This window comes from uncultured Nostoc sp., from assembly GCF_964245445.1.
GTDB lineage: Bacteria > Cyanobacteriota > Cyanobacteriia > Cyanobacteriales > Nostocaceae > Nostoc.
On sequence record NZ_CAXTNE010000003.1, the window covers coordinates 1 to 57,671 of the forward strand.

At 41.8% G+C, this 57,671-nt stretch carries 42 protein-coding genes and 4 pseudogenes (1 of these 46 running past the window's edge); 26 read left to right on the forward strand and 20 right to left on the reverse strand.

Annotated features, from left to right (window positions below; all coding sequences use genetic code 11):
• The 4 genes and pseudogenes from ACFE90_RS00825 to rpmB all read left to right on the forward strand — a co-directional run.
• A pseudogene (locus ACFE90_RS00825) lies at positions 1 to 818 on the forward strand (hypothetical protein); the annotation flags it as partial.
• 366 nt (positions 819 to 1,184) lie between these two features.
• Entirely contained in the window at positions 1,185 to 4,715 is a 3,531-nt protein-coding gene (metH, locus tag ACFE90_RS00830; RefSeq protein WP_375496863.1) for a methionine synthase, read from the forward strand.
• A gap of 240 nt (positions 4,716 to 4,955) precedes the next feature.
• Positions 4,956 to 6,941 (forward strand): molecular chaperone HtpG, encoded by a 1,986-nt coding sequence (gene htpG / locus ACFE90_RS00835; RefSeq protein ID WP_375496865.1) that lies wholly within the window; start codon positions 4,956 to 4,958, stop codon positions 6,939 to 6,941.
• Positions 6,942 to 7,078: 137 nt separating this feature from the next.
• The gene (rpmB, locus tag ACFE90_RS00840) at positions 7,079 to 7,315 is read left to right on the forward strand and encodes a 50S ribosomal protein L28 (RefSeq protein WP_109011633.1); all 237 of its coding nucleotides are present in this window, start codon (positions 7,079 to 7,081) and stop codon (positions 7,313 to 7,315) included.
• 184 nt (positions 7,316 to 7,499) lie between these two features.
• Here rpmB and ACFE90_RS00845 read toward each other — a convergent pair.
• The 3 genes and pseudogenes from ACFE90_RS00845 to ACFE90_RS00855 form a co-directional block, all read right to left on the reverse strand.
• A pseudogene (locus ACFE90_RS00845) lies at positions 7,500 to 8,141 on the reverse strand (Uma2 family endonuclease).
• A gap of 364 nt (positions 8,142 to 8,505) precedes the next feature.
• Positions 8,506 to 10,065: a M16 family metallopeptidase gene (locus ACFE90_RS00850; RefSeq protein WP_375496867.1), complete on the reverse strand. Its 1,560-nt coding sequence runs from the start codon at positions 10,063 to 10,065 to the stop codon at positions 8,506 to 8,508.
• Between the two features lie 58 nt (positions 10,066 to 10,123).
• The gene (locus tag ACFE90_RS00855; protein WP_375496869.1) at positions 10,124 to 11,827 is read right to left on the reverse strand and encodes a M16 family metallopeptidase; all 1,704 of its coding nucleotides are present in this window, start codon (positions 11,825 to 11,827) and stop codon (positions 10,124 to 10,126) included.
• 149 nt (positions 11,828 to 11,976) lie between these two features.
• Here ACFE90_RS00855 and ACFE90_RS00860 point away from each other — a divergent pair, with 149 nt between their 5' ends.
• Positions 11,977 to 12,591, forward strand: coding sequence for a TetR/AcrR family transcriptional regulator (locus ACFE90_RS00860; RefSeq protein WP_375496871.1), 615 nt, complete (start codon positions 11,977 to 11,979; stop codon positions 12,589 to 12,591).
• Positions 12,592 to 12,687: 96 nt separating this feature from the next.
• Here ACFE90_RS00860 and ACFE90_RS00865 read toward each other — a convergent pair whose 3' ends face one another.
• Entirely contained in the window at positions 12,688 to 13,134 is a 447-nt protein-coding gene (locus tag ACFE90_RS00865; protein ID WP_375496873.1) for a DUF4332 domain-containing protein, read from the reverse strand.
• 135 nt (positions 13,135 to 13,269) lie between these two features.
• Between ACFE90_RS00865 and ACFE90_RS00870 the strand changes: the two genes are divergently transcribed.
• Positions 13,270 to 13,428, forward strand: a complete 159-nt coding sequence (locus ACFE90_RS00870; RefSeq protein ID WP_375496875.1) for a DUF29 family protein — start codon at positions 13,270 to 13,272, stop codon at positions 13,426 to 13,428.
• Between the two features lie 11 nt (positions 13,429 to 13,439).
• On the opposite strand, the gene ACFE90_RS00875 is transcribed toward ACFE90_RS00870, so the two are convergent.
• Positions 13,440 to 14,723 (reverse strand): ankyrin repeat domain-containing protein, encoded by a 1,284-nt coding sequence (locus ACFE90_RS00875; protein ID WP_375496877.1) that lies wholly within the window; start codon positions 14,721 to 14,723, stop codon positions 13,440 to 13,442.
• Positions 14,724 to 14,990: 267 nt separating this feature from the next.
• On the opposite strand from ACFE90_RS00875, the gene ACFE90_RS00880 reads away from it, so the two are divergent.
• Positions 14,991 to 15,461, forward strand: coding sequence for a DUF4079 domain-containing protein (locus ACFE90_RS00880; RefSeq protein ID WP_375496879.1), 471 nt, complete (start codon positions 14,991 to 14,993; stop codon positions 15,459 to 15,461).
• Positions 15,462 to 15,519: 58 nt separating this feature from the next.
• On the opposite strand, the gene ACFE90_RS00885 is transcribed toward ACFE90_RS00880, so the two are convergent.
• Positions 15,520 to 16,194 (reverse strand): DUF1997 domain-containing protein, encoded by a 675-nt coding sequence (locus ACFE90_RS00885; protein ID WP_375496881.1) that lies wholly within the window; start codon positions 16,192 to 16,194, stop codon positions 15,520 to 15,522.
• A 178-nt stretch (positions 16,195 to 16,372) separates the two neighbouring features.
• Here ACFE90_RS00885 and ACFE90_RS00890 point away from each other — a divergent pair, with 178 nt between their 5' ends.
• Together ACFE90_RS00890 and ACFE90_RS00895 are read left to right on the forward strand one after the other, a co-directional pair.
• Entirely contained in the window at positions 16,373 to 17,032 is a 660-nt protein-coding gene (locus ACFE90_RS00890; RefSeq protein ID WP_375496883.1) for an NAD(P)H-binding protein, read from the forward strand.
• Positions 17,033 to 17,279: 247 nt separating this feature from the next.
• Complete coding sequence (locus ACFE90_RS00895; RefSeq protein WP_375496885.1) at positions 17,280 to 17,942, forward strand: glycoside hydrolase; 663 nt, start codon at positions 17,280 to 17,282, stop codon at positions 17,940 to 17,942.
• A gap of 2 nt (positions 17,943 to 17,944) precedes the next feature.
• Here the strand turns inward: ACFE90_RS00895 and menH are convergent, their stop codons facing one another.
• The 5 genes from menH to metG all read right to left on the reverse strand — a co-directional run bounded on the left by menH (position 17,945) and on the right by metG (position 23,650).
• On the reverse strand, positions 17,945 to 18,772 hold the full coding sequence (menH, locus tag ACFE90_RS00900) for a 2-succinyl-6-hydroxy-2,4-cyclohexadiene-1-carboxylate synthase (protein WP_375496887.1): 828 nt from the start codon (positions 18,770 to 18,772) through the stop codon (positions 17,945 to 17,947).
• Between the two features lie 694 nt (positions 18,773 to 19,466).
• Complete coding sequence (locus tag ACFE90_RS00905) at positions 19,467 to 19,868, reverse strand: metal-sensing transcriptional repressor (RefSeq protein WP_375496889.1); 402 nt, start codon at positions 19,866 to 19,868, stop codon at positions 19,467 to 19,469.
• Between the two features lie 170 nt (positions 19,869 to 20,038).
• Positions 20,039 to 21,250, reverse strand: coding sequence for an LPS export ABC transporter periplasmic protein LptC (gene lptC, locus ACFE90_RS00910; RefSeq protein WP_375496891.1), 1,212 nt, complete (start codon positions 21,248 to 21,250; stop codon positions 20,039 to 20,041).
• Positions 21,250 to 21,879 (reverse strand): NYN domain-containing protein, encoded by a 630-nt coding sequence (locus ACFE90_RS00915; protein WP_109011619.1) that lies wholly within the window; start codon positions 21,877 to 21,879, stop codon positions 21,250 to 21,252. Before ACFE90_RS00915 ends, lptC begins: the two co-directional genes overlap by 1 nt.
• Positions 21,880 to 22,045: 166 nt before the next feature.
• Positions 22,046 to 23,650, reverse strand: coding sequence for a methionine--tRNA ligase (metG, locus tag ACFE90_RS00920; RefSeq protein WP_375496893.1), 1,605 nt, complete (start codon positions 23,648 to 23,650; stop codon positions 22,046 to 22,048).
• Positions 23,651 to 24,018: 368 nt separating this feature from the next.
• On the opposite strand from metG, the gene ACFE90_RS00925 reads away from it, so the two are divergent.
• From ACFE90_RS00925 to ACFE90_RS00950, 6 genes are all read left to right on the forward strand, one after another.
• Entirely contained in the window at positions 24,019 to 24,744 is a 726-nt protein-coding gene (locus ACFE90_RS00925; RefSeq protein WP_375496895.1) for a lysophospholipid acyltransferase family protein, read from the forward strand.
• A gap of 179 nt (positions 24,745 to 24,923) precedes the next feature.
• Positions 24,924 to 25,751, forward strand: coding sequence for an alpha/beta fold hydrolase (locus ACFE90_RS00930; protein WP_375496897.1), 828 nt, complete (start codon positions 24,924 to 24,926; stop codon positions 25,749 to 25,751).
• Positions 25,752 to 25,854: 103 nt separating this feature from the next.
• Positions 25,855 to 26,052 (forward strand): hypothetical protein, encoded by a 198-nt coding sequence (locus tag ACFE90_RS00935; protein ID WP_375496899.1) that lies wholly within the window; start codon positions 25,855 to 25,857, stop codon positions 26,050 to 26,052.
• Entirely contained in the window at positions 26,039 to 26,164 is a 126-nt protein-coding gene (locus tag ACFE90_RS00940; protein WP_375496901.1) for a hypothetical protein, read from the forward strand. The genes ACFE90_RS00935 and ACFE90_RS00940 overlap by 14 nt, the downstream gene beginning before the upstream one ends.
• A gap of 12 nt (positions 26,165 to 26,176) precedes the next feature.
• Entirely contained in the window at positions 26,177 to 26,407 is a 231-nt protein-coding gene (locus tag ACFE90_RS00945) for a type II toxin-antitoxin system PemK/MazF family toxin (protein ID WP_375496903.1), read from the forward strand.
• A 103-nt stretch (positions 26,408 to 26,510) separates the two neighbouring features.
• Positions 26,511 to 27,677 (forward strand): EcsC family protein, encoded by a 1,167-nt coding sequence (locus ACFE90_RS00950; protein ID WP_375496905.1) that lies wholly within the window; start codon positions 26,511 to 26,513, stop codon positions 27,675 to 27,677.
• A gap of 184 nt (positions 27,678 to 27,861) precedes the next feature.
• Here ACFE90_RS00950 and ACFE90_RS00955 read toward each other — a convergent pair whose 3' ends face one another.
• Positions 27,862 to 28,077: a hypothetical protein gene (locus tag ACFE90_RS00955; protein ID WP_375496907.1), complete on the reverse strand. Its 216-nt coding sequence runs from the start codon at positions 28,075 to 28,077 to the stop codon at positions 27,862 to 27,864.
• 5 nt (positions 28,078 to 28,082) lie between these two features.
• Positions 28,083 to 28,326 (reverse strand): annotated as a pseudogene (locus ACFE90_RS00960) (type II toxin-antitoxin system RelE/ParE family toxin).
• Between the two features lie 300 nt (positions 28,327 to 28,626).
• Here ACFE90_RS00960 and ACFE90_RS00965 point away from each other — a divergent pair.
• The 4 genes from ACFE90_RS00965 to fabD all read left to right on the forward strand — a co-directional run bounded on the left by ACFE90_RS00965 (position 28,627) and on the right by fabD (position 33,637).
• Entirely contained in the window at positions 28,627 to 30,108 is a 1,482-nt protein-coding gene (locus tag ACFE90_RS00965) for a leucyl aminopeptidase (protein WP_375496909.1), read from the forward strand.
• Positions 30,109 to 30,344: 236 nt separating this feature from the next.
• Complete coding sequence (gene plsX, locus ACFE90_RS00970; protein ID WP_375496911.1) at positions 30,345 to 31,367, forward strand: phosphate acyltransferase PlsX; 1,023 nt, start codon at positions 30,345 to 30,347, stop codon at positions 31,365 to 31,367.
• Between the two features lie 231 nt (positions 31,368 to 31,598).
• On the forward strand, positions 31,599 to 32,591 hold the full coding sequence (locus tag ACFE90_RS00975; protein WP_375496913.1) for a beta-ketoacyl-ACP synthase III: 993 nt from the start codon (positions 31,599 to 31,601) through the stop codon (positions 32,589 to 32,591).
• Positions 32,592 to 32,755: 164 nt separating this feature from the next.
• On the forward strand, positions 32,756 to 33,637 hold the full coding sequence (fabD, locus tag ACFE90_RS00980; RefSeq protein ID WP_375496915.1) for an ACP S-malonyltransferase: 882 nt from the start codon (positions 32,756 to 32,758) through the stop codon (positions 33,635 to 33,637).
• 5 nt (positions 33,638 to 33,642) lie between these two features.
• Here the strand turns inward: fabD and ACFE90_RS00985 are convergent, their stop codons facing one another.
• Together ACFE90_RS00985 and ACFE90_RS00990 are read right to left on the reverse strand one after the other, a co-directional pair.
• Entirely contained in the window at positions 33,643 to 39,093 is a 5,451-nt protein-coding gene (locus ACFE90_RS00985; RefSeq protein WP_375496917.1) for an AAA family ATPase, read from the reverse strand.
• Positions 39,094 to 39,168: 75 nt separating this feature from the next.
• Complete coding sequence (locus tag ACFE90_RS00990) at positions 39,169 to 44,616, reverse strand: AAA family ATPase (RefSeq protein ID WP_375496919.1); 5,448 nt, start codon at positions 44,614 to 44,616, stop codon at positions 39,169 to 39,171.
• 308 nt (positions 44,617 to 44,924) lie between these two features.
• On the opposite strand from ACFE90_RS00990, the gene ACFE90_RS00995 reads away from it, so the two are divergent.
• The 4 genes from ACFE90_RS00995 (at position 44,925) to ACFE90_RS01010 (ending at position 49,782) form a co-directional block, all read left to right on the forward strand.
• Positions 44,925 to 45,563 carry a lysophospholipid acyltransferase family protein gene (locus tag ACFE90_RS00995; protein ID WP_375496921.1) on the forward strand — a complete coding sequence of 213 codons (639 nt, stop codon included), beginning with the start codon at positions 44,925 to 44,927 and terminating at the stop codon, positions 45,561 to 45,563.
• Positions 45,564 to 45,718: 155 nt separating this feature from the next.
• Entirely contained in the window at positions 45,719 to 46,756 is a 1,038-nt protein-coding gene (locus ACFE90_RS01000; protein ID WP_375496923.1) for an AI-2E family transporter, read from the forward strand.
• Positions 46,757 to 46,854: 98 nt separating this feature from the next.
• Complete coding sequence (locus ACFE90_RS01005; protein ID WP_375496925.1) at positions 46,855 to 47,151, forward strand: DUF2288 domain-containing protein; 297 nt, start codon at positions 46,855 to 46,857, stop codon at positions 47,149 to 47,151.
• Positions 47,152 to 47,355: 204 nt separating this feature from the next.
• Positions 47,356 to 49,782, forward strand: coding sequence for an endonuclease MutS2 (locus tag ACFE90_RS01010; RefSeq protein ID WP_375496927.1), 2,427 nt, complete (start codon positions 47,356 to 47,358; stop codon positions 49,780 to 49,782).
• 499 nt (positions 49,783 to 50,281) lie between these two features.
• Here the strand turns inward: ACFE90_RS01010 and ACFE90_RS01015 are convergent, their stop codons facing one another.
• Complete coding sequence (locus ACFE90_RS01015) at positions 50,282 to 51,214, reverse strand: molybdate ABC transporter substrate-binding protein (RefSeq protein WP_375496929.1); 933 nt, start codon at positions 51,212 to 51,214, stop codon at positions 50,282 to 50,284.
• Positions 51,215 to 51,946: 732 nt separating this feature from the next.
• Between ACFE90_RS01015 and ACFE90_RS01020 the strand changes: the two genes are divergently transcribed.
• From ACFE90_RS01020 to ACFE90_RS01030, 3 genes and pseudogenes are all read left to right on the forward strand, one after another.
• Positions 51,947 to 52,552 carry a DUF3038 domain-containing protein gene (locus ACFE90_RS01020; protein WP_012406938.1) on the forward strand — a complete coding sequence of 202 codons (606 nt, stop codon included), beginning with the start codon at positions 51,947 to 51,949 and terminating at the stop codon, positions 52,550 to 52,552.
• A gap of 250 nt (positions 52,553 to 52,802) precedes the next feature.
• On the forward strand, positions 52,803 to 54,455 hold the full coding sequence (locus tag ACFE90_RS01025) for a DUF4335 domain-containing protein (protein ID WP_375496931.1): 1,653 nt from the start codon (positions 52,803 to 52,805) through the stop codon (positions 54,453 to 54,455).
• Positions 54,456 to 55,173: 718 nt separating this feature from the next.
• A pseudogene (locus tag ACFE90_RS01030) lies at positions 55,174 to 55,458 on the forward strand (YiaA/YiaB family inner membrane protein).
• 171 nt (positions 55,459 to 55,629) lie between these two features.
• On the opposite strand, the gene ACFE90_RS01035 reads toward ACFE90_RS01030, so the two are convergent.
• The 4 genes from ACFE90_RS01035 to ACFE90_RS01050 form a co-directional block, all read right to left on the reverse strand.
• Complete coding sequence (locus ACFE90_RS01035) at positions 55,630 to 56,097, reverse strand: ferredoxin (protein WP_375496933.1); 468 nt, start codon at positions 56,095 to 56,097, stop codon at positions 55,630 to 55,632.
• The gene (locus ACFE90_RS01040) at positions 56,097 to 56,483 is read right to left on the reverse strand and encodes a DUF1257 domain-containing protein (RefSeq protein ID WP_375496935.1); all 387 of its coding nucleotides are present in this window, start codon (positions 56,481 to 56,483) and stop codon (positions 56,097 to 56,099) included. The genes ACFE90_RS01035 and ACFE90_RS01040 overlap by 1 nt, the downstream gene beginning before the upstream one ends.
• A gap of 39 nt (positions 56,484 to 56,522) precedes the next feature.
• Positions 56,523 to 56,732 (reverse strand): DUF2997 domain-containing protein, encoded by a 210-nt coding sequence (locus tag ACFE90_RS01045; protein ID WP_012406943.1) that lies wholly within the window; start codon positions 56,730 to 56,732, stop codon positions 56,523 to 56,525.
• Positions 56,733 to 57,579: 847 nt separating this feature from the next.
• On the reverse strand, positions 57,580 to 57,671 hold the final stretch of the coding sequence (locus ACFE90_RS01050) for a viroplasmin family protein (protein ID WP_375496937.1). It continues 550 nt past the right edge of the window; the window shows 92 of its 642 coding nt (coding positions 551–642); the start codon falls outside the window, past its right edge; its stop codon occupies positions 57,580 to 57,582.

The window sequence follows — 57,671 nt, forward strand, 5'->3', positions numbered from 1 at the left end:
GTGGCAACGGCGGTACGGGGATTGGCATCAGCAACACTGGCAGTCTGAATGCCGGGGACGGAAATGACACTATCACCGGTAACGGTACTGGCGGCAACGACATTAGTATTTATTATGGCGGCGATGGCGGTACTGGAACTGGCATCGCTAACAGTGGCAGTCTGAATGCCGGGGACGGAAATAACACGATCGCTGGCACAGGTATTGGCGGCAACGGCGGTAACGGTGACTACTATATCGGCAATAGTGGTACTGGTATTGGCATCCAGAACATTAAAAATACCACCATCATTACAGGGTGTGGCAACGACACGATTACAGGTTATGGGAATAGCTCAGGAAAAAACGCCACCGCTTATGGCATCTTTAATGATGGAGTCATTAATACTGGTAATGGTCGTGACATTCTTACTGGTCAGGCGACAGTAACAATTGGTGATACTGCCTATGGCATTTATGGACAGGGAACCATCAAGACTGGCAATGGCAATGATGACATTATTGCCACCAGTACCATAGATACAGTTCAACAGAAAGTCACTATCGGTGGTGGGAACAACATTGATCTAGGGAATGGGAATGACTACTTTAAAGGTTTTGGTGTTGCAACTGTTGATGGCGGGTGCGGCTGGGATACCCTTGACCTCAGTACCTTCAATCGTTCTGAACTCACCATTTCAGGTGTGATTTCAGGCAATGCCCTTAATCCTGCTAACATTACCTTCAATAACAATGGAAATCTCAGTCTCATGTCCACGGCTGGGTTTGAGAATTTTATTTTTGCAGATGGCTCTTTCTCCTACAGCGCTTTGACCTAAAACTAAAATTATTTCCATCTCAGCAACTTTCAGCTTTTTTAGACTGGGATGAAAGTTGCTTTGACGCACTCTAACGCTCTTTCATCACTTTAATGGATGAAAGAAAAATCAAAGCCAAAAAAGAATTAGAACTTTATACTTGAAATTATCAGGGATTTCCAAGAAATAAATTACCAACCATAGAAACGCAGAGAACACAGACAGAGGAAAAATAGAGAGGATTTTTGGTCAGTTTTGGGATATTTTTTTTTGGAAGTTGCTAATTATGTTATCGCTTGATTAAAAACTGCCAAAAATATCACAATTTGGGAAAATAATAAAGTAAGTCGAATATTGTACGACTGACCCAAATTCTTCTAGGAAAATATGACTTATCCTTTCCTTGAACGCCTGCGTAGTCCAGATAGCCCAGTCCTCGTCTTCGACGGGGCGATGGGAACCAACTTACAAACCCAAAACCTGACTGCTGAAGACTTCGGCGGCCCACAGTATGAAGGTTGTAACGAATACTTAGTCCACACGAAACCCGAAGCAGTCGCTAAGGTTCACCGTGACTTTCTCGCTGCTGGTGCTGATGTGATTGAAACAGATACCTTTGGCAGTACGTCCCTGGTGCTGGCAGAATATGACTTGGCAGACCAAGCCTACTACCTCAGCAAGACAGCCGCAGAATTAGCCAAGCGTGTGGCGGCGGAATTTTCCACGCCAGAAAAACCCCGGTTTGTGGCAGGTTCCATCGGTCCGACAACTAAACTCCCTACCTTGGGACATATTGACTTTGACACCATGAAAGCGACTTTTGCTGAACAAGCAGAAGCGCTATGGGATGGTGGTGTCGATTTATTTCTGGTGGAAACTTGCCAAGATGTGCTGCAAATTAAAGCGGCGCTGAATGGAATTGAAGAAGTGTTTGCCAAAAAAGGCGATCGCCGTCCGTTGATGGTGTCTGTGACAATGGAAAGCATGGGCACAATGTTGGTTGGTTCAGAAATCAGCGCTGTGTTGACAATTCTAGAACCTTACCCAATAGATATTCTTGGTCTAAACTGCGCCACAGGCCCAGACTTGATGAAACCACATATCAAGTATTTGGCAGAACATTCACCTTTCATCGTTTCCTGTATTCCCAACGCGGGTTTACCTGAGAACGTTGGTGGTCAAGCGCACTACCGCCTGACACCGTTGGAATTACGGATGTCGCTGATGCACTTTGTTGAAGATTTGGGTGTCCAAGTGATTGGGGGTTGCTGTGGGACGCGTCCAGAACACATTCAACAATTGGCAGAAGTTGCTAAAGGTCTGAAGCCAAAAGTTAGACATCCTAGCTTAGAACCAGCAGCAGCATCAATTTACACCACTCAGTCATACGACCAAGATAATTCCTTCCTGATTGTTGGCGAACGTCTTAACGCCAGTGGTTCCAAGAAGTGCCGCGATTTGCTAAACGCCGAAGATTGGGATGGACTGGTTTCAATGGCAAGGGCGCAAGTAAAAGAAGGCGCACACATCCTCGATGTCAACGTCGATTATGTGGGACGCGACGGCGTGCGGGATATGCACGAATTAGTTTCGCGCATTGTTAATAACGTGACATTGCCTTTAATGCTTGACTCCACCGAATGGGAAAAGATGGAGGCGGGTTTAAAGGTTGCCGGTGGTAAGTGTTTGCTGAACTCCACCAACTACGAAGATGGGGAACCGCGCTTTTTGAAAGTGCTGGAGTTAGCGAAAAAATACGGTGCTGGTGTAGTCATTGGTACTATCGATGAAGATGGGATGGCGCGGACAGCAGATAAAAAGTTTGCGATCGCACAGCGTGCCTACCGTCAAGCTGTAGAATATGGCATACCACCCACAGAAATATTCTTTGATACCCTGGCGTTACCCATTTCCACCGGGATTGAAGAAGACCGAGAAAACGGTAAAGCCACCATTGAATCTATCCGGCGGATTCGTCAAGAATTGCCTGGATGCCATGTAATTTTGGGTGTTTCCAATATTTCTTTTGGTTTGAATCCAGCCTCGCGGATGGTGCTGAACTCGGTGTTTTTGCACGAGGCGACGACGGCGGGAATGGATGCAGCCATTGTCAGCGCTAACAAAATTTTACCGCTATCGAAGATTGAGGCACGTCATCAAGAAATCTGTCGCCAGTTGATTTATGATGAGCGGAAGTTTGAGGGTAATGCTTGCGTTTACGATCCCTTGGGAGAGCTTACCACAGCGTTTGCCGGGGTGACAACTAAGCGCGATCGCTCCTTAGATGAAAGTCTCCCCATCCCAGAACGTCTAAAACGCCACATCATCGACGGCGAACGCATTGGCTTAGAAGAACATCTTAAAAAAGCCTTAGAAGAACATCCCCCCTTAGAAATTATCAACACCTTCTTGCTAGATGGCATGAAAGTTGTCGGGGAATTATTCGGTTCTGGACAAATGCAGCTACCCTTCGTCTTGCAATCTGCGGAAACCATGAAAGCGGCTGTTGCGTTTCTAGAACCGTTCATGGAAAAATCAGAATCAGGTAATAATGCCAAAGGAACCTTTATCATTGCCACAGTCAAAGGCGATGTCCACGACATTGGTAAAAACTTGGTGGATATCATCTTGTCCAACAATGGCTACAAGGTGATTAACCTGGGAATTAAGCAGCCGGTAGAAAACATCATCAACGCTTACGAACAGAACAAAGCTGATTGTATTGCCATGAGTGGTTTGCTGGTAAAATCCACCGCCTTCATGAAAGAGAACTTGGAGGTATTCAATGAAAAGGGAATTAGTGTCCCTGTGATTTTAGGTGGTGCGGCGCTGACTCCCAAATTTGTGCATGAAGATTGCCAAAAAACCTATAAAGGTAAAGTTGTGTATGGCAAAGATGCCTTTTCTGACTTGCACTTCATGGATAAATTAATGCCAGCAAAGGCTACTGGTAACTGGGAAGATTTGCAGGGATTTTTGAACGAAGTCGAAACTGCTGAAGTTTCGACAAATGGTCAAAAAGAACTAAAAGCTACAACTGATGATGAAACAACATCTGCTGAACCAAAAGAAGTAGATACGAGACGTTCTGATGCTGTAGCTATAGATATTGAACGTCCCACGCCGCCTTTCTGGGGAACGCAATTATTGCAGCCTAGTGATATTCCCATTGAGGAAATATTCTGGTACTTAGATTTACAAGCTTTAGTTGCTGGACAATGGCAATTCCGCAAACCAAAGGAACAATCTAAGGAAGAATATCAGGCTTTCTTGGCTGAGAAAGTATACCCAATTTTAGAAACTTGGAAACAGCGAATTATTGAAGAAAATCTGTTGCATCCCCAAGTGATTTACGGGTATTTCCCTTGTCAAGCCGAGGGAAATTCTCTACATATATATGATTCAAAGAACCAATTACAAGAGGTTGCAACTTTTGAATTCCCCAGACAGAAGTCTTTAAGGCGGCTGTGCATAGCAGATTTCTTTGCACCGAAGGAGTCAGGAATTATTGATGTATTCCCCATGCAAGCGGTGACTGTAGGGGAAATTGCCACAGAGTTTGCCCAAAAGCTGTTTGCAGCTAATCAATACACCGATTATCTGTATTTCCACGGCATGGCAGTGCAGGTGGCAGAGGCTGTGGCTGAATGGACACACGCCAGAATTCGCCGGGAGTTAGGTTTTGCTGCTGAGGAACCCGACAATATTCGGGATATATTAGCACAACGCTATCGTGGCTCACGGTATAGTTTTGGGTATCCGGCTTGTCCAAATATTCAAGACCAATACAAGCAACTGGAGTTATTGCAGACTGACAGGATTAACTTGTATATGGATGAAAGTGAACAACTTTATCCAGAACAGTCTACCACTGCGATTATTGCTTACCACCCATTAGCAAAATACTTTAGCGCGTAGAATCTTACCCATTGAACCCTCATCTCACTTCTGGCGAGGGTTCAAGGGGTAGGGAAATCCGAATAAGAAAATGGGGGCAAACAACGCTAAAAAAACGTGCGATCGCCTAAGCTATGCTTTTAAAATCCTAATTGGTATCATGCGCTTCTGTGTTCTCCGGGTTTATCCTGGAAAACAGAAGGTGAGGCTGTATTAACCACTATCATCATTTCAGATACTAACATCGAAGAATTACCAATTATGCTAGAACAAGGCACTATCAGTATTCATACTGAGAATATTTTCCCGATCATTAAGAAATCGCTTTACTCAGATCACCAAATCTTCTTGCGGGAACTCGTATCCAACGCTGTAGACGCTATCCAAAAGCTGAAAATGGTATCCCGCGCCGGAGACTACGCTGGAGATATCGGCGAACCAGAAATTGAAATTGCCATTGACAAAGATAAGAAAACTCTCTCCATCTCCGATAACGGTATCGGGATGACCGCAGATGAAGTTAAGAAATATATCAATCAGGTTGCCTTCTCTAGTGCTGAAGAATTTATTCATAAATATGAAGGCAAATCAGATCAACCGATAATTGGCCACTTCGGTCTTGGTTTTTACTCTTCCTTCATGGTGGCGCAAAAGGTAGAGATTGATACACTGTCATACCAAGAAGGAGCGCAGGCGGTTCACTGGACTTGCGATGGTTCCCCAGCTTTCACCCTAGAAGAATCGCCCCGGACAACTCGCGGCACTACTATTACTCTTAGCCTGCAAGGAGAAGAAGAGGAATTTTTAGAGGATGCACGAATTAAGAATCTTGTAAAGACCTACTGTGACTTCTTGCCAGTACCGATAAAACTGGAAGGCGAAGTATTAAATAAGCAAAAAGCACCGTGGCGAGAGTCTCCAAGTAACCTAAGTCAAGAAGATTATTTAGAGTTTTACCGCTACTTGTATCCTTTTCAGGAAGAACCTCTGTTGTGGGTACATTTAAATACAGACTATCCCTTTATTATCAACGGGATTCTGTATTTTCCCAAAATGAGGCCGGATGTAGATGTTACGAAAGGGCAAATCAAGCTATTTTGCAACCAAGTTTTTGTTAGCGACAACTGCGAGGAAATTATCCCGCAATTTCTGACTCCAATGCGGGGTGTGATTGATAGTACCGATATTCCTCTGAACGTATCGCGTAGTGCTTTGCAAGGCGATCGCACCGTGCGGAGAATCGGTGATTATATTGCCAAAAAAGTAGGCGATCGCCTCAAAGAACTTTTCCGCGACAACCGCGAACAATACATTAGCGCTTGGAAGGATCTTGGTACTTTTGTAAAATTCGGCGTTCTCAACGATGAGAAATTCAAAAAACAAATCGAAGATATCATCGTCTTCCGTACCACCGCCAAGCTGACAGAAAAAGTTGCTGCTGAAACTCCAGTCGTTGAAGTACAGTCTTCAGAAGGGGATGCTTGGCAAGATGTCACTCCTTCACCCAGTTCTGACTCAACACCCAGCGCTCCTTACACCACACTCAAAGAGTATCTAGAACGCAACAAAGAACGTAACGAAAACCGGGTTTTCTACAGCACGGATGAAGCAACTCAAGCTACCTATATAGAACTGCACAACAATCAAGGTTTGGAAGTCCTGTTTATGGACTCCTTCATCGACACCCACTTTATCAACTTCCTAGAGCGGGAATATCAGGATGTCAAATTTACACGGGTGGATTCTGACTTAGATAATACTCTGCTGGAACAAGACAAAGCTACGGAAATTGTTGATCCCAAGACAAACAAAACTCGGAGTGAGACGATCAAAGAGTTATTTGAGAAATCTCTCAACAAACCCAAACTCAATATCCGCACCGAAGCTTTAAAATCAGACGATCCTCATGGTACACCACCTGCGATCGTGCTTCTACCAGAGATTCTCCGCCGTATGCGGGAAATGAACGCCATGATGCAGCAGCAGTCAGCAGAGTTTCCCGAAGATCACGTTTTGCTGGTGAATACTGCTCATCCGTTGATTCAAAATCTGGCAAATCTTAACCAAGGTAGTATTATTCAAGGAGACGGTCAATCGCCTACAGATCAGTTAGTGAACTTGATTTGCCAACACGTTTACGATTTAGCGCTGATGTCTCAGAAAGGATTTGACGCTGACGGAATGAAATCTTTCGTAGAGCGATCAAATGAGGTACTCACCAAGCTGACGGAACAAGCTAGTAAGTAAGAATAGTTAGGAGTTAGGAGTTAGGAGTTATTTCTCACCCCTGCTCCCTCATCTCCCCACTCTCTACTCCCCACTTCTGTTGCCTAAGACCTAAAATGGAAAGGCTGTATTAAAATAACAATCTGGAGATACTTGCTATGTCGCGTCGCTGTGAACTAACTGGTAAGAAGGCAAATAACGCCTTTGCTGTTTCCCACTCCCACCGCCGTACTAAACGCCTTCAGCACGCTAATCTGCAAAGCAAGCGTGTTTGGTGGGAAGCTGGAAATCGTTGGGTGAAGTTAAAGCTGTCTACCAAAGCAATCAAAACCCTACAAATTAATGGGTTAGAAGCAATGGCAAAAGAAGCTGGCATTAACCTAAATCATTACTAATTGACACTCCCACGGCTTGAAGCCGTGGGATTCTTGGTTCACCGAGCCGACTTGTCTTAACGTTACCAGATCAAAATATAGAGGTCGAAGTTAGGCAGATATCTACCTAAAATTAATTACAAATTACGTTAGCGTAGCGGTAGCGACGTAGGAGCGTCATTACAAATTATTTATTCATTCATTGCTATTGTATCTGCTTTTTTACCCAAAGACGAAAAGCCTTGAGCGTTGCATTTCTGCCTGCTGTTGTACTTTGGTCAAGATATTTGGGAATCGTTTCAATTAATGGGAATACAGGAAAATTTAGGCTTTGCTGAGACTCTACATAATGGCCATCTTGCAGAACATTAATTTGGAGCTTTCCTTTATCAAAACGCCAAAGCTCAGGTATTTTTAAAGCTTCATAAATATTAGGATGAGTGCGAGAAGTAATATCAATTTATAGAGCTAAATCTGGAGGGAGGTCTATTGTTAAATCTAGTCGCTTTTTGCCACGAATCTTGGATTCATTTTTTATATAGAAACACTGGTCAGGTTCTATACCTTGAGCCATTACTTGATTTTTGAAAGTGGTAGAACCAAGGCTGATAAACTCAGTATTTAGCTCTTCCAAAAGGGCTTTTACTAAATCACCAATAATTTCTTTGTCATATTCATGTTCTGGCAGTGGTGCCATAATCTCCAGTATTCCCCTGTCATAAGCAATTCGTGCAGCACGGTGTTCACCTAAATCCTCTAGAATTGCTTCCAATTCCTGCCAGGTTACATCTCGCAGTAACACCCTTTGTCCTGGTGGAACATGGATGCGCTTTAATTCCAACAACATCATTTCCACTCCCAGTAGCTCAAACCTAAATTTAGCTTACTTCAGTTAACTAATGCGCTGCGACAATTTTTTGCTGCTTCATCACTAAATTGTCGGATGCTTGGACACGCAGCAGTTTGTCGTCGGATCTCGCCTGCTTAAAAACTCTTTATTAAAGTGTATGGGGCGATCGCTCCTAGAAAAGTGTAATTTAAAAAAAAACCTCTGGAAACTCCAGAGGCTTTGGTTCCTGATTTAGTTTCTATTGCTTACTACAATTTGTCCTTAGTCATTTCCCGATAATGAAGGAAATTATCACAAGTACTCATAACATCACGGTGATTATTAGGAAATCTAGAGGAGGATACCTTGTTAATAGCGCAAATTAATTCTTCACCTGTGGCTGCGAACCAGGAATCGTTACATCTATTGGTGTCACCTTTGCTGCTAGCTGCGTTAATGGCGGTTGAATAGCGGTTTGATTCCCCACCACTAGAGTCACTATCTTTTCTGGCTTAAGGTATTCTCGTGCGACTCGTTGCACATCAGCAGATGTGGTAGCGGCGACGGCTTTTTGATAGCGAAAAAGAAAATCAGCAGGATAGCCGTAATATTCGTATCGTATCAACCGTGATAAGGTTTGGCTGGGGTCTTGAAAGTTAAATACAAAGGAGTTGAGTGTAGACTCTTTGGCAAAAGCTAGTTCTTTTGCTGTAACTCTTTGAGTTTGGATGCGCTTGATTTCATCTTGTAAGGCTTTGACAAACTGGACGGTAGCATCCGATCGCGTTTGTCCACCAGCAATAAACATGCCAGGATAGTCGAAACGGGGACTCCACTCGCCATAAACAGAGTAAGCTAAACCTTGACGCGATCGCACTTCATTAAATAAGCGTCCACCAAATCCATTTAACACTCCATTCAATACATCGAGTGCCGGATAATCAGGATTGTCAAACCGTCCACCTAAATGGCCGATAAGCACACTACTTTGTGTTAATTGTGGCTGATTGACAAAAAAGACTCCACCTGTATTAGCTGGCGAAACGTTTGGTAATTTGGGTTTAGCAATACCTGGGTTGCGGTTCCAGTCGCCAAAATTAGCTTGAATGAGCGATCGCATTTTTTTGGAATCAAAATCCCCCACAATCCCCAGAATCATATTATTGGGATGGAAATATTGCTGATAAAACTTGAGCAAATCCTCACGCTCAACCTGATCCACCGTTGCATACTCTATGGTGCGAGAGTATGGACTATCTTTTCCATAGATCAATTTCTTAAATTCTCGACTAGCAATACTATCTGGATTGTCATTGCGACGGGCAATGCCACCCTTAGCTTGTGTCTTAGCCAAGTCTAGCTTTTCTTGAGCAAATACTGGCGATCGCAGCACCTCGGTAAACAGCCCAAACACCGTTTCTAAATCTTCACTCAAAGCGTCAAAGCTAGCACTACCAGAAGCTTCACCAATACTAGCTTCCACAGATGCCGCCCGTTGTTCCAATATCTCGTTGAGTTCATCAGGCGAATGCTTCTTAGTTCCTCCAGTTCGCATCACCGCACCTGTAAAACCAGCTAAACCAACTTTTTGTTGTGGTTCAAAGCGATTTCCTGTCCGCACAAACGCCGTCCCATTCACTAACGGCAATTCGTGATCCTCCATCAAATAGACAACCAAGCCGTTTTGGAGAACAAACCTCTCATACTTGGGTAACTTAATCTCAGGTAGCGGTGGCAACTGCAATTCAGTATAATGCTTTGCCTCAGCCGTCGCCGCCAGAGAAAAATTACAAGTTAGAAGTAAACACGCAAAAACACCAACCAAAGCATAAATAAGCCCCTTCCCATTTTGAATTTTGAATTTTGTTAGCGCAGCGTTAGCGAGTCCGCGAGCGTCATTTTGAATTTTGAATTTTTTACCCTTCACCTTGTACCTCTGCATATCTCTCTTCCTTTGCGCCCTTTGCGCCCTTTGCGGTAGCCGCTTTGCGTCTACGTTTTCATCCTTCTTTCGACAACAGCTTCCCAACCGTGCGGTTTTTTGGCGTAAACGTCTCCTTTGCTACCCGCACAATATCAGCCGTTGTTACTGCCGAAATATCATCCAACTGCTTAAATAAATTCCGCCAAGAGCCAGTTTTCACCTCATATTCCAACAATTGTTGAGCCATCCCCATATTTGAATCGAGGGTACGTAACAAACCCGCCCGTGCTTGGGTTTTCACCCGTTCCAAATCAACCGTCGCTACAGGCTCAGTTTTTAATTTGTCGATTTCTTGGCGCAAAGCCACCGCCAACTCATCAACCGTATGACCAGGAGCCGTGAGAGCATAGAATAACATCATGTTTGAGTATTTATCCCCAGGAAATCCGCTAAAACCTTGGGCATTGAGCGCCAAACGTTGCTTTTCTACCAAAGACTTATACAACCGCGACGTGCGTCCATCACTTAATAAACTGCCAATGATTTCATAGACTGCATTATCTGGATGGGTAATTGCCGGACGATGATAACCTTCTAAATACCAGGGTTGAGAAGGTAGCTGTAAAGTAACTTCCCGTGTTTGTTGTTGTGACGGTTCCACCGGGATTTCTTCAACAGCTTTGGTTTTTGCTTGATAGCGGCCAAAATAAGTTTGCGCCAGTTTTTTTACCTCAGCCGGGTTAATATCTCCGACAATGGCAATAGTTAAATTACTTGGTACATAGTGAGTATCAAAAAACTTTTGGACATCTTCTGGTGTTAAATTGCGGATATCTTCGTCATAACCAATCACCGGACGTCTGTAAGGATGAACTTTATAAGCAGTATCAATAAATTTCTCTAACATCAGTCCAATGGGTGAATTTTCCACCCGCATCCGTCGCTCCTCTAAAATTACATCTTTTTCTTTATAAAACTCACGACGAATTACAGGATCGAGAAATCGTTCCGACTCCAGCGACATCCAAAGTTCCAGCTTATTGGCAGGAAAGCTGTAGAAATAACGGGTAGCTTCAGTTGAAGTATTGGCATTTAAACCTACACCTCCCGCTTGTTCGACAATTTGCCCCAATTCGTTTTGCTTGACAAGTTTCCCTGCTTGCGCTTCTACTTGCTTAAACTTAGCTTCTAACCGAGCAACCTCATCTTTTTTGCCATCGGCTTTCGCTGTTTTAATTTGAGCATCCAATCGTTCTAAGGTTTCTAATAGAGGTTTTTCTGCCTTGTAGTCTTCTGTACCAATGCGCGTTGTGCCTTTAAACGCCAAATGTTCTAAAAAGTGAGCTACACCAGTTTTGCCATCTGACTCATCCACTCCACCGACATTCGCATAAGTAATAAAAGAAACTACAGGTGCTTGATGTCGTTCCAAGACAATGAATTTTAGACCATTGTCGAGGCGAAACTCCGTTAACTCCTTGATAACTCGATTCAGATAAGGTTGGATCGAACTTTCAACTGTTGGAGTTTGAGTTTTTGTAGGTTGCAGCACTCTTTGGGGAGGGGGTGCGGTTTGAGTTTGAGCTAAAGCAATTTCTGGCAGCAATCCCCACCAGAAAACGATCAAAGCCAACAAAGCGACAAACAACCGCCGCAATATGACAAATACCTTATCTGACCAATCTAAAATCGTTCGATTGAGCGACTTGTGCCGAGCGGAGCCGAGGTAAGTCGAAGTCTCCAATCTAAAATTTAAAATTGACCGACTGATCTGGTTCATAAGCAAAAATTAAGATAAAGTTACACTACCCAAAAAACTAGGTATTCAGCAAAAAGACGTTAATCTTGTATTAAGTTTATTAGGCTTTTTTACTTGACGTTAGACAATAATGCTACAAATCGTGTTCCGCAAATTTCACCATAACTGTTATGCGAGTTTTTAATTCTTCCCCACCCTCAGAGGCTCAAACGCGCACCCGGATTTTGCAGGCAGCACAACGGTTGTTCGCCGCTCAGGGATTTGACGGCACTACCACCCGTGATTTAGCACAGGCGGCAGGTGTAGCTGAAGGGACTCTATTTCGTCATTTTGCCAATAAAAAGGCAATTTTGGTGGAAGTAGCGACGAGTGGATGGGTGGAGATTCTTACAGATTTGCTGACAGAATTAAGTGAAATGGGCAGCTATAAAGCCGTAGCTCAGGTGATGCGTCGCCGAATGTGGAATTTCCAAAAAAATGCCGATTTAATGCGCGTTTGTTTTATGGAGGTGCAGTTTCACCCCGATTTACGCGATCGCATTCAATTAGAAGTCATTACCAAAATGTCCGATGTGGGCGAAGCATTTTTTCAAACAGCGATGGATAAAGGCATTTATCGCCAAATGGACGCCAAGCTGGTAGCCAAAGTTTTTTTAGGAATGTTTGCGATCGCAGGTTTTTCCAACAACACCCTTATGGAACCTGATGCCTCCCCTCAACAAATGCAGGAAATGGCAGAAGGACTTGCTGATATCTTCCTTAATGGTGTTTTATCCAAAGATTAAGGAATTGGGAATTGGAAATTGGACATTGGGCATTGCTTATTTCCCCTCTGCTTCCCCTGCTCCTCCTGCCTCCTCTGCTCCCTCATCCCTCACTCCCTATTCCCCATTCCCCACTATTTTCGCTTGTTGACTCCACTGTTGTACTAATTCAATCGCTGGACATAAATCTCGTCGCTGCATTGTTGTTACCTGCAAGCGCATAATTTGTTGGTGCAATCTGTGAGTGGGAGTTTGAGCTAACTGTGCAACTGAAGCAATACCTGCATGGAGCAATAAACCACAATATTGTATGCCTACACTGGGAATACGTGCTAAGTCAGCTAAAGCCATCCATTTATTTACATACTGAAGATGAATCTGTAGTTTATTTGCTAATGCTAGTCTTTTCTCTAGAGTTTTCCCTTGTTTGATTAGCGCTACTGTGCTAGGAATTCCACAATTGTGCAGTTGAGATTGTTCCTCGTGGCTTAGTCCAGGTAATTGCTCAATTGGCCAGTCACGAGATTGGATACGACTTTGATTATTTGTATTTTTAGCAGACATTCTTGAAATTAAAATATAGGCTTATTTAGATATTGTGACAGGAACAAGACGCGATCGCCTCGCATAGCCTCTGACGTTAAAATGGGCGTAAAATCTTTTCAATTTTGCTCGTCTACGGTGAATTGCAGGAAGTTTATGACCCCGATTCCGAAAAGCACAGCCCAGTTATATGAAACAGATTTTGTCGCATGGACAGAAAAAACTGTGCAACTCATTCGTGCTGGACAATTTGAAAAAAATGCTCAGTCAGAAGAATTATTATCGTCTGGCAAATCAAGAAACAAAAGATTTTAGATGGCTATTAGCTATTCTTGCGCCCCAGCTTTTTGCAGGCTCCGCACCACATTTTTATAACCATTAAATTCTGCAATCATTAAAGCAGTATAACCACCTCGGTTTTTCAAATTCACATCAGCCCCAGCTTGGAGTAACAACTGCACGATTTCGCCGTCACCTACTGAGGCAGCCCACATCAACGCTGTTGCTTTCGCTGAGTCTTGAAAATTCACATCTGCCCCATTTGCCAGCAACAAGTGTATTATCTCCGTGTGCTTGCGTTCGGTTGCCTTGATCAAAGCAGTTTTGCCATCATCGCTCGCAGTGTTGGCATCAGCACGATACTCTAGCAGCACTTTCACTGTTTCGATGTTTCTCTGTGATGCAGCCAGCGTCAAAGGTACTTCACCAAGGTTTTTCTCAGTAATATCTGCCCCGGAATGCAACAATGCTTCTACTATATGGCTGTGTCCCTGCAACGCTGCTACAAGCAGTGGCGTATCACCCAGGTGGTTCCTAATTTGGACATCTGCACCCCTGTTAAGCAACACTTGCACGACATCAATGTAGCCTTCCACAACGGCAAGGTGTAGGGCAGTTTCACCATCTTGGTCTTGAAGATTAATTTCAGCACCTCGATTTAGTAAAGCTGCTGCGATCGCACTATGTCCAGCAGCAGCTGCTGCCGATAGGGCAGTTCCACCATCGGCGTTTTTCACGTTCACATCAGCCCCGGCTGTTAGCAGTGCTTCCACAACCTCCAGATGTCCCAAATCTGCCGCTAATGTTAAGAGTGTCTCACCTTCCTCATCTCGGATATTGACATCGACACCAGTTTGGAGAATTGCTTGTAAAACTTCTATTTGTCCCTGCTTAATGGCGAGTTTCAAGGCAGTATCATCATCTTTATCTACGATATTCACCTTTGCACCAGCAGCCAATAAAACTCGCACTACATCGACATGACCTTTAACTACAGCTGCCATTAAAGCTGTGCTGCCATCTTCATTAATGGCATTAACATCAGCACCTTTAGATAGTAAAAGCTGCAAAATGTCAAGCTGTTTGGCACTAGCCGCCAACATCAAAACTGTCAAACCATAGAGTTTTCTGGGCAAGTTGATATTTGCCCCAGCATCTAATAGCGATCGCACAATTTCGGTATAGCCTAAATTGGCAGCAAACATTAACGCCGTCGTGCCTTGGCGATCGCACGCGTCCACCCTCGCACCAGCAGCCAGTAGGGCACTCAGATGCTTAATATCCCCGTTTTTAGCTGCTTGTAGCAGCAAAGTATCGTTGTTTTCAGTCATGGATGAGATCCCACACAGGGGGTTTTGTTCGTCTACCCTCAAAATTTAGTCTGAGATTGTTTATCCACTTTGGCAAGAGGTTTATGCAATTCAAAATTCACTCATTCTAAATTCAAATTCAATAAAAGCAGTCTTGGCAAACATTCTGGCTATTGGGTTGATGAAAATTCTTCTCTTTGTTAGTTTCTTTTAGTTTGTGCAACTTTAAGCACAGAAAATAGAATTATGCTAATTTTTATGAAGATTTTATAATTGGGCGAGAACACGATGAGTCTGGAACTTTCTGCGTCGGTGAAATATTGGCTAAATTTCTTTCATCCGGTGCTCATGTGGGCGCTATTAGTACTTTCAATTTATGCTGCCTACTTAGGGCTGCAAGTACAGCGTACCAGAAATGCTCAGGGGGAAGAAAAGAAAGAACTGATTAAAGGTAAATATAATGTCAGACACTACCAAATCGGGTCTATACTCCTAGCTTTGATGGTGGTAGGTGCAATTGGAGGGATGGGTGTCACTTACATCAATAATGGCAAGTTATTTGTCGCGCCTCACCTGCTTGCAGGACTGGGTATGACGGGTCTAATTGCATTTTCTGCTGCTTTGTCGCCTTATATGCAAAAAGGGGCAAATTGGGCGCGAGCAACTCACATTCTGGTGAATTTTACCCTTTTGGGACTTTTTGCTTGGCAGGCTGTCACCGGAGTGCAAATTGTCCAAAGAATTCTCACTAAAGCATAGTTAAGTAGTCCTTTGTCATTTGTCAAAAATTAATGACAAATGACAAATAATTGTTGACTCACCGCTTTTGCTTGGAATTAGCAGGAAAAGGTATTTCTAGATATTTATGAAAATCTTCTTGAACTTTGCGAGTTAAGCGGCGAGAGACTTGGCGGACAATTTGGTTAAGTAAGCGATCGCCTGTAGATTGAATTATAGACTTGGGTAATCGCTGAATAAACCTGGGAAAGTGCAAATCAACTATTAAATCCAATTCCCATTCAACTCTGGTAATCTCACCAATGCTAGTGGAAGTATCGTTTTCTATTAACTGTAGAGATGCCCGATAGTCTACGTCATAACCAGGCGGTTGGTAGTCAGGGATAGGGATTGTACGGATGCGGTAAATACCCTCGTCTGGAGGCAACAATTCCAAACCAATTTTAGGTTCTACATCATAACCAAAAGCACCAAAACGACCAATTACTAGAGCGTAGCCATTTTCCCCAAGTAATTGCACCTTCATGGGTTCAGCGCAACGCGAAAACCATGAGGCGTGATTATTAAGATACTCAGCAACCTTCTCTGCTGAGGCAGGCATTTCCATAAAATCTTGATAACGGCCGTAAAATTTCGTGACCGTCGCTACATTTGCTTCTATTAATGTGTCTTCGGCTGCTTCTTGGCTGGAGGCTACAGGTAAAACTGCTTCTGTTATTTCCCAGGATTTATATTCGCCGTTTGTTGAAAGCATAAATGGATTAATGTATATTTTAGCGTTCGTCTATATTAATAATTCCCCACGTTCCTAGGTCATTTCACACTAATATCCCATTTTTACCGAAACCTCATTAATCTACCATCAAGTCCATAGAATTACTAAAATAAAGAACTGAACAAGCACACAATAGTTTCCCAGGATAGCATTTCTCATGAAAGCATTTGTAGCAGGGGCAACGGGTGAAACAGGTCGCCGGATTGTGCAAGAGTTGATAGCGCGGAATATTCCCGTCCGGGCTTTAGTGCGGGATATAGAGAAAGCTAGGGGTATTCTCTCTCCTGAAGCCGAATTAGTGGTAGGCGACGTATTACAACCAGAAAATTTAACTGCTGTGTTGGGAGATAGCACAGTTCTGTTGGTTGCTACTGGTGCAAAACCTAGCTTTGACCCCACTGGCCCCTATAAAGTAGATTTTGAAGGGACTAAAAATTTAGTAGAAGCTGCTAAAGCAAAGGGAATTGAGCATTTTGTCTTAGTTTCTTCTTTGTGTACTTCGCAGTTATTCCATCCACTGAACTTGTTTTGGCTGATTTTAGTGTGGAAAAAGCAAGCTGAAGAGTATATCCAGAAAAGTGGTCTTACCTATACGATTGTGCGACCTGGTGGATTGAAGAATGAAGATAACTCCGATGCGATCGTGATGCAGAGTGCTGATACACTGTTTGACGGTAGTATACCCAGGCAAAAAGTCGCCCAAGTTGCTGTTGAGGCGCTGTTTGAAGCAGATGCACGCAATAAAATTGTCGAGATTGTTGCCAAACCGGAAGCTACTTCTAAAACTTTTGGGGAATTATTTGCTAACGTCGCGTAATCAACCAGTGGGGAGTTAGGAGTTAAAACTCTTATAGCGTGTCTTGCTTGGATACAACACGCGTGGGCACAGCATTGCTGTGCCCTTATGAACAGTCAGCCTCTATTGGAGTGAACTTTACTAAAATGAGCGCGTCAATCAATTTTGTGAGTAAAGAGAACAAATTTGAAGGAGTCCAACTCTGAAAGGCTTTGAATTCAAAGGTGTTGAAAAACTTATTGGGCCAATAGCCGCGCTTCTCGGCTTTGTGTATTTGTTGCAATGGTATATTGGAGACTTGCGATCGCCTTCTGATCCCATCTTTGCAGTTCAACAGCCGCCTTTGGTCATGAAAAAGGGCGACCCCTATATCCGCGCTTTAATGCGAACCATCTCGGCGAGTGAAGCAAGTGGTAATCGTCCTTATTCGCTGTTGTATGGTGGACAGCAAATCAACGATCTTAGCCGACATCCTGAGATATGCGTCACAATTGTCACAGGCCCCAACACAGGTAATTGTTCCACTGCTGCTGGCAGATATCAAATTATTAACATTACTTGGTATCGTTTAGCCCCCCGTTATCATCCAAAACCGATGCAGATGATGTTTTGGACTGCTTATAGTTTTGAAGCAGAATATCAAGATATAGTAGTTTATCGTTGGTTAAATGATTCTAAAGTTTGGGGAACTGATCTTTCTCAACTGTTGCGTCAAGGAAAGTTAAATGATGTTTTGCGGCGGCTCTCTCCCACCTGGACAAGTTTAGGATATGGTATAGAAACTAATTCTGTTAGTAGTTCTTTGCCTAAACTTTATCAGAAAATGTTGCAAGAAGAATTGACCGCAGCTAATCAACCAACAGCCCCGAATTTAACACCATCGCCAACTCCTTCTAGCAAGGCAGTGAATAAGTTACCGAGGAAGCAGTGAGGTTATCCTAATTTTGAACTTGCTGCATATAAAAAATCTTTGATATTTTCTACGAAAGCTAAGGTATTTTCAAAGTGAATATTATGTCCAGCATTATTAATTATTTTTAGTTGAGTAAATTCACCTAGTTGAGCCATTTTCGTATTAATAGATATAAATTTTTTATCATATTCACCCACTAATAAGAGCAGGGGAATTTTATTCTCTTGTAGCTTTTCCCACAAAGAAGGTTGGCATCCAGTTCCCATGAAGCGCAATGATTTATCTAATTCGTATGGATTATTCTGTAACCGACTTTCTATCATGCGTTCATATTCTGGATGATTTTTTATATAACCAAAAATTGGTTGATTGTACCAATTTGAAAGAAAAGCAGCAAAATCAGTTTGAATAATACTTCTGCTTAATTTTCTAGCTATTTGAGCATCACGTCTAACTCGTTCTAATCGTTCTGCTTCTGTTACTAAACCTGGGGTAGCTGATTCTAATACAACTTTAATAAAACGTTCTGGAAAATGTAGAGTTAGATAGAAAGCCAACCTTCCACCCATTGAATAACCAATTAAGTAGCATTTATCTATTTTTAATTCATCTAATAAATTGATTATTGCTTGAGCAGTGGGTTGTATTGTATAGTATTCATCACTTCCTAAAACTTGGGTTTTACCATGTCCGGGTAAATCAAGGCTGAGATAAGAAAAGTCTTCAGTTAGTATTTTTATAGCTTCATCGAATTCATTAATGTTTCCCATAAAGCCATGTAATAAAAGAATTATAGGTTTGTTTATATTAATATTTAAATAATAGTTAAATTTATATTTTAAAGTCATTGTTAAAGGAGATATATAAAGGCTAAGTTAATATGATTTTTTATTACCATTAAAGCAAAGCAGAAGATTTACAGATATTCATAAGATAAAAAAACTAATTAGTTTCAGAGGTTTTAGCATCGTTGACATAATAAGGAATAATTGCATCATTTTTAGGAAAACTATTATAAATAAAGTAGATAAGAAAGGGAATAGATATAGCTATCATAAAAACTCGTTGACTTAATAATGGTTGTATTGAAACTTGATATTTTTTATCGAAACAAATGCACTTTTTTCGATTTTTGATGTAATTAAATAGTATATAATATTTAATATCGTCACAATAGTATAGTATTATATAAAAAGTAAAATAGTAAATAAACTATTTAAATATTCCTTAAATAATCCCAGGCTAATCAATGGAACAAATTTTAAAGCAAGCCCTAGCAAAATTTGATTGAGAGCTTTTTCTTTATTCTTATTTTCCATACATTATGCTCAAACAATAACTACGCGTAGCTTGCCGCCGTAGGCATTGCATTTTCCATCCTTGGCAAGATAGGTAATGCCAAAACGTCCCTTTCTAATACACGTAAGACACTTGTGTTAATTTTGGCATAAATAACCCTTTGCCTGAGTCAATACACCAAATCTTGCATCTTTACAAAATGCTTTGTTGTGCTAGTTAATTTTTTATTTATTTTTTTAATTCTTAGGGTAAAAATCGATCTAAAGCAGCTTTTAACTGTTTAATTTCAACGTCAATATTACCCTCTTGTGCAGCTCTAGCAATACACTCAGTTAAATGTTCATCCAAAACAATTCGCGCTACCTTATCTAATGCGCCTCGTACTGCGGCAATTTGCAGTAGAACATCAGGGCAAGGGCTATTTTGCTGCACCATTGTTTTAATACCACGAACATGTCCTTCTATGCGCGATAATCGATTGGCAATTCGCCGTAATGACTCTTCGCTATGGACGTGAGGATGAGCCGATTCTCCAGCCTCATGAGTATGATCTGTATGCTCGTGGTCTGTATCGTGATGATGGTAATGTTCTGCTTGTTGGGATGTTGGCAAGGATTCCTTGTTTAATCGGTTTGATCCATTCATGGGTTATCAGAAGACTTGTAGTACTAAAATCCTAGCCTAATGCTTGTAGGGAGTGGGCAGTGGGCATGGGTAAGAGGACTTGGGGACAAGGTGAAAGACTTGTTCCCAATTCTCACTCAAGTCACCTTGTCCCCCCTATTCCCTACTCCCTACTCCCTATTCCCCTAACTCTACTGCTGACGATTGGCTCTTTCTTGGGGAATGATTTCTGTTACTACCCTACCGCTAGAAGTGCCGCCTTTAACAACAATATTTTCTGTTTGCAGATTACCAACGGCTGTTTCACCTCTAAAATTTAACCGTGGGTCAATTTGTCGATAAACTACATTTCCCTGAGCTTCAACTAACTTATTGTCTAAATACCAAGTTAATGTATCAGATTTCAAAGACTGGCGACGCTGACCAATGGCGTTGACGTTACCTGTTAAATAAACTGTTTTTTGTGGTATTTTCATTTCACCTTGATTGGCAGCGACGGTAAGATTTTCGGCACGCTGGAATATCCGCACGGGGGAATTTGTAGTGACAGTTTCTGCGTTCATGTTCCAGGTCATAGAGTTACTAGTTATTTGCACTGGTGGGTCTAGTAAATCTAATTGAGCATTTTGTTGAATAGTGGCAATTTTCGTTTTTAAGTTGACTTCGGCAGAATTTCCTTTGCCGCGATCGCTAATTTTATTATCTTTGTAACGGTCAATTTGTAAAGGGCGATCGCCAATCAGTTTTTCTTGTTTAATATTCCAGATTAAATGCTCGGTTCTTACTTGTAACTGGGGATCTATGGAATTTGCTACTACCCTACCAGAAAATTCCATGCGCTGTTCGCGGGTTTTGACTCGCGCTTCCTGCGCCACAGCTTGTAGTTGTTTATGACTACCGTTAATCTGGTTGCGGACAATCAACAAATCTTCTTTGGGACGCCATTCTAATTCATTACCTTGCAATACAATTCCATTATTAGGATCTGTGGCAAATATCTTACCTTTAAGAAATAACTGCTTCCCATTTTGTTCAATATCTGCGACATCTGCCTTGATTTGGTAAACTACTTTACCATCTTGATATAGTTCACCATAAGGACTTTCAGCTTGACCAATTTGTTTTTCTTTGGTGTATTGTGCTTGTTTAGCCCTGACTTTCCAAATTGGTCGTCCTACTTCATCTGCTTGTTCTAAGGTGACATCAAAGAAAGTCAAATTGCTATCTTTGTTAGATGAAGCCGCAGTATTTTGTTGAGAAGCTGTGGGAGATTTCTCCCCACAGCTTACTAAACTAAATATTAATAAAAAAATTAAAGGGAAAAGAAAGAAGGGAGGAGTAGAGGAGAAATTTTTAATTTTTCTCTCGCCCTGTTTCCCCCTTTGATGAAATTGATACGCCATTATTCTTGGATTTCTAGATGTCCATCACTAGTTCTTGGGTCTTCCAAAAAACCGATACCAGATAATGGTCGGTATGGATAGCTTTGACGAGGGGTTTTCTGAATATCTTCTTTGATGGCTTCTAAATCAATGTAGCGATCGCTTACATTAATTAAGCTGTCGCTGGTCATTGAACGCAAGCTCACTACTTCTACCCGCACGCCGCGATAGCTAACTGAATTTACTGCATAAGCTAAATCCCCATCACCGCTAACTAAAACTGCGGTATCATAAGAATCTACTAGCGCCATCATATCGACTGCTATTTCTACATCCAGGTTAGCTTTTTTAGAGCCATCTGGTAGCTGGACTAGATCCTTAGCAATGACTCGATAACCATTGCGACGCATCCACAGCAGAAACCCCTGTTGCTTCTCGTTTGTCCGGTCTACACCAGTGTAGAAAAAAGACCTTAGTAGTCTAGAACCTCCAGTTAATCGATACAACAGCTTCGTGTAATCGATTTCAATCCCTAGTTGCAGTGCAGCGTAAAATAGATTTGAGCCATCAATAAATATAGCGACCCTACCCCGATTCTCCAAAACCTGTTCTGGCGTAAATATTGAATCGGTTTCAAAATTATTCAACATCATTGTGATACCTCAATTATTATCCCTGTTATTTTTGATACAAATTACCAACTTTTAGATGCTAGTCACAGCGGCTTATGATAATGTTCCGGGACTAATTTAAGTTCAGCCCCGATAAATTTTTTGAGAAAATAAGAAATTGAACAAAATCAGACTTTGATAAGGATTAATCCTTTTTCGGGGGTTCTATTTTTTTAAAAATGGGTTGGGCTGTACCCAACTGTTGTTTACTAGATAGTATCCCCCATATTGCATGGGTGGCAAAAGGAGCGGTAATTGAACTTTGTATTTGATCGTTAAAGTTTATTCCAAAGCCCAGTTGCTGATAAATATCGCTACTGATGTTCGGAATAATTGGGGAAAGCAGATAAGCTGCTAGTCTAGCTGATTCTAGGGCTGCGTAGAGAACTTTTTCCACGGACTCCTGCTGTCCCTGTTTATATAATGACCAAGGAGCTTGTTCATCAATAAACTTATTACTGGCTTGCACCAGCAAAAGGATGACCTCGCAGGCTTGACTGAAAGCTAGCTCTTGGTATGCTTGTTTTACCTGTTCCCCTAGACGTAAACCAATTGCTTTCAATGGATTTTCGTCAGAAATTGCTTCATTGCCGATTGATGGGACATTATTCTGGGCGCAGTATTTCTTCACCATACTCAAGGTGCGATTGAGCAAATTACCTAAATCATCTGCCAAATCTGCATTCAGAGCATTAATGAACCTTACTTCATTAAAATCTCCATCCTTGCCAAATTGGATTTCCTTAAGGAAGTAATAACGAACGGCATCACTACCATAGCGCTGAACTAACGCTATAGGATCAAGGGTATTACCCAGACTTTTGCCCATCTTTTGACCATCTTTGGTCAAAAAACCATGCCCAAATACTTGCCCTGGCAAGGGTAAGCCAGCCGACAACAGCATTGCTGGCCAGTAAACTGCATGGAAGCGCAAAATATCTTTACCAATTAGGTGCAAGTTAATCGGCCACCATGTTTCTAAGGCATTTGCTAAAGTCGGTTCTGCATCTGGTTCTAGTAATGCCGTTACATAACCTAATAGCGCATCAAACCAGACATAAAGGGTGTGCTTGGGATCAACTGGTACAGGAAAGCCCCAATCTAGATTTACCCGCGAAATGGAAAAGTCTTGCAGACCTTGATTTACAAAGCTGAGAACTTCGTTGCGCCGACTTTCTGGTTGAATAAAATCCGGTCTAGATTGATAAAATTCTGTCAGTTTGGTTTGATATTTGGATAAGCGAAAAAAATAGTTTTGCTCGTCTCGCCACTCCACTTCTTTGTTAGTATGAATCGCGCAACGGTGTCCTTCTAGCAAATCCCGTTCTTCTTTGAATTCTTCGCAAGATACGCAGTACCAGCCTTTTTGTTGTCCCTGGTAAATATCACCAGATTTCCAGACTCGATCAAAGAATTCTTTGACGATCGCTTCATGACGAAGTGCAGTAGTCCGACTAAAGCGATCATATTGAATGTCGAGTAATTGCCACAAATTAACGAAGCTAGGGACAATTTCATCGCAAAACTCTTGTGGTGCTTTGCCTAAACTTTCTGCCGATCGCTGAATTTTTTGCCCATGTTCATCTGTACCTGTAATGAGTAATACCTGATGCCCTAACAGCCTGTGAAATCGCGCCACTACATCTGCTGCGATCGTCGTATAAGCACTGCCTATATGGGGCACATCGTTTACATAATATAGTGGTGTTGTTAGTGCAAATGTCTTTTCTGTTTTTTTCACTAGATTCATGCAAAATAAAAAATTAGCTTATAAAACGTTTTGCTTTTGTCGGAAAAACCAAGCAATTATACAATACTATTTCTATTTTTTCCAATAATACCTTAATATAGCAAACTTTTCAGATCAAAAATTCTTTTGTAATATGCATCAATTCAACTCATTTTTGCCTACAACAGTGAATCATTATCATAATTTTTTTGAATACTTTATATTAGAAATTCTTGTGATCAAAAATACATAATCCAGAATCCGGAAAATCTATCTGGTTTTGTGGATTAGATATTTCTATCTTAAGACGGTCATGGCAGTCGTAAAGAAATGTAAAAATTAATTTAAGATAAACTGCCATATTTACCGGAAAAATATGTTGATTAAATATGAGTCGAAATAGCCCCCTAGAGATTTCTCGCGCTTTGGTGGCGGCGCTTTCAACCCAAATGTTTCGTTATTACGAGGATCGCATTCCCCAGGATGCCAGCGTTTTGGTAGTCAGCAATCACCGCAGCTTTATGGATGCACTAATTTTAATGGCGGCGTTATCAAGTCCGATTCGCTTTGCTTGCCATCACTACATGGGACAAGTGCCAGTAATGCGGGAGATTGTCACCGGACAATTGGGGTGTTTTCCTTTGGAAGAAACTCAAAACCGTCAGCAAAGCTTTTTTTCGCAGTCGCAGGTGCTATTGCAGTCCAAGCAGATGGTGGGAGTATTTCCAGAAGGAACTGAACCAATGGTGAAATTTACTGTGCCAAACATGGTGGGTGAGTTTCAACGGGGATTTGCCCATTTGGCATTACGGGCTGATGTGCAGGATCTAGCAATTTTGCCGATCACGATCGCCTCCTTAGAAGAGGTAAACACTTCTGGCTTCCCCTTAAGGCTTTTGAGTCTATTTGACCCTTCAGAACCTTTATTTAACCAAAGTGGTTGGCATCCACTAGTACTTTATCGTCGGGTTGCAGTGTTAATCGGTCGCCCTTATTGGATTACGCCCCAACATCATCAAAAATATCACGGCAAGCAAGCCAGAACTGTTGTGGCTGAACTGACAGAACACTGTCATGGTGAAATTAGTACCTTACTGCGTCAAGGTTGCTATTAGAGCCATTCGATTTTAGATTTTGGATTTTGAATTTTGGATTGTCTTCACAACTTTCAGTAGCTTGTTCCCAAATCTTTTTTATTTTTGCTCAAAACTACCGAAGCTCGTAACAGCAACAATCAGCAATCCAAAAGTTTTATACCATTGACTAATGACCAATGACTAATGACCAATGACCAATGACTATCCAAGAAGTTGAGCTAAATCCTTGTTTTCTAACTCCTAAACGAGTAAAACCCGAGTATCCCCTGTTGGTATATTTGCCAGGAATGGATGGAACTGGTCAACTATTGCGATCGCAAACGGCTGGATTAGAAAGTGGCTTTGATGTCCGTTGTTTAGCGATCCCACGCAAAGACCTTAACACTTGGGATGTGCTAGCTAAGAGTGTATTGGACTTGATCGACGCCGAATTAGAAAAAAGCTCTCAGAGGCCAGTTTACTTGTGTGGTGAGTCCTTTGGTGGTTGCTTGGCAATGAAAGTAGCGATCCAAGCACCCCATTTATTTAGGCGAATTATCTTAATTAACCCAGCTTCGTCCTTTCATCTTCGCCCTTGGTTGAATTGGGCATCTCAACTTACTTACCTAGTGCCATCAGAGTTGTATGATGTTGGCGCACTGGGATTGTTGCCGTTTCTAGCATCTTTGCCGCGCATTTCTCGGAGCGATCGCCATGAGCTGCTAAAAACTATGCGTTCTGTGCCGCTAGAAACCGTTCATTGGCGGTTGTCTTTACTGCGAGAGTTTCATATTGATGACGAGCAGTTAAGTCGCTTAACTCAACCAGTTTTGTTGATTGCCGGTGCTAGCGATCGCCTTTTACCTTCCGTAACTGAAGTAAAGCGGATAGGGAATATCTTACCAAATACCAAAATTGTGGTGTTACCAAATTGCGGACATGCTTGCTTGTTAGAGGAAGATATTAATCTCTATGAAATTCTTAAGGATAATGACTTTTTAGAAAGTAATGCTGATATAGGTAGGGGGCTAGAAGTGAGAGGGTAGGGTGAGGCGCGATCGCATCAAATAGAAATTAATTAAACAAACTCAAAACCTACTATGACCAAAACAACTGTCAAACTGCAAATTCCTTTTGAATCACTTCTAGATGCCATTAGCCAACCTTCCTTTAGAAGAAAAACAACTGTGGCAATTATTAAATGATGAAATTAATCAAAGCGAAGGAAATTTCCTTCCAGAAGACTCTTATGATTGGGGTTCCCAAGGACAGCCAAAAGGCAAGCCACTAGAATATATCCCTGGAGTTGGGCTAAAAGTTCTTGGTGGCAAGAATGCTCCAACCTGATTTGCTTGAATGTGGCGAGGTAATTATAGTAAGTTTGCCTACTAGTATTCCTAGAGGAGGTGAACAGCAAGGAACTCGACCTGCTGTAGTGGTCGGTATACCTTGGGGGTAAGTCCGCTATCCAATGCTAATGATTGCACCTTTAACTACCCAGAGTGATTCTTGGGCGTTCAATAATCCCAGCTTATATCCGCGTTTGTTAGCTGGTGCTGGTGGTTTGTCTCTGTCTTCCATTGTCTTACTAGATCAAATGCGGGGATTAGATATAAATCGAATTTTGGCGTATTTGGGAACACTCACCCCTAAGCAATATGTTCCTATTGTTAATGGATTAAGACAGTTGTTTAGACAATAAAATAGTTAATCTGAAACTGATATTTACGTTTATAGAGGGATGTAGAGCCGCTCATATTTCGTTACAACCAAAAGAGAGAGGCTTTACAAGATGGTGTCAAGCAATGACAGACAAACCCCAAGAGATACAGGTGAATAAATCAGTTAATTCACCCAAAGAAACTTCAAAAGTAAAAATTCAGGCTCAATCATCAGTAGAAAATGAACCGTCTATAGTAGAGTTTTTTATTAAAACTGTTGCTGAGACTGGCAAAGCCGTTTTAGACACAGCAGTAGAGGTGGGAGAAGCGACAGCGAAAGAAACACACAAGTTTATTGAGCAAACAACTCAAACTAGCGGTCAAGTTGTGAATCGCCTAAACGAAAATTGGCTAATTAGAAAGCTATCTGGAGTATTAAATTTAAATTGGCTAATTGGTACTACTGACGCTGTTGATTTGGAAAAAGCAGAAGCGGCGGTAAAGAAGCTCAAGCAACAGTATCCAAATGAATCAGCTAGCCAGATTGCTCACCGAATCATGGTGGAAAAAGCAACTCAAGCAGGCACAGTTGGATTAGCAACAAGTGTTTTACCAGGAATAGCAGTTGCATTGTTGGCAATTGATTTAACAGCCACAACCAAAATACAATCAGAAATGCTTTATCAGATTGCATCTGTCTACGGGCTAGATTTAAAAGATCCTGCGCGTAAAGGTGAAATTTTGGCAATTTTTGGTCTGGGTTTGGGTGGAGGCCGTCTATTGAAAGCTGCGGGATTAGGCTTGCTGCGAAATATACCCTTGGCGGGTGCGGTAATAGGAGCTAGTTCAAATGCGACGATGATTTATTCATTGGGTTATGCAGCTTGTCGATTTTACGAAGCCAAGCTAGATGAATCAACTTCGCTCTCATCGCCACAGACTCTGGCAACATTAAAAGCAGAGAGTGAAAAGTATTTAGAAACTGCGATCGCTCAAGAAGCCGTCATGGATCAAATTTTAGTTCACATGATCCTCGCTAGTCATCCAGACAAGACTTTGGAAGAAATTTTGCCAGAATTACAAGCTGTAAAACTCAGTCCTACCTCGTTAGATGCTATTGCCCAAAATATCAAATCACCTAAGTCTTTAGATATACTGCTCAATCAGCTAAACCGTGATTTTGCCATGCCATTGCTGGCTCAGTGTAACAAAATTGCCCAGCTTGATAATAAGACTACACCACGCGAGCAAGAAATAATAGAGGCGATCGCCAGCAAATTTGATATTGATACAAATAAAATTGGGGGATAGAGCATAGGGCATGGGACGTTAGGCAGAGAAGGTAAAAAAGTGGAGTTATGAGCAAAGTTCACGAGTATCAAAGACAGAACTAACCCTTTAAAGTTGATTCAAAAGGTTGAATTAGGCTAAACATTTTTAATAAGTTTAAAGCCTGCCAAACTCCAACAGCTTGGCAAGCTTTTGTAGTGTTTTACTAAATTAATGTTCTATTATTAATTTTTCCAAATATAACTACCTCTCTTTTTTTCAAACCTTTTCCCTTTCTAACTCGAACTTTAAGTTGCTGTTTCTCTAGTCTAATTTTTTGTCTAGTTAATTCCTGAGCTATTAATTCCTGAGCGCGGCTTTCAATTTTTATTTGGTTTTCTATTGGCTGTTCTTTAATTTTTTCTCTTAGGCTTTTGCCCATTCTTCTTACCCTTCCTCTTTTAGTTTTTTAAGATGGCTCTTGTATCGTGCATCAGCCTTTTGAATTAAGTGTTTATAAAAAAGTTTTTGGCTAACGCCGGATTTGTCACCTGCTACCAGTAAAATAGCTTGCCTCAATGGGTCAAAAGCAAACGCCACCAAAAGCTGAGAATCGTAACTCTTTCATGTTTCCGTACTTCGACCCTTTGAGCGTATCAACATGAGGACGTTTTACTTGTGGTCCAAACATTTCTAATACCTAAGCCGTAGCAAGCAACTCATTTTTTACTTCTTGAGGTAGAGCATCGAACTCAGACTCGAAATCATAATGAAACTCAACTTGCCATTCCACTAATTTATTATGGTTAAGATGTCATACCTTTTCAAGAGTATATGGATTGACACTCTCAGTACTAAATTATAGCTACTGGCCCCAACTCCCTCATTTCCTCTATCTCCTTCATCTCCTTCACCCCCGCTCCCCTCAGCCTGAAACAAGAAATTTGAGCAATACTGGTACAAGAAGGAATATTTACAGCAAAACAGCAAAATGACAATTCAACCTAGTGATAAGCCTTTGCTAGAGTGGGCAGGCGATAGTTTGGCAATTGGATTATTTGAAGATGCAGTAGAGTTAACTGGAGAATTGGCAACTTTAGATCAAAAGTTTTCCGGGATCTTAAAAGAACTAATTGCTGAAGAAGAATTCAAAGGTAAAGCCAACAGTACCATCTTCACTCGTGTGAATCCTGGTAGCCCAGTGCGTAAATTGATTCTGGTAGGTTTAGGTAAACCAGATGAACTAAAACTCGACACCTTGCGACGCGCTGCTGCTGCTGTAGCCAGAGTGGCAAAAAAGCAAAAAAGCAAAATTTTGGGATTTAATTTCCCATTGTGGAATAACGATCCCGCCGCAAGCGCCCAAGCGATCGCAGAAGGTATAGAATTGGCGCTTTACCAAGATATTCGCTTTAAATCAGAACCAGAAGATAAAGGTTCTCAAATAGAAACCGTAGATTTACTAGGATTCAGTGGACAAGAAGCAGCCATCACCCGCGCCAATCAAATAGTGTCAGGGGTAAACTTGGCACGGGAGTTAGTAGCAGCACCAGCTAATGCAGTAACACCAATTACTTTGGCAGAAACGGCTCAAGCGATCGCTAAAGACCACGGTTTACAAGTAGAAATTCTGGAAAGAGAAGACTGTGAAAAGTTGGGTATGGGTGCTTTTTTAGGAGTAGCACAAGCTTCCGAGTTGCCACCTAAATTCATTCACCTGACTTACAAGCCAGAAGGTACACCCAAAAGGAAACTAGCAATTATTGGCAAAGGTGTAACCTTTGATTCCGGCGGACTCAACATTAAAGGTGCAGGTAGCGGCATCGAAACCATGAAAATGGATATGGGCGGTGCAGCTGCTACCTTAGGCGCGGCAAAAGCAATTGCTCAAATTAAGCCAGATGTTGAGGTTCACTTCATTTCGGCGGTGGCTGAAAACATGATTAGCGGTCGCGCTATGCACCCTGGAGACATTCTCACGGCATCAAACGGCAAAACAATCGAAGTTAACAACACCGATGCTGAAGGACGTTTGACCCTAGCAGATGCCTTGGTGTATGCCGAGAAATTGGGATTAGATGCGATCGTGGATTTAGCCACCCTAACCGGCGCTAACGTCATAGCCTTGGGTGAGGATATTGCTGGTTTGTACACTCCCGATGATGCTGTAGCTTCCCAGTTAGAGAAAGCTGCCCAAACTTCAGGAGAAAAGATTTGGCGGATGCCAATGGAAGAAAAATATTTTGAAGGGCTAAAGTCTGGCATTGCGGACATGAAAAATACTGGCCCACGTCCAGGTGGTTCCATTACTGCCGCCCTTTTCCTTAAGCAATTCGTTAAAGAAACACCTTGGGCGCACTTAGACATTGCAGGACCTGTGTGGACAGATAAAGAAAATGGCTACGACAGTGCGGGGGCAACTGGCTACGGCGTTCGGACGCTAGTTAATTGGGTAGAAGGAAGTGGGGAGTAGAGGAGGCAAGGGAGCAGGGAGCAGGGGGCAAGGGGGAGAATAAAAAATTACCTCTTTCGCCTCTTCTCCCTGCCCCCTGCCCCTCTGCCTCTTTCCAATGCCCAAATTCGTGCTATCTTGAGCTTGCCAGCAAAAATTGTTGCAATAGTAACAGAAATAATTTGGCGGTCAGAAAGTTAAGCTTTTTCGGCAAAGCCATCTGGTAAAATTTGTAAGGTTTCTAGAAACTGTGAGCAATGGGATCGACTCGCGTAAGGATCGCAATTGACGCAATGGGAGGGGATCACGCACCTGGTGAAATCGTTGCTGGCGCATTGCGAGCAAGGGAAGAATTGGGTGTAGATGTATTACTGGTTGGTGATCCTCAACAAATAGAAGCTGCCTTGCCGCCAAAAACGAATTTAGGGCAGGTGGAGATCGTGACTGCACAGGAAGCGATCGCTATGGATGAGGAGCCTTTAAATGCAGTTAGACGCAAACGCAAGGCTTCTATCAATGTGGCGATGGATTTAGTCAAGCAGCAAAAAGCAGATGCCGTGTTTTCTGCAGGTCACTCTGGGGCAGCGATGGCATCTGCTTTGCTCCGCTTAGGACGATTGCCAGGAATTGACCGCCCAGCCATAGGGACAGTTTTCCCCACGATTATTGCTGGTAAGCCAGTATTAGTACTTGATGTCGGCGCGAATGTAGATTGCCGTCCGAAGTTTTTAGAGCAGTTTGCCGTCATGGGATCGGCTTACAGTAAATATGTTTTAGGTACAACTGAACCAAAGGTAGGTTTGCTGAATATCGGTGAAGAAGACTCTAAAGGCAATGATGCAACCGTCCGCGCTCACCAACTACTACGCGAAAATCCTCAAATAAATTTTATTGGCAATGCCGAAGGGCGTGATGTGCTTTCTGGTAGCTTTGATGTGATTGTCTGCGATGGCTTTGTGGGCAATGTATTATTAAAATTTGCCGAAGCCGTCGGAGAAGTGATTCTGCAAATTCTGCGGGAAGAATTACCTCAAGGATTACACGGTCAAATCGGTTCAGCACTCTTAAAACCAAACCTGAAGCGGATTAAGCAGCGCATGGATCACGCAGAACACGGCGGTGCTTTGCTGCTAGGCGTGGCGGGAGTCTGTTTTATCGGTCACGGTAGCTCACAAGCTCCTTCAATTTTTAATGCAATTCGCATGGCAAAAGAAGCTGTTGACAACCAGGTGCTACAACGAATTCAGTCCCAATATATCCTAGAGCGCGAAAGCGGTTAGTCATTGGTCATTAGTCATTGGTGAAGCCAGTGCGGTCTTCTCCCAAGGGGAGACGCCAAGGGCGATGGGGGTTTCCCCCATGAGCAACTGGTGAACCCGAAGGGTCATTAGTCATTAGTCATTGGTCATTTGTAAAGGACAACTGACAACTGACAAAGGACAAATGACAAAGGACAAATGACAAGAGACAAAAGACAAGAGACAAAAAGCTGATAGCTTGGGAGATTAGGAGTGCAAAACTTAGGCGTAGCAATTACCGGAAGTGGCTCGGCAGTACCAGCAACTTCTCTACACAACCAGACATTGAGTGAAGTAGTTGAAACATCAGATGAGTGGATAACTACAAGAACTGGAATTCGTCAACGGCGATTAGCCCTACCATCTGAGTCCTTGAGCGTGCTAGCTACTGCCGCCAGCAGTCAGGCGATCGCAGTTTCGGGAATTAAACCAGAAGACCTAGACCTGATTCTGCTGGCGACTTCCACCCCTGATGATTTGTTTGGTAGTGCTTGTCAAGTACAGGCGCAATTGGGAGCCACCAACGCAGTAGCTTTTGACTTGACAGCAGCCTGCTCTGGTTTTGTGTTTGGTCTGGTTACAGCAGCCCAATACATTAGAACAGGTGTTTATAAAAACGTACTGTTGATTGGGGCAGATATCCTTTCACGCTGGGTAGATTGGGAAGATCGGCGCACTTGTGTATTATTTGGTGATGGTGCAGGGGCAGTAGTATTACAGGCTGACAAAAGTGATCGCTTATTGGGATTTGCCCTTAAAAGTGATGGCACTCAAAACCATCACCTCAACCTTGCTTATGCAGGCGCTTCCCAAGAACTCCTCCCAAATGTAAATATCACTAAAGGCGGTTACCAACCGATTACTATGAACGGCAAAGAAGTCTACCGCTTTGCTGTGCAAAAAGTGCCCGAAATCATTGATAAAGCGTTATTTAAAGCCAACCTTAGTGTTGATCAAATAGATTGGCTGCTATTGCATCAAGCCAATCAGCGAATTATTGATGCTGTTGCCCAACGGCTGAATGTCCCAGAACATAAAATTATAAGTAATCTCGCCAAGTACGGGAATACCTCTGCTGCTTCCATTCCCTTAGCTTTAGATGAAGCAGTGCGGGAAGGTAAAATTAAACCCAATGACATCATTGCTACATCCGGCTTTGGTGCCGGTCTTACCTGGGGTGCGGCAATTTTTCAATGGGGAAGGTGAATATTTTGTCCTTTGTCCTTTGTTAATGACCAATGACCAATGACTAATGACCCTTCGGGTTCACCAGTTGCTCATGGGGGAAACCCCCATCGCCCTTGGCGTCTCCCCTTGGGAGAAGACCGCACTGGCTTCACCAATGACCAATGACCAATGACTACTGACAAATGACAAAAACTGCATGGGTGTTTCCCGGACAAGGTTCCCAAGCGCTGGGAATGGGAATGGATTTATTAGATATACCATTCGCTAAAAATAAATTTGCCCAAGCTGAGGAAATTTTGGGCTGGTCTGTAACCGAAATCTGTAAAAACGAAGAAGAAAAGTTATCACAGACGCTATACACTCAACCAAGTCTTTATGTGATAGAAAGCATTCTTGCTGACCTTCTCCGAGAACGAGGACACCAGCCAGATTTAGTTGCTGGACACAGTTTGGGAGAATATACTGCCCTTTACATTGCGGGTGTCTTTGAGTGGTTGGCTGGTTTATATCTAGTAAAGCGTCGTGCCGAACTCATGGATAATGCCGTCGATGGTATGATGGCAGCTTTGATGAACTTTGACCGCGAACAGTTGGAAAAAGTCATTGCCCAAACGCCTGATGTGGTGCTAGCAAATGACAATAGTTCGGCTCAGGTAGTAATTTCAGGCACGACTGAGGCTGTACAAGCAGTGATGGGTCAAGTTAAAGCAAAGCGTGCCATTCCTCTAAAAGTTTCTGGAGCATTTCACTCACATTTAATAGCACCAGCATCTGCGGAATTCCAAGACATTCTAGAATCTGTGGAATTTCAGCCAGCTACCGTGCCAGTGTTGTCTAATGTAGAACCAATTGCGTCTATTGATGCCGAGACTTTAAAGCAGCGCCTGAATAAACAAATGACTGGTTCTGTAAGATGGCGAGAAATTTCTCTGCAATTACCAGCTAACGGCATCCAGCGAGTAATGGAAATTGGCCCTGGTAAAGTCCTAACTGGCTTGATTAAACGTAGTAGCCCTGACTTAATATTAGAAAATATCCAGAGTGCTGCTGATTTGCCTGTTTAGTTTTTTTAGGACTTCATTTCAATGAAAAATTCTGTACCCTGACCTAGAACAGAGTTAAAACTTAATTTACCATTGTGAGTTTCTTCAACGATAGACTTTGCGATCGCGAGTCCTAATCCTGTTCCTTTGCCGACAGCTTTTGTAGTAAATAAGTGTTCAAAAATCTTTTGTTTCACTGATTCATTCATCCCTTTGCCATTATCTGCAATAGCAATTTTCACGCTATCATTTTCCAGAGAGGTTTTAATTGTAATTCGGTTGGGATTGTCCTTAATTTCCTTAAAACTCCGTCCTATATTTGATTCATCTAGCGCATCAATGGCATTAGCCAGAATATTCATAAATACCTGATTTAACTGTCCAGGAAAACATTCAACCTGAGGCAAATTCCCATAATCAGTTATCACTTCAATTGCTGGACGTTGTTCGTTTGCTTTGAGACGATGTTTGAGAATTAAAATCGTACTGTCAATACCTTCGTGAATATTAAACGGCACTTTATAATCTTTATCAGCACGGGAGAATGTTCTTAAACTAGTGCTAATGTTGTGAAGGCGATCGCACGCCATCACCATTGAATCAATCATCTTGGGTAAGTCTTCTAAGCTATAATCCAAGTCTATTGCTTTGGCATGATCGATAATTTTCTCACCTGGATTGGGGAGACTTTCTTGATAGAGTTTCAAGTGTTCAACAATATCCACAAAGCTGGGTTTAGCTTGTTGAAGGCTGGCATAAATAAATCCCAAAGGATTATTCATTTCATGTGCTACCCCTGCTACTAAGTTACCCAGTGCCGACATTTTCTCACTTTGGACGATTTGTAATTGTGCCTGTTGTAAATCTTGTAATGCTTGCCCAGCTTGTTGATAAAGTCGAGCATTCTCTAGGGAGATTGCAGCTTGGGAAGAAAGTAGATTGATAACTTGCAGACGTTCGTTAGTAAATACCTCGCTTGTGAGTTTATTTTCTAAGTAGAGAATACCTGCCAAATGCCCTTGATTAATAATTGGTGTGCATAAAATACTTTTGGGTTGATACTCTAGCATATATTCCCCAATCACCCCAGGAATATCTGTTTGGCAATTATTTATAACAATGGTTTCTTGAGTATGTTTGACATAATTGATAATGTTTCTGGGAATATCTTGACAAGTATCTAGTAATTGTGGGTCAAGTATGGTTTGTATTTTCTGATGATGAATCAAGGTAATTGCTCGGACTTGCCAAGTATTTTCTTGAGGAAGCAGTAGTACAGCTTTTTTGGCGCCAGAGTTTTCTAAGAGAATCCGGGTGAGACCGGCAATGAGTGTATCTAATTCCAGAGAACTGGAAATAGCTTGAGCCGCTTTCAGGGCAGAGGTAAAATCTAAAACGTCGGAAATATTGGTGCTGCCAGTGGTATTCGTGCGGGTAGATGAAAAAGTCTCATCAAAGCCAAGAGTTTCTTGAGGGTTGAGGTTGAGTCGTTGCTGTTGCAGGATGACTTGAAGTAATTGGGGATAGCGTTGTTCTAGATTGGTAACTTTGGCTTTTGCTCCCCACCGGGAATAAGCATAGTAGGCTTCAATCAAATAATCTTTGGCAATGCGTTCTTTGCCCCATTCGAGATAGAATTTGGTGGCGAGTTCGTTGGCGAGAGCTTCTTCGTTGAGGTATTCGTGTTCCTTGGCAAGGGCGATCGCGTGATCGTAGTTTTCTATTGCTTCGGCTCTAGCCCCCAAGATCCGACACCGTTCTGCGACAATTAAGGCGCAACGGTGAGCCTGATTACTAGGTGCATAAGCTGCCCAGCCAGTGAGTTTTTTCAGGTTGGTAGCAACCCGTTCTAGAATGCTTGATTGGTCTGTTTCGCTAGCATCTAGATAAAGCGCTAATTGTACTAGTGCATCGTAGAAGTAGAAAAGCGGAACACTCATCAGTCCTGCCATTCCAGCCAAATACTGGGCTGCTTTATTCGCGTTTTCCAACGCTTGTTCATAGTCTTGGAACAGGTAGCAAAGTATCAGCTTATTTAAATAAACTTGGTGCAGTGCCGTTACTTCACCCGTTTTCTGGTAAAGCTGAATCATTTCACGCTCATCGCAGTATTCACCAACCAACTGATCTGGCTCTGTTGACGCACCCAATAGATTCACGACTACCTGATGGTAAAGACTTTGCGTGTAGAGATAGGTACGCTGGCGTAGTTGCTGCATCACCTTGCGATGGTCTTCTAGCACTAGCTTGAGGGAAGACAGTTCGTGACCAGTAAAATAAGTATTATGGTCATACACGAGCAAGCTGAGTGCTGCAAGATTGAAATCACCAACTTCTAATCCACCGGCATAGGCTTGCAGTAGTCCTGCCAGGGAGGTTTTTGCAGGTTCTTTCCAATGTTTGAAGAAGCAGTTAAAGTCAAAAAGGGCTGCACCAGCAAGCTTGGGTGACTGAAGGTGTTGCAGGAGGTTTATCTCCAGTTGTCCAAAGCAATAGCCCGCTTCAATATCACCCAATATGGCAATCAACATTAACCCATACAGACCGTAGCCATGAATCGATTCTGGTGCATTTCCGTACTGCACCGATAGATCAAACTGGGCAAAGACGACCAGGGGCATCAGGTTTGGGGCAGCTTGATAGGCAGGCGACATTATGGTGGACAGAATCATCATTGCGGCTTTTTTGTCCGGCGCAGTCATTTCGGGTAAATGCAGCAAAGATTCCATCGAGCTGTTACTGAGTTGGATTTGGGTGTGCTGGAGTGCCTGCCCAATGTCTGCTGGGGTAGGCTGCTCTGGCAAATGCACCCCCAGAGGTTCCAGCACGAACCGTGCCAACTGCAACGCTTCTAAAAGCTGGTTTTGAGCCATGCAGGCCCGAATCTTCGTGTCATAAACATTAACCCGATCAAGCCAAGAGTGGGCATGAGTGAGTACAACCTCGGCGAACTGCTCCATTTGTTCAAAGTTAGCACCCAGGAAAGCAGAATTAGCTGCACCTTCATACAGAACGAGGGCGAGAGTGTAGTAGTTCTGCCAGCAATTGCCCTTCAACAAAGAAATGCCCGTGTTGAAATAGTTTAAAGCCGCTCCATAAGCCGTTGCACCCTTAGCTTTCTGTCCAGCCATCAGGTTTAACTGCACGAGTTCGTGTTGCTCCGTCTCATCCTCAATCAGAGATATCCCCTTGTTGAGGTGGTTAGCGATCGCAAAAATCTGCTTATCCTGTTTCCTCGCACTCGTTGCTTGTTGCAGCAAACGTCCAATATTGAGGTGGGTGATTTGCTTTTGATTTTCTGGAATCAGAGAATACGCCGCTTGCTGAACGCGATCGTGCAAAAAGCGATAAGTTGGATTAGCTGCTGCATCACAAACCGACGCACTGTCAGACTGAATAAAAAACTTATAGATTTCCGTATTTGGAATAATCAAACCTTCTTGTAATGCTTTCCACAGTGCCGCAGCCGTATCTTCAGGAAACTGCTGGGACACGATCGCCAATGTTGCTAAATCAAACTCTGCTCCAATACAAGCCGCTAACTTCAACACATCCTGAGTTTGTGTCGGCAACTTCTGCAATTGCAGTGCCATAAACTCGACGACATCATCGGTGATCGCTAAAGCTCTGATTTGGGCAATATCACACTGCCAATGCCGTGCTTCCCTGTCAAAAGTAATTTGTTCTTCTTCATAGAGTGCCTTGAGAAACTGAGTCGCAAAAAAGGGATTACCCTTGGTTTTTTGGTATACCAGTTCGGTCAACGGTTGAGCCAGGGAGCGATCGCAATTCAACGTATCCGCCACCAATTGATTTATATCAACTAGACTTAACGATTGCAGCGTAATCGTATTGACCACTGCCCCAGTTTTGACGATCTCATCTACGGTTAGAATGAACGAGTCAGCGGGTGATACTTCATTATCCCGATACGCACCCAAGATTAATAAATATCCTGTCTGTTCTATCAAGAATTGTAGTAATTTCAGCGATGCCGAATCTGCCCATTGCAAATCATCCAAAAACATTACTAATGGATGTTCTCTACTAGTAAAGACTTGGGTAAACTTTTGGAAGAATAAATTAAATCTATTTTGTGCCGCACTTCCTGATAATTCTGGAGCAGGTGATTGTTGACCAATAATTCTTGATAATTCGGGAATTACTTCAATAATTACTTGTCCATTCTCACCTACAGCCTCTAAAATCTTGCTTTTCCATTGTTGAATTTCTCCATCGCTTAGAGTTAACAATTGCCCCATCAAATTCCGAAACGCTTGTACAAATGCCGAAAAGGGAATATTTTTCTGAAATTGGTCAAATTTACCTTTGATAAAATAACCGCGTTGACGCACAATCGGTTTATGAACTTCGTTAACTACAACGGTTTTACCAATACCGGAAAAACCCGCAACCAGCATCATTTCTGTTGCACCCAGGCTGACTCTTTCAAATGCTTGGAGTAAAATTTCTACTTCGGTTTCTCGTCCATAAAGTTTATCAGGAATAATGAAGCGATCGCACACATCCCGTTGTGCAATTGGGAAACTCTTAATTTCACCAGTTTCTTGGAGTTGAGATAAACAATTTTCTAAATCAAATTTTAGCCCCAATGCACTCTGATAGCGGTCTTCAGCATTTTTAGCCATCAATTTCATCACGATGTCACAGAGAACTTCGGGAATCGGAAAAGAAACCTCACCCGCCTTCGACACCCTCTCCTTACTAAGGAGAGGGTTGGGATGAGGTTTATTCATATTTGGTGGAAGTTTTGCTAAATGACAATGCACCAACTCCATCGAGTCATTTGATTGAAACGGTAATTCTCCCGTCAATAACTCGTAAAAAGTCACACCCAATGAATAGAAGTCAGTACGGTAGTCAATTCCCCGATTCATTCTTCCTGTTTGTTCAGGAGAAATATAACCAAGTGTCCCCTCCAACACATTAGGATTTATTAGTGTTTGAGTTTCCCGTGATAGTAGGGATGCAATACTAAAGTCAATTAATTTAATTTGTTTGGTTTCGGGATTAATTAAAATATTGGCGGGTTTGATGTCTTTGTGAATAATGCGCGAACGGTATAGTATATCTAAGGTGTTGCACAGTGCGATCGCTATCTGTAAAAACTCCCTCAGAGATTCTACGCTTCCCCTGACTCCCCACTCCTTACTCCCTACTCCCCATTCCTTCAAGGAAATCCCCCCAAAGTCTTCCATCACTAACGTATAGCCATTTTGGTAAGGTTCTAGGCTGTAGGTTTGGATGATTAGAGGTGAGTTGAGATTTTTGGCAATAGTGTATTGATTGCGAAACTGCACCAATTCGCTGAAACTGGGATAAGGATTTTTCAGCAGTTTAATCACTACTCTTAAGGAGTCAATTTCTCGATACCCACGATAAACTAGGGTTCTCGAACCATTGTACAGTTCTTCGCTAACTTTGTATCCGGGAATGCTCACAAGAGTGCTAACCATACTGCTAAATCTTTAAGACTTACAGGTTTAGTGTTCCCAGATATGTGCAGTTGTTTACCAACAATCTGCAAAAGTTTACAGTGGAATTTCAATAAAAAATTCTGTCCCCTCACCCATAACAGAGTTAAAACTCAAGTTGCCACTGTGGGTTTCTTCGACGATAGACTTTGCGATCGCTAATCCTAATCCCGTTCCTTTGCCGACAGATTTTGTAGTAAATAAGTGTTCAAAAATCTTTTGTTTTACTGATTCATTCATTCCCTGACCATTATCAGCAATAGCAATTTTCACGCCATCATTTTCTAGGGAGGTTTTAATTGCAATTCGGTTCGGATTGACCTTAATTTGCTCAAAAGTCCGTCCTGTATTTGATTCATCCAGCGCATCAATAGCATTTGCCAGAATATTCATAAATACCTGATTTAATTGCCCAGGAAAACATTCAACTAGGGGCAAATCCCCATAATCAGTTATCACTTCAATTACTGGACGTTGTTCGTTTGCTTTGAGGCGATGTTTAAGAATTAAAATCGTACTGTCGATACCTTCGTGAATATTAAACGGCACTTTGTAATCTTTATCAGCACGGGAGAAAGTGCGGAGACTGGTACTGATATTTTTGAGGCGATCGCACGCCATCACCATTGAATCAATTATTTTGGGTAAGTCTTCTAAGCTATAATTCAAGTCGATTTCTTCAGCATGGTTAATAATTTCATCACCTGGATTGGGGAGACTTTCTTGATAAAGTTTCAAGTGTTCAACAAGATCCGCAAAGCTGGGTTTAGCTTGTTGAAGGCTGGCATAAATAAAGCCCAAAGGATTATTCATTTCATGGGCTACCCCGGCAACTAAATTACCCAATGCAGACATTTTCTCATTTTGGACAACTTGTAATTGGGCTTGTTGTAAGTCTTGTAATGCTTGCCCGGCTTGTTGATAAAGTTGAGCATTTTCTAGAGATATTGCTGCTTGGGAAGAAAGGAAATTAATAACCCTGAGCCGCTCGCTAGTAAATACCCCTTGAGTCAGTTTATTTTCTAAGTAAATAATACCTACCAAATGTCCTTGATTAATAATCGGGGTACATAATACACTCTGGGGTTTTATTCGGTACATATATTCCCCAATTACACCAGGAATATCTGTTTGCAAGTTATCAATCGCAACTGTTTGTTGCGTATTTTTGACGTAATTGATAATATTTACGGGAATATCTTCACAAGTATCTAGTGGTTGTGCATTAAGAATGCTTTGTATCTCAATATGAGAATTTGCTCCATGATTAATAAAAGTAATTGCCCTAACTTGCCAAGTATTTCCTTGGGGAAGAATTAGTGCAGATTTTTTCGCGCCGGAGTTTTCTAGGATAATGCGGGTGAGGCTAGCAATGAGTTGATCTAATTCTAGAGAACTGGAAATAGCTTGAGCGGCTTTAAGGACAGAGGTAAAATCCAGACTATCGAAAATACAGGTGTTGCCAGTGCTAGAAGTGCCAGTAGATGAGGAAGTGCTACGAAAGCTAATAGTTTCTAAGGGGTTGAGGTTGATTCGTTGCTGTTGCAGAATGGATTGGAGTAGTTGGGGATAGCGTTTTTCTAGGTCTTCTATTTTGGCTTTTGCGCCCCAACGAGCGTAGCAGTAGTATGCTTGATGCATATATACTTGGGCGACTTTTTCTTTACCCCAGTCGAGATAGAATTTGGCTGCTAGTTCATTGCTAAGTGCTTCTTCTTGGATGTAGCCGTTGGCTTTGGCGAGGGAGATGGCGCGATCGTAATATTCCATCGCCTTGAGCTTATCTCCCATTACCCGCGCTGTTTCTGCCTCAACTAAGTCATACTTGTGCAGAAAATTAACAGGAGCATTGCCAGCCCAGTAGTGCATCAGTTTTTGGTTGGTAACTACCTGATTTAGCCAACATTCTTGCTGATTCCAATCTGCCAAAGGCAGTAGCGTTTTACTATCGCAGCTAGAATACTTTGCAAGTAAGCACAAAGAGTAGTAAAAGTTATGTCCCACAACTAACAGTAGACCAAAGGCTCCATCCATATACTCGGTGGCTTTTTCTGCATTGGTTGCAGCCTGTTCATACTGGCCAAAGGTATAAAGGATAGCTGTTTTGGCAACATAGATGGCAAATAGTGACTGATGATTGTGGGTGTTGTGAAGATGTGGCAGCATTTCTGTCTCATCAAAATCAATACCAGTCAGATAATATTGGTGAGAGGATCGTCCGAGTAAGTTTAAGGTGACTTGCCTCCAAATCTGGGCATAATCAACACAATGTTTTTGTTTGAGTTTTAAAAGTAGATCAATATATTTTCCTTGCTTTTCTTCAACAGCATCTAGAGTTTCTCCAATTAAGAATAAATGCGTACACTCAGCCATCATCGAATAACTAGCGTATTCGATATCTCCAACTTCTAGTCCACACTGTATACTTTCCCGTAAAAATGTGAGTGTATTTCGACTATGCTCTTTGTAAGCACAGACAAAAACACCAAAAAGCATATAAATTTTTGGACTAAGTTGTTTACTGTGGTATTGCTCTAGTAGTTTTAAAGATATCTGACCGGAGTGATAAGCGGTATCAACATCTCCGATTACAGCACAAAGAAATATACCATAACTTCCATAGACAAAAGCAGCCAAGGATGAATGTCCCTGTTCAAGACAAAGATGGAGCATTGTCAGTGCTACTGACGGAAACATATCCGGTTTAACATGATGAACAGGAGGTGTAATGCTAATTAGCAACCGCAGTGCGGCCAAAGATTCCAGATTAGTCATTTCTGGAATATTGGCTAAGTTTGTTAAAGTTGGTAATTTCTGCTGTTCTACATCAGGTGATATCAACGAAATTTTTAACTCTTCCAGTGCTTTTAACCCTGTTTCAATAGCTTTAACTTGCTGATCTTGGGCAATATAAATCTGAACTTTCAGTTCATAAGCTTTAATTGTGTCCAAAATCTGCATAGTTTGCTGTAAGATCATGTCTGTCAGTTTGATAGCCTGTTCAAAGTTGGTGTTTAAGTATTCTGCTTTTGCTGCATCTTCATACAGCGCCAGGGTGAGATCGTACTGACTTTGCCAGCTATCTGCTGTTAATAGTTCCATTCCTAGCGTTAGATACTCAATCGCAGCAGTATAGGCAGTGGCAGCCATAGCTTTCCGTCCAGCTAACAGATTTAACTGAACTAGTTGATCTCGTTCGGTCTGTTGAGTAATTAACCTCAACCCCAGGTTCAATTGACTAACAATTTGAAATATTTTCTCTTCTTGCTCGCTTGCAGAAATATTATTTAACAGTAGCTGACCCAGTTTTAAGTGAGTAGTCTGTTTCTGATTTTCTGGAATCAAAGAATAAGCAGCTTGTTGGACACGATCATGTAAAAATTTATAGGTGGGGACTTGGAAATTGGAATTGAAAGGCTTTGAATCAGAATCCTGTCCACTGTGTTGAAAGAATTTATAAATATCACCAGTAGGTAAAAGTAACCCTTCTTCTAAAGCTTTCCACAAATCAGCAGCCGTTTCGATTTCTGATGATTCTGAAACAATTGCCAAAGTTGCTAAATCAAACTGATCGCCAATAGAAGCAGCTAACTGCAAGATGTTTTGAGTTGATTGCGGCAGTCTTTGTAATTGAAGTGCCATAAAGGCAACAACATCGTCTGTAACCACTTGCTGATTCACTTGTGCAATGTCACATTCCCAACAGCCTGACTCAAAGTTAAATTTAATCAGTCTATCTTGATGTAATGCTTTGAGAAACTGTGTAGCGAAAAATGGATTGCCTTGAGTTTTCTGAGATACCAGTCGGGAAAGAGGCAACGCTAAATTCTCAGAACACTTAAGTGTGTCAGCAACTAACTGATTCACTTGTCTTTGACTTAGTGGTGCTAATGTAATCGTATTAATTGTTGCTTGTGTTTTTTCAATTTCACTCAAAGTCAAAATTAACGGATGTGTTCTTTGGACTTCGTTATCACGGTATGCACCAATTAAAAAAAGATGTCCTGTATCAGCCATTAATAACTGTATTAACTTCAGCGATGCTGAATCTACCCATTGTAAATCATCTAAAAACATCACTAATGGATGTTCGGCAATTGTAAACACTTGGGTAAATTTTTGGAATAATAAATTAAATCTAATTTGTGCTGCATTTCCTGACAATTCTGGAGCCGAGGGTTGTTGACCAATAATTCTTGATAATTCCGGGATGACTTCAATAATTACCTGTCCATTTTCACCCACAGCCTCTAATATTTTGCTTTTCCATTGCTGGATTTTGGTATCACTTTCTGTTAATAGTTGCTCCATTAAATCTCGAAATGCTTGCACCAATGCACTTAAGGGAATATTCCGTTGAAATTGGTCAAATTTTCCTTTGATAAAATAACCGCGTTGTCTAACAATCGGTTTATGAACTTCATTAATAACCGCAGTTTTACCAATCCCAGAAAAACCAGCTACCAACATCATTTCTGTTGCACCAAGGCTAACTCTTTCAAATGCTTGGAGTAGGGTTTCTATTTCGTTTTCTCGCCCATAAAGTTTGTCGGGGATAATAAAGCGATCGCACACATCCCGTTGTGCAATTGGGAAACTCTTAATTTCACCAGTTTCTTGGAGTTGAGATAAACAATTTTCTAAATCAAATTTTAGCCCCAATGCACTCTGATAGCGGTCTTCAGCATTTTTAGCCATCAATTTCATCACGATGTCACAGAGAACTTCGGGAATCGGAAAAGAAACCTCACCCGCCTTCGACACCCTCTCCTTACTAAGGAGAGGGTTGGGATGAGGTTTATTCATATTTGGTGGAAGTTTTGCTAAATGACAATGCACCAACTCCATCGAGTCATTTGATTGAAACGGTAATTCTCCCGTCAATAACTCGTAAAAAGTCACACCCAATGAATAGAAGTCAGTACGGTAGTCAATTCCCCGATTCATTCTTCCTGTTTGTTCAGGAGAAATATAACCAAGTGTCCCCTCCAACACATTAGGATTTATTAGTGTTTGAGTTTCCCGTGATAGTAGGGATGCAATACTAAAGTCAATTAATTTAATTTGTTTGGTTTCGGGATTAATTAAAATATTGGCGGGTTTGATGTCTTTGTGAATAATGCGCGAATGGTATAGTATATCTAAGGTGTTGCACAGTGCGATCGCTATCTGTAAAAAGACCGTGAGATTTTGTAGGCTTTCCCCTGTTCCCCATTCTTTCAGAGAAATCCCCCCAAAGTCTTCCATGACTAACGCATAACCATTTTGATAAGGTTCCAGGCTATAAGTTTGGATGATTAGAGGTGAGTTAAGGTTTTTGGCAATAGTGTATTGATTGCGAAACTGTACCAACTCACTGAAACTGGGATAAGGATTTTTCAGCAGTTTAATCACTACAGGTAAAGAGTCACTTTCTCGATAACCGCGATAAACTAAGGTTCTCGAACCATTATAAAGTTGTTCTTTAACTATATATCCGGGGATAGTAACTAGAGTGGTAACCATATTGCTAAATCCTGACGATTTACAGATTTAGTATTCCCAAATGGGTGAAGCAATTCATAATTTAAAAGAATATCAAACAAGAAATTATTCGATATTTGTAGATATGGTGCGTTAGGGCGTTTCGCCTAATGCTGGATATTTTTTTAATTGAAAGCCCCTAAAAGAATATTTTCAAAGGTAGAGAATGTAGCAAAAAAGCTGACCTAAAATTGTCGAAATCAGTATCTTGGGTTTCTACAGCTTTTTGGAGTTTGCTCTGGGACTTGCGATCGCGTATGCTAAATTGAGTCTGATTTGAATTATCTTCTGTGGACAGAAACCGCGAACCGTTTATCAGTCTGGCACTTTACCACGCCTTTAAATGGTCGGTCGTCAGCCCCATGCTTCACGCTTACTTTCGGGGCCAGATTTATGGTGTAGAAAATGTCCCCCAATCAGGGCCGTTACTGGTAGTGAGTAATCACGCTAGTTACTTTGACCCGCCAATTGTCTCTAACTGTGTACGTCGTCCAGTAGCGTACATGGCTAAGGAAGAGTTATTTAAAATCCCAGTTCTGGCGCAAGCGATTAAATTGTACGGTGCTTATCCAGTAAGCCGAGGAAATGCTGATCGCAATGCCATCCGTTCCGCCTTAGAGTATCTCAATAACGGTTGGGCTGTCGGTGTTTTCTTACAAGGTACTCGCACCCCAAATGGCAGAATTACAGACCCCAAAAGAGGCGCACTGCTGCTAGCGGCGAAAGCAAAAGCCCCAATATTACCCGTGAGTGTCTGGGGTACTGAGGAGATTTTACAAAAAGGATCGTCCCTACCTCGCGCAGTTCCCATCACCGTGAGAATTGGTAACTTGATTGATGCTCCCAGTTCCACTAATAAAGAAGAATTGGAAGCTTTAACACAAAAGTGTGCCACGGTAATTAACCAGATGCATGATTTAGGAAGATGAGTTAGACAAGCTCAGATGTATGCTTTAGGGAGGTAGCGATCGCGCCTTAGCCTCTGTATCTTTAAGGTCAATGTGCTCTAGCAATAAAGTCTAACTTTGTGCTTAAATGCAACTGCTAGGCAAATTTACCATAAGTTTTTCTCTAAACAATATATATGAGCGGCTTTGAAGCCAAGAATTTTTGGGAGCGATTAAATAATCTGGCGTTAGTCCGCTTTTTACTTTTAGTTGCTTCTGGCTGGGCAATTGTACAACTTTTAGCTTACTTTGAAACAGTCATTGTTATTTTTACATTTGCTGCAATTTTGGCTTTTTTACTCAGCTATCCTGTACAATGGCTGCGGCATTTTTTGCCCCACGGTGTAGCTGTTGGTGTCGTTTTCTTGTTCAGTATTGTAATTATTGGCAGTCTGATAATTACCGTGAGCTTAACAGTTTTATCTCAAGGACAGCAATTAATTGACAGTCTAACTGGCTTTGTAAATTCTTTAATACCTCTATTAGAGCGACTAGAAGGTTTTTTGCAAAACCGGAATTTACAGATAGATTTAAGTTTTCTTCAAGAACAATTACGAAACCAAGCTGTATCTACTCTTGTTACTAGCTTGGCTGTTTTACAAGGATTTATGACGAATTTTCTGACATTTGTATTGATTGCGGTTGTAGCTTTCTTTATGTTACTAGATGGAGACAAACTATGGGATTTTATCATAAAAATAGTACCAAAACAGCGCCGCAATAGATTTACAAATATAATCAGACGCTCTTTTTTAGGATTTTTTAGAGGTCAGTTGTTATTAAGTGCATTTCTCACAATTACGACTTTCCTAGTTTTTTTATTATTAAAAGTACCTTTTGCTTTAATATTGTCAGTGATAATCGGAATTGTTGACATCATTCCTGGTATAGGAGCGACATTAGCAGTAAGCACAGTAACTCTATTTGTGTTGTCTCAAGATGTTTGGTTAGCATTAAAAGTCTTGATAGCTTGTATTGTCCTCCAGCAAATACAAGACAATTTGATTGCGCCCCGAATTATGCAAGGTGCGCTGAATCTTAATCCTGTAGTAGTATTCTTTGCTTTGCTAGTAGGTGCGAAAGTAGCAGGTTTACTAGGAGTTTTTATATCTATTCCCATCGCTGGAGTCATCGTATCTTTATTTGAAATTGATGAAATGAAAGCAGAGGTTTAGTCATTGGTCATTGCTCATTAGTTATTGACCATTTGTCAGGAACTAGGAACTAGTGAATAATGTAAAAATAGCCATCTATAAATAAATATTGGGAAGTAATGTCGGATTTAAGAGCAGAATTAACAGAAATCTTGGATGAGGCAGAATGGGAGTGGCTAATTCCTCATGTACAACGAGATGCAGTAATTTTGGTGGCACTTGAACTAAACTTGGTAGATGTTGGAGTAGCGATCGCCAGTGATAACATACCATCAGTGGAACTATGGATTAATGAGCAATTAATTACCAAACCAACGACAGTACAAATAGGAGAATGGAACAGTGATCGCACTAAACGATTTAATACTCTCATCGTTCAGCCTTACGTTCTAGTGCAAGAAATAGTTGCTGCTTAATCAGTTTTTTTGGCGTTTTTCATCGGAGTTGAAGTCAACAAAAATGTTGATGTAGTATAAAATACATCAATGTATAAGAAGATGGAAGGAAGCAGAGGGCAAATATACCTCTCGACCATTCACTAAAGCAAAATTTTCTTCTTTAAGATTTAGCCATCTAGCAGCTAGAATTGTTACGATAATTTCAGATTAGATGTTGAAACCTTGATCCAATCTGAAACCTTAGAACTATTAGAATGGCATCGCCTCTGCCAGCACCTTGCTACCTTTGCGGCAACTAAGCTGGGGGCGACAGCTGCGCGTCATCTGAAAATACCCGATTCTCAGATCCAAAGCGAACAGTTGTTAGAGCAAACCAAAGAAGTCTACCAGCTGGAAACTCGTCTGACCGCAGGACTCTCATTTGAGGGAATTCAAGATATTGGCGATTCCTTAGAACGGGCAGAACGCAGTGGAGTTTTGGCAGGGGATGAACTGTTAGCGATCGCTACCACCCTCGCTGGCGCTAGAAATTTGCGCCGTGTCATTGACAATCAGGAAGATTTGCCGATATTGACTGATTTGGTTGCCGATTTGCGGACTTATCCAGAACTAGAACAGGAAATTCACCGATGTATTGATGAACGGGCCCAGGTAACTGACCGCGCGAGTCAAAAACTGGGAGAAATTCGCACAGATTTGCGGCGATTACGCAGCCAAATTACTCAAAAGCTGCAAAATATCTTACAGGCAAAATCTGGAGCAGTTCAAGAACAGCTAATTACGCAACGGGGCGATCGCTTTGTCATCCCCGTAAAAGCACCCCAAAAAGATGCCATCCCCGGTATTGTCCACGATACCTCTACTAGCGGTGCCACACTGTACGTGGAACCGAATTCAGTAGTGCCCTTGGGCAACCAACTGCGGCAGATAATCAGAAGAGAGCAAGCAGAAGAAGAAGCGGTTCGCCGTGCTTTGACAGAACTTGTAGCCGCAGTCAAACCAGATTTAGAGAGATTGTTAGCGATCGCCACCACTTTGGATTTGGCAACTGCTAGATCGCGATATAGTTACTGGCTAGGAGCAAATCCCCCACGATTTATTCAGCGTGAAGACAGGGAAATCATTACCTTGCGGAATTTGCGACATCCTCTGTTAGTATGGCAGCAACAGCACGAACAAGGGCAACCAGTAGTTCCTGTAGATTTGCTCATTAGTCCGCAAATTCGGGTAGTGACAATTACCGGGCCAAATACTGGCGGTAAAACTGTAACCTTAAAAACTCTAGGGTTAGCAGCATTGATGGCCAAAGTGGGTTTATTTGTCCCCGCCCGCGAACCAGTAGAAATACCTTGGTTTGATAAAGTGTTGGCAGATATTGGCGATGAACAATCTTTACAGCAAAGTTTATCCACATTTTCTGGGCACATCCGCCGAATTAGTCGGATTTTAGAAGCATTGGAGAATCGGGAATCGGGAATCGGAAATCGGGAAGAAGAGAATCTAGAAATCCCCACTCCCCAATCACTCGTTTTACTCGATGAAGTCGGTGCAGGAACCGATCCAGTTGAGGGTAGTGCCTTAGCGATCGCCTTGTTGCAATATTTAGCCAACCATGCCCAGCTAACGATCGCCACTACTCACTTCGGGGAATTAAAAGCCCTGAAATACGAAGATGATCGGTTTGAAAATGCCTCTGTAGAATTTGATGAAAGTACTCTCTCACCCACTTACCGTCTGCTGTGGGGCATCCCTGGACGTTCTAATGCCCTGACAATTGCCTTGCGCTTGGGATTGAACCCAGAAGTGGTAGAAGAGGCAAAAATTCAAGTGGGAGAGGCCACAGATGAAGTTAACCAGGTAATTGCTGGCTTAGAAGCGCAACGCCGCCGTCAAGAAACTAAAGCTGCGGAAGCCCAAAGTTTGTTGCAGCAAGCGGAACGTTTATACAAAGAAGTATCCGCAAAAGCCGCAAGTTTGGAGGAAAGGGAAAGCAGTTTGCGGGCTTCACAGGAAATAGCAGTCCAACAAGCGATCGCTCAAGCAAAAGGTGAAATTGCCCAAGTGATCCGCCGTTTGCAGAAAGGTACTCCCACAGCCCAAGAGGCGCAGCAAGCAACTAATGCTTTGAATCAAATTGGCCAACTTTATCAGCCAGCAACGCCAGCAAAACCAAAAGCTGGATTTATGCCCAAAGTAGGCGATCGCGTCCGCATTCCAAAATTGGGACAGATTGCAGATGTAATCACCGCCCCTGATGAAGATGGCGAGTTAAGCGTTCGGTTTGGGCTAATGAAGATGAACGTGAAGTTGCAAGATGTAGAATCTCTAGATGGTCAAAAAGCCGAACCAGTCGTCAAACCCAAGCCAGCCCCAGCAGCAGTAACGCCACCACCGCAAAATGTCCCAGAAATTCGCACCTCGCAAAACACCATCGATTTGCGCGGTAAACGGGTGGCTGATGCCGAATACATTTTAGATAAAGCCATCTCCGAAGCTACAGGCCCAGTCTGGATTATTCACGGGTATGGTACTGGCAAACTGCGACAAGGAGTTCACGCATTTTTGCAACAGCATCCCAGAGTTAACAACTACGAACCAGCAGAACAAGCAGATGGCGGTACCGGTGTTACCGTTGCTCACATCAAATAAAGTGGCAATAAATGTCAAGGGTGCTAGTTCGTCCCATCTGTCTTTATAAAGCAATACGCTTGGGTTAAGGCTTGATCCTCCCTAATCCTCTTTAAAAAGGCTTGTCGTTACCCACATTTTTGTAACAATCAAAGTGCCGCGCTGACCGACATTCAGCCCCGAACTTCAGTTCGGGGCTAATAGCTCAAGTCCACTAAGCGTGGACTGAAATTTTCGCTTTTACAGAAAATAGCTATTTACATCACTTAAAATCTTATATTTAGTCCTCTTAAGAGGACTTTAGCTATTAGACGATTCCCGAATATTTGATGGAGAGTAAAAGCAGTGGCAGAAATGCGACGATGAAAGCATTTCGTGCGTGGATAAGACAGCAAATTAGTAGCCCGATTTAGTTGAAATTGTCATAAATGGCTATTCAAAAAGGTTGTAGCTAGTTGAAAGCACTATCAGGTTGATTCAGAATAAGACAAGATTAGGAAGTTTTCTACCTTTTGTGGTCTCATTTGATTAATTGCTTTTTAAAAAATGCTTGTTTTTTATTCAAGATGAAAGCTACACCTATAGCCAGTAAAATTCCATCCGCGCCCTGATGTTCGGGAACAGAAGTAGAGGGTTCAGTAAATCCATACTTGGCTAAAATTTCTTGCCCTTTTTGTGACAGGATATATTCAGCTAATTTTTCACCATCAGGATCGGCGTTTTTCAGTGTAGTCAATCCATAATTAGCTTTCGTTGCTAAATAGTCGGGTAACTCTACTATTTGCAGATTTTTACCACCTTCTATTGCTTGGGCAGTCTTCCCACTGGTGTAATAAGATAAAAAGATATCTGCCTGCTTTGTTTCTTCTAAAAAGTAGACTAAATTATTTTTGCCATTAGGAACTATAGGAGCATTAGGATTACCACCTACTAATTGCAAAGCTTTCTTCTTCAGAATTTGAGAACTACCAGGTTTAATCTGATTGGTCTTATCAAATATTTGCCATGCATAGTCACCAGATGGATCTGCTATAGGGGTGGAGGTTCCCACCTTAATTTCGGGTTTTAGCAAAAAATCCAACAAATTATCTGATGTGATCCTAAGTCCTGATCTCACAACAGCAGTCATGCGGTTGCTAGTGAAGTTCACTACAGGTTCACTTAAACCTTCTTCAAACAATATCTGAGGGTTCTCAATATCTGCACTAGCAAAAACATCTGCGGATTTTCCATTTTCGGAGAATTCTTGTTCTATAAATTGTCGTGTTAACCCAGACGGGCCAAATCGCGTTTCTACTGGAATTCCATATTTATCGTTAAAAGATTCAGCTACTTCTGTGAGACTATCGCGCAAACTACCAGCACCGTATAGCTTAACCGCGAATGCCTGAGTTGGTATAATGACACCGACAGCACAAGCTATCAGTGAAAAGGCAAAAAAATGCTTTTTCATATTTGTTATATTGCGTTACTATTCTTACCAGTGAATTATCTGTAACCCATACTGAATAACGGGTTTTGGTAAATGTCTAAACTATTACCTCTGCCCATCAAGTTGATAAATGAGTTCTGATATGTGCGTGGTTCGCGGTTAGAGCTATAGTACCAACTAAGTTGGAATAAATCAATTACCCAACATCTTCAAACGCTGACTTTATTAAATTTTTAAGTTTGTCATCAATTGCATAGAGACATCAATCGTCCTGATGTTACCTAACCTGTCCTGAAATAACAGGCTACACACAAGCGAAACTGGGGTGGGATTATGCCCAGCAGCAAGCAGCACCTTTAGCAAACAGGCAAAAAATTTGTATAGTAATTATGTATACATGAAGACAAAATAATAAACATCAATAAATTTCAAAATTTAAAGCCGCAAATAAATTAGGAGGTATTCTGGATAATTACTTAGCGATAATTAGCGGTTAGCATTCAAAACAATAGTCTATTTATACTCTTGTACGGAACTAGCAGCGAAAGTCGGGTAAACCTTAACTAGAATTGATACTTTTTTACTTTGTCGAAAATAAATTTTCATCTAGAGTAGGACAAAGATACCTGCTGTTTACCACATAAAAAAGCTAGATGAAGCCTCTGGCTTAGAGCTATGGGAAACCAAGCTTGATTCTTAAGAGTCTGGTTTCAAAATGGGTAACAGCAACATCCTCTATCAGCTTGATCACCTATGCTAAAAGTTATGCACTCGGCCGCCAACTCAGCCACTCCAAATTCCCAGTGGGAGGATTTAATTAAGCTTCCAGCCCCAAACACAGTTCAATGGGATAATATCAAAACCCAATTAGACTTAGTGCTGTTGGCGCTAGAAACCTTAACTGGGATTGGTTCAGAGGCTATGCTTTCGGCGGCAACTGATCTGAATTTAGAGTCAAGAGTGCCAGACCGCGTAGCTTTATGGCGACTGCGCCAATCAAATCCTCTACGTAAAGGTCAAGGAGGGCGAAAAAAGCTTGATGTCGAAGAAGCGCGATCGCTTGTTCTGATCATCTGCTACCTAGCCAAACAGCACCAGGAATTGATTCGCCGCGCTGTCGGACTGTTGGAACAAATGGCAGAAAATAACCGGGAACCTCACCAGGCTGCTTTACTTGGAGATTATATTGATGCTTTTTGCAACACTTACCAAGAGCGGATGGAAGAGGACGAGAAAATCTCAACGGATTTACTAACTAACCTGGCCCTAAAACTGCTTGTAGATTTACTTTTTTACAGTGCTCCTGGTGGGCATCGCCGTCTCTGGCTAGCACTTATAGACCGTTCAACAAAATTTTAGATTTTAGATTTGAAATTCCTCAACCAAAATTCGCTCATAAAAGTTTGCTAGGTAAGAATTCCTTTTTGATGATTGTTAGCCCTTGGGCAATGCACTATCAGCACTGCTTCCTTCCTTGCACACCAGTTTGCATAACAGAAGGAACCTAACAAAGTTCTGAGTGGAGGAATCCGCCTTTCCAACTTTTCTTTGCAAGCAACTGGCTCAATTTTTTGCAAAATCCCAAATAGTCTTCTTCGCAGTTTCTGCCATGCCTCTATCAAATTCTGTTATTCGTTGCTACACACCCCCTACTTGCACGCTAGAAGTATTCGCGCAAAGCTCCCCTCTGTCGCGTTGGATGGGGAAAACTGTTCTCAAGCACCTGAGCTTTGAGCTTCGTTTTGATGATCCCCGACTACCAGAAGAACACAGAGTTCCAATTCGGGGCGATCGCGATCAACTTGAAGCTTTATGTGATGCAGTCACAAGCTACGTACAGCAATTCCTCCAACAGTCTCCAGAAAGCTTTTGCGTCAGTTTTTCCGATATCCAGGAGTCAAGCACAGCATTAGGTGAGCCGGAATTAAAGTCCTCTACAAAAACATTAAATTCCTTTAGTACCCAGATTCCTGGGGCAAATATCCGCTTAGAACCAAGCAGCCATTTAACTCACAACTTATTTCTCGGTTCTCTCGCTAACCAATCATCCGGCCCCGTAATTCAACTCAGTCTACTGCAACTATTCGATTTGGCCAGTGCTTTAGATGAGTACTCAACTGATGTCATGGCACTCCCAACTCTCAACAGCACTTCGACTCTGAGATTCCCTGCTTGGGCACCTGTTGCCGCAGTATTAGTATTAGGTGTAGGTTTTTTACCAGTTACTTGGCAATATGCTAACAACCTTAGGGAAAAGCAACAGCAGACAGCCAAAACCGCAGATCCATCAGCAGTAAAGGCTGCTTTAGAAACTTCACCTTCACTAAACTTTCCCACGCCTCAACCTGGGCTAACTGCCCCATCAGAGAATTTGCTAGGTTCCACTCCTCCACTTTCCACATCCACTTTACCCCAACCACCTCTAACAGCCCCTAGTTCTAGTTTCTCTACAGCGCCACCTCTAAATGTACTGACAATACCTCAGGGCAAGACTTCAACCCTTTCCACTAATCAAGCGATGCCTTCTCTGCGAGACGCTACGCGAACGACGAGCTTCTCTACGAGACGCTCCGCGAACGCTAACGCACCATCTAGCAAAATTTCAGGTCAGGAAATTGCTATATTACCAAATCTTGCACAGAATCCTACGGGGTCAAGTACCCAACCTGGTACTCTTTCTAAGCTGCGGGATTTGCCACCCAGGCTATCTTCTAACACAAGTAGCTTACCAACTAATATATCACCAGTTGTCCCCCCATCTCTTGACACCATACCTAATAATGGCAATACTCCTACCCAACCCTCCCCACTAACCTCACAACAGCTAGAGGAAAGAATTAATTCTCTACAGCAACCTTCTCCTGGAGAGAAACCTGCTTCACAACTTTCTTCCTCTAGAACTGCCAATAATCCTTTTATCGATCAATTAGGGAACGAACGCCAAAGCCCCACATCCACAGAAGTGGCTACTGGCACATTATTTGATACACCTCAAGTAGCAGAAGCTAGAGAATACTTAAAAAAACGTTGGCAACCACCCACTGGACTAGGACAAACATTAGAGTACAGTTTGATAGTCAGTGTTGACGGCACTATTGAACGAATTATTCCTCTCAATAAGTCAGCAAGAGACTTTGTTGATAACGCTGGGATGCCTGAAGTTGGTAAGCCTTTTGTTTCCGCTAATAAACGCGGACAAAATGTCAAAATTCGAGTTGTTCTCACTCCTGATGGCAAAGTACAGACTTTTCCAGATGAATAAAATTAAATTAATCAGTTTAATCTGAGATATTGCACTAGTCACAACAACCGCCTAATAATGAATTACTCTTGCTTATAGCTAAAGTCGTCTTTAGACGACTAAAAACAGTTTGAGTCCACTTGAGTGGACTTTGGCTATTAGCCTCAGCCTTCAGTCTGAGGCGGGCTAGTACCGCAAGGCGGAAGTCAAAAGTCAAAAAAATTCTAAAGTTATACAGAATTAATTACACAACGTCATTGCGAATGTAGCGTTTGCGGTAGCGTCTCTAAGAGTTGTGTAATGAAGTAATTCGCTTGCGGTTAGGATTGCTTCTCTACGAGACGCTCCGCGAATGCTCCGTTCCCAATGAATGTAAAAATTTTGTCCAGCTACTTATTCCAAGCTCTTGTGCCATTTAAAATAGTATCTTTATTTTCGCGCTCTCTGTACTAGTTGGTTTATCGAGAATGCTGTAAGATTTCAGTTTAATGCCACTTATAAAACTGGTACAATCCTTGTGCCATTTTCTACTTACTTCAGTTGCTCTTGAGCTTGCTTTTTGGAGTCCAGTTACCAAACTGGTCTTACTATTGATACCAGTAAACTTACCACTCAATACAATTATTGTTAACACCAATTCTCCAAAATGAAATTATAGATACAAGTTTGGAAACCCAGATTAAATCTGACTTTTTTAATTACGAATTGGTATAAATCACTCATATAAAAACTAGGAAATATGCAAATAATTGGTACTCAAAAAGACAGTCCAGCTTGGATTATTTAAACTTGGGCAGCTTTTGTGATTTCTATTTCTATGACCACCTTTGGCATTGTAAACTTACCTGTAAATGGCTGGGTGAAAGGCTTTATGGGTATGGGTATGGCTTTCTCTGTTGGCTCAACTTTTACTTTGGCGAAAACTACTAGAGATTTGCATGAAAATAGAAGATTAACCGCTAGGTTAGACGAGGCAAAAGTAGAAAAATTGCTTTCACAACACGATCCTCTCAATTTTAAATGAAGGCAGCCATAACAATTTTGGATTAATGGGATTTAAACAGAAATTCTTTTCAGCAATATCAAATAATATTAACTCTTACCATTTGATGTGATTTACACATCAAAAATTAACTAGTATGACAAAAAGCAAAAGGACTGGATACCAGTCCTTTATTATCTTGATTTAACGTTTTTATCTTAAATAACGGGATTTTTTAGTTTTTAACTTTTGCTTTTTACGCCGACGTTCGCTAGCAGCAACTGCATGTTCTACCGGATAACCAACTACAGGAATTACCTGATATTTGCGTTCTTGTTCTAATTTTTTCAGTTCAGTGTAATCAACCCAATGAATGCAATCAACTGGACAAGTGTCAATTGCCTCTTGAATAATTTCCTCAGCGTCCCCATCTTGCCGAACCACGCGCGATCGCCCGTAATCTGGTTCAATGTAAAAGGTATTACGTGCAACATGAGCGCAATGCTTGCAACCAATACAGGTGATTTCGTCAACATAAACACCATTTTGGCGCAGCAAACCACCTAATTCCGGTTCTAAACCAGAACGTTCAGGGGAATCCCGTAAAAAACCCCCTAATTCTGGTTCCAAACCGGAACGATTATCTTCTTGTTCTTCCGGCGACGGCAGAAAATCAGCCATTACGCACTCCAGCGCTGTACTACCAGGCGAATTGAACCATCTTCATTTTTTTGTTGTTCAGAGACTTGAAAACCAACACGAGCGGTTTCTTTCACAACTGTTTGATAAGCATAGCACTGTGTTACCTGACGTAAAAATCCGTCCACAGACAGGTTTTGCTGCCAATATTGCAAGTCAGCTACCAGTTCATATTCCTTGCCATTCCATCTAAAGCCGATGTCATAGCCATTTTCCTGCTCAATACTAACTTCTGCAGGATGGGTTTGACCGCGATAGCCGCGTACTTCTCGTGGCCCGGGTTGCCAGTCTATGCCTAATTCAGTCAGAGCATCTTTCAAAGAATCAAGGTTACGAATTTGAGTCTTAATTTGGCTAAAGTGTGACATGATGGTTGTGAATTAATTACACTAAACTACTGTGAAAACTTACCAATCGCTGTAAGTGGTGTGTGTATTCGCCACATTAGATTGCTGCACTTTTGCGGCGAAATATTCTGAGGTTGGCTCATGATTAAGTACTTGCCCCAGCTGTGCCTCTATTGCTGCTGTAACCTCAGCGCAAGAAGCACCCACAATGCCAGTGACTTTCTCTTGTACCCGACCGTCTGGATAGATTATGAACTCTAATGTCTCCATGCTCTTGGCCAACCACCATAAGTACGGTTAAATTCTACTGCCTTAGTAGAAGGCTACAAATATAGCCCTAGGAACATTTTTACTTAGATACAAACTTACCATTTGTTAAATAATGTTCCATCTCTCAATATATATATCTCAGAATCTTTACAAAAATTATTAATTTTGTAAGCAGTCACATCAGTATTTAGTTAGTCTCTCTTAACCTCATCGATTAGTCAAGGTAACTACTGAGCTTGCCAAGTAAGCGGCAAAAGTCCTAAAAATAAGCATTAGACGTAGTATAGCTAGCCAAATAAGTTACAAAAATATAGAAATTATTGAAAAAATTATCAATATTAAGTTTGCCCTATTCCTCCAGAGTTTCCCGCAAGATAGTAGCTATCATGAGCTGCGTATATCCTCCGGGTTCACCAGTCATGATGCGATCGCTAGCCTTATACTTATTGAAGCGTCAGTTTGGTGTAGCAAAATGTTATGCTGCTTGACTACGTAACAACCTCGAATCACCTTCCTTTGTAATTATTTCAAAACAAGAATCCATCTCAAGAAATAATTCCCAGTAATCTTTTCTGCACTAGGTAGCCAACCTTTTAATCACAATATCTTTCAAGTTGATTATTACGCTTACCTTTCCAAAGGTTATCAGCTAAGGCAACAACTTCTCAAGTCAGCATTCCATTCTTTACTATCGCCCATGAGAACGACAACATCGTGCAAGGTTTGGATTAATTACCTTATCGGCAGGTTTCGTTTCTGGTAGTTGAAGAAACTAATTTTAATGCTGCGATCGCTTTATAGGTTTTGTATATGATGCCATATTGTTACCACACTCCTGGACGCAAGCTTATTTACGACCAAAATCGGCTGGTATCTCTCCCCAAGACACAGTGTTCCATTTGAGAATAGGATTGATATACTCATTAGTTTCCAACCATT

What these genes read in the sequence shown, in the direction of transcription:
- metH (WP_375496863.1), top strand. Translation starts at nt 1,185, where the DNA reads ATGACTTATCCTTTCCTTGAACGCCTGCGTAGTCCAGATAGCCCAGTC.
- htpG (WP_375496865.1), top strand. Translation starts at nt 4,956, where the DNA reads ATGCTAGAACAAGGCACTATCAGTATTCATACTGAGAATATTTTCCCG.
- rpmB (WP_109011633.1), top strand. Translation starts at nt 7,079, where the DNA reads ATGTCGCGTCGCTGTGAACTAACTGGTAAGAAGGCAAATAACGCCTTT.
- ACFE90_RS00850 (WP_375496867.1), bottom strand. Translation starts at nt 10,065, where the DNA reads ATGCAGAGGTACAAGGTGAAGGGTAAAAAATTCAAAATTCAAAATGAC.
- ACFE90_RS00855 (WP_375496869.1), bottom strand. Translation starts at nt 11,827, where the DNA reads ATGAACCAGATCAGTCGGTCAATTTTAAATTTTAGATTGGAGACTTCG.
- ACFE90_RS00860 (WP_375496871.1), top strand. Translation starts at nt 11,977, where the DNA reads ATGCGAGTTTTTAATTCTTCCCCACCCTCAGAGGCTCAAACGCGCACC.
- ACFE90_RS00865 (WP_375496873.1), bottom strand. Translation starts at nt 13,134, where the DNA reads ATGTCTGCTAAAAATACAAATAATCAAAGTCGTATCCAATCTCGTGAC.
- ACFE90_RS00870 (WP_375496875.1), top strand. Translation starts at nt 13,270, where the DNA reads ATGACCCCGATTCCGAAAAGCACAGCCCAGTTATATGAAACAGATTTT.
- ACFE90_RS00875 (WP_375496877.1), bottom strand. Translation starts at nt 14,723, where the DNA reads ATGACTGAAAACAACGATACTTTGCTGCTACAAGCAGCTAAAAACGGG.
- ACFE90_RS00880 (WP_375496879.1), top strand. Translation starts at nt 14,991, where the DNA reads ATGAGTCTGGAACTTTCTGCGTCGGTGAAATATTGGCTAAATTTCTTT.
- ACFE90_RS00885 (WP_375496881.1), bottom strand. Translation starts at nt 16,194, where the DNA reads ATGCTTTCAACAAACGGCGAATATAAATCCTGGGAAATAACAGAAGCA.
- ACFE90_RS00890 (WP_375496883.1), top strand. Translation starts at nt 16,373, where the DNA reads ATGAAAGCATTTGTAGCAGGGGCAACGGGTGAAACAGGTCGCCGGATT.
- menH (WP_375496887.1), bottom strand. Translation starts at nt 18,772, where the DNA reads ATGACTTTAAAATATAAATTTAACTATTATTTAAATATTAATATAAAC.
- ACFE90_RS00905 (WP_375496889.1), bottom strand. Translation starts at nt 19,868, where the DNA reads ATGAATGGATCAAACCGATTAAACAAGGAATCCTTGCCAACATCCCAA.
- lptC (WP_375496891.1), bottom strand. Translation starts at nt 21,250, where the DNA reads ATGGCGTATCAATTTCATCAAAGGGGGAAACAGGGCGAGAGAAAAATT.
- ACFE90_RS00915 (WP_109011619.1), bottom strand. Translation starts at nt 21,879, where the DNA reads ATGTTGAATAATTTTGAAACCGATTCAATATTTACGCCAGAACAGGTT.
- metG (WP_375496893.1), bottom strand. Translation starts at nt 23,650, where the DNA reads ATGAATCTAGTGAAAAAAACAGAAAAGACATTTGCACTAACAACACCA.
- ACFE90_RS00925 (WP_375496895.1), top strand. Translation starts at nt 24,019, where the DNA reads ATGAGTCGAAATAGCCCCCTAGAGATTTCTCGCGCTTTGGTGGCGGCG.
- ACFE90_RS00930 (WP_375496897.1), top strand. Translation starts at nt 24,924, where the DNA reads ATGACTATCCAAGAAGTTGAGCTAAATCCTTGTTTTCTAACTCCTAAA.
- ACFE90_RS00935 (WP_375496899.1), top strand. Translation starts at nt 25,855, where the DNA reads ATGCCATTAGCCAACCTTCCTTTAGAAGAAAAACAACTGTGGCAATTA.
- ACFE90_RS00940 (WP_375496901.1), top strand. Translation starts at nt 26,039, where the DNA reads ATGCTCCAACCTGATTTGCTTGAATGTGGCGAGGTAATTATAGTAAGT.
- ACFE90_RS00945 (WP_375496903.1), top strand. Translation starts at nt 26,177, where the DNA reads ATGCTAATGATTGCACCTTTAACTACCCAGAGTGATTCTTGGGCGTTC.
- ACFE90_RS00950 (WP_375496905.1), top strand. Translation starts at nt 26,511, where the DNA reads ATGACAGACAAACCCCAAGAGATACAGGTGAATAAATCAGTTAATTCA.
- ACFE90_RS00955 (WP_375496907.1), bottom strand. Translation starts at nt 28,077, where the DNA reads ATGGGCAAAAGCCTAAGAGAAAAAATTAAAGAACAGCCAATAGAAAAC.
- ACFE90_RS00965 (WP_375496909.1), top strand. Translation starts at nt 28,627, where the DNA reads ATGACAATTCAACCTAGTGATAAGCCTTTGCTAGAGTGGGCAGGCGAT.
- plsX (WP_375496911.1), top strand. Translation starts at nt 30,345, where the DNA reads ATGGGATCGACTCGCGTAAGGATCGCAATTGACGCAATGGGAGGGGAT.
- fabD (WP_375496915.1), top strand. Translation starts at nt 32,756, where the DNA reads ATGACAAAAACTGCATGGGTGTTTCCCGGACAAGGTTCCCAAGCGCTG.
- ACFE90_RS00985 (WP_375496917.1), bottom strand. Translation starts at nt 39,093, where the DNA reads ATGGTTAGCACTCTTGTGAGCATTCCCGGATACAAAGTTAGCGAAGAA.
- ACFE90_RS00990 (WP_375496919.1), bottom strand. Translation starts at nt 44,616, where the DNA reads ATGGTTACCACTCTAGTTACTATCCCCGGATATATAGTTAAAGAACAA.
- ACFE90_RS01000 (WP_375496923.1), top strand. Translation starts at nt 45,719, where the DNA reads ATGAGCGGCTTTGAAGCCAAGAATTTTTGGGAGCGATTAAATAATCTG.
- ACFE90_RS01005 (WP_375496925.1), top strand. Translation starts at nt 46,855, where the DNA reads ATGTCGGATTTAAGAGCAGAATTAACAGAAATCTTGGATGAGGCAGAA.
- ACFE90_RS01015 (WP_375496929.1), bottom strand. Translation starts at nt 51,214, where the DNA reads ATGAAAAAGCATTTTTTTGCCTTTTCACTGATAGCTTGTGCTGTCGGT.
- ACFE90_RS01020 (WP_012406938.1), top strand. Translation starts at nt 51,947, where the DNA reads ATGCTAAAAGTTATGCACTCGGCCGCCAACTCAGCCACTCCAAATTCC.
- ACFE90_RS01025 (WP_375496931.1), top strand. Translation starts at nt 52,803, where the DNA reads ATGCCTCTATCAAATTCTGTTATTCGTTGCTACACACCCCCTACTTGC.
- ACFE90_RS01035 (WP_375496933.1), bottom strand. Translation starts at nt 56,097, where the DNA reads ATGGCTGATTTTCTGCCGTCGCCGGAAGAACAAGAAGATAATCGTTCC.
- ACFE90_RS01040 (WP_375496935.1), bottom strand. Translation starts at nt 56,483, where the DNA reads ATGTCACACTTTAGCCAAATTAAGACTCAAATTCGTAACCTTGATTCT.
- ACFE90_RS01045 (WP_012406943.1), bottom strand. Translation starts at nt 56,732, where the DNA reads ATGGAGACATTAGAGTTCATAATCTATCCAGACGGTCGGGTACAAGAG.